The 57671-nt window shown below is 47.2% G+C and carries 46 protein-coding genes (2 of these 46 running past the window's edge); 11 read left to right on the forward strand and 35 right to left on the reverse strand.

All coding sequences use genetic code 11. The features are described from left to right. The 5 genes from EGM68_RS18805 to EGM68_RS18825 all read right to left on the reverse strand — a co-directional run. On the reverse strand, window positions 1-949 hold the 5' portion of the coding sequence (locus EGM68_RS18805; RefSeq protein ID WP_013372507.1) for an ABC transporter ATP-binding protein. Its footprint begins 119 nt before the window's first position; only the first 949 of its 1068 coding nucleotides appear in the window; its start codon is at window positions 947-949; its stop codon lies off the left edge, out of view. Window positions 950-1174: 225 nt separating this feature from the next. Next, window positions 1175-2554 carry a sensor histidine kinase gene (locus EGM68_RS18810; RefSeq protein WP_013372508.1) on the reverse strand — a complete coding sequence of 460 codons (1380 nt, stop codon included), beginning with the start codon at window positions 2552-2554 and terminating at the stop codon, window positions 1175-1177. Between the two features lie 2 nt (window positions 2555-2556). Next, a complete protein-coding gene (locus EGM68_RS18815; protein ID WP_040103125.1) occupies window positions 2557-3267 on the reverse strand; it encodes a response regulator transcription factor in 711 nt (236 codons plus the stop codon). A gap of 174 nt (window positions 3268-3441) precedes the next feature. Then, on the reverse strand, window positions 3442-3921 hold the full coding sequence (locus tag EGM68_RS18820; protein WP_040103124.1) for a hypothetical protein: 480 nt from the start codon (window positions 3919-3921) through the stop codon (window positions 3442-3444). Between the two features lie 157 nt (window positions 3922-4078). Further along, window positions 4079-10333, reverse strand: a complete 6255-nt coding sequence (locus tag EGM68_RS18825; RefSeq protein ID WP_129549803.1) for a WIAG-tail domain — start codon at window positions 10331-10333, stop codon at window positions 4079-4081. A gap of 189 nt (window positions 10334-10522) precedes the next feature. Between EGM68_RS18825 and fabV the strand changes: the two genes are divergently transcribed. Beyond that, window positions 10523-11710: an enoyl-ACP reductase FabV gene (gene fabV, locus EGM68_RS18830; protein ID WP_129549804.1), complete on the forward strand. Its 1188-nt coding sequence runs from the start codon at window positions 10523-10525 to the stop codon at window positions 11708-11710. Window positions 11711-12008: 298 nt separating this feature from the next. Next, window positions 12009-12161, forward strand: a complete 153-nt coding sequence (locus EGM68_RS18835; protein ID WP_017426780.1) for a DUF1540 domain-containing protein — start codon at window positions 12009-12011, stop codon at window positions 12159-12161. Window positions 12162-12234: 73 nt separating this feature from the next. On the opposite strand, the gene EGM68_RS18840 is transcribed toward EGM68_RS18835, so the two are convergent. Continuing rightward, complete coding sequence (locus EGM68_RS18840; RefSeq protein ID WP_025676001.1) at window positions 12235-12537, reverse strand: hypothetical protein; 303 nt, start codon at window positions 12535-12537, stop codon at window positions 12235-12237. A 93-nt stretch (window positions 12538-12630) separates the two neighbouring features. Next, window positions 12631-13002, reverse strand: a complete 372-nt coding sequence (locus EGM68_RS18845) for a DUF4190 domain-containing protein (protein ID WP_013372515.1) — start codon at window positions 13000-13002, stop codon at window positions 12631-12633. 221 nt (window positions 13003-13223) lie between these two features. Between EGM68_RS18845 and EGM68_RS18850 the strand changes: the two genes are divergently transcribed. Continuing rightward, window positions 13224-13811, forward strand: a complete 588-nt coding sequence (locus EGM68_RS18850) for a hypothetical protein (RefSeq protein WP_025676003.1) — start codon at window positions 13224-13226, stop codon at window positions 13809-13811. A gap of 8 nt (window positions 13812-13819) precedes the next feature. On the opposite strand, the gene lpdD is transcribed toward EGM68_RS18850, so the two are convergent. From lpdD to EGM68_RS18875, 5 genes are all read right to left on the reverse strand, one after another. Further along, window positions 13820-14170: a prenylated flavin chaperone LpdD gene (gene lpdD, locus EGM68_RS18855; RefSeq protein WP_025365561.1), complete on the reverse strand. Its 351-nt coding sequence runs from the start codon at window positions 14168-14170 to the stop codon at window positions 13820-13822. 179 nt (window positions 14171-14349) lie between these two features. Further along, on the reverse strand, window positions 14350-19845 hold the full coding sequence (locus EGM68_RS18860) for a S8 family serine peptidase (RefSeq protein ID WP_129549805.1): 5496 nt from the start codon (window positions 19843-19845) through the stop codon (window positions 14350-14352). A gap of 539 nt (window positions 19846-20384) precedes the next feature. Then, window positions 20385-22010, reverse strand: coding sequence for a S8 family serine peptidase (locus tag EGM68_RS18865; protein WP_129549806.1), 1626 nt, complete (start codon window positions 22008-22010; stop codon window positions 20385-20387). 513 nt (window positions 22011-22523) lie between these two features. Next, entirely contained in the window at window positions 22524-24305 is a 1782-nt protein-coding gene (locus tag EGM68_RS18870; protein ID WP_129549807.1) for a SulP family inorganic anion transporter, read from the reverse strand. Window positions 24306-24333: 28 nt separating this feature from the next. Next, window positions 24334-24663 (reverse strand): ArsR/SmtB family transcription factor, encoded by a 330-nt coding sequence (locus EGM68_RS18875; RefSeq protein WP_007431533.1) that lies wholly within the window; start codon window positions 24661-24663, stop codon window positions 24334-24336. 541 nt (window positions 24664-25204) lie between these two features. Here EGM68_RS18875 and EGM68_RS18880 point away from each other — a divergent pair. From EGM68_RS18880 to EGM68_RS18890, 3 genes are all read left to right on the forward strand, one after another. Continuing rightward, window positions 25205-26662: an RtcB family protein gene (locus EGM68_RS18880; RefSeq protein ID WP_025676007.1), complete on the forward strand. Its 1458-nt coding sequence runs from the start codon at window positions 25205-25207 to the stop codon at window positions 26660-26662. Then, window positions 26662-27945: an AAA family ATPase gene (locus EGM68_RS18885; RefSeq protein WP_013372524.1), complete on the forward strand. Its 1284-nt coding sequence runs from the start codon at window positions 26662-26664 to the stop codon at window positions 27943-27945. Before EGM68_RS18880 ends, EGM68_RS18885 begins: the two co-directional genes overlap by 1 nt. A gap of 260 nt (window positions 27946-28205) precedes the next feature. Then, window positions 28206-29363, forward strand: a complete 1158-nt coding sequence (locus EGM68_RS18890) for an MFS transporter (protein ID WP_129549808.1) — start codon at window positions 28206-28208, stop codon at window positions 29361-29363. An 86-nt stretch (window positions 29364-29449) separates the two neighbouring features. On the opposite strand, the gene EGM68_RS18895 is transcribed toward EGM68_RS18890, so the two are convergent. Genes EGM68_RS18895 through EGM68_RS18905 form a run of 3 tightly spaced genes read right to left on the reverse strand, consistent with a single transcriptional unit; the run spans window position 29450 to window position 31754 of the window. Then, entirely contained in the window at window positions 29450-30202 is a 753-nt protein-coding gene (locus EGM68_RS18895; protein WP_090738544.1) for an amino acid ABC transporter ATP-binding protein, read from the reverse strand. 14 nt (window positions 30203-30216) lie between these two features. Then, window positions 30217-30885, reverse strand: a complete 669-nt coding sequence (locus tag EGM68_RS18900; RefSeq protein WP_013372527.1) for an amino acid ABC transporter permease — start codon at window positions 30883-30885, stop codon at window positions 30217-30219. 17 nt (window positions 30886-30902) lie between these two features. Beyond that, window positions 30903-31754, reverse strand: a complete 852-nt coding sequence (locus EGM68_RS18905) for an amino acid ABC transporter substrate-binding protein (protein ID WP_025676011.1) — start codon at window positions 31752-31754, stop codon at window positions 30903-30905. A gap of 279 nt (window positions 31755-32033) precedes the next feature. Between EGM68_RS18905 and EGM68_RS18910 the strand changes: the two genes are divergently transcribed. After that, entirely contained in the window at window positions 32034-33326 is a 1293-nt protein-coding gene (locus EGM68_RS18910; RefSeq protein ID WP_129549809.1) for an MFS transporter, read from the forward strand. A gap of 125 nt (window positions 33327-33451) precedes the next feature. On the opposite strand, the gene EGM68_RS18915 is transcribed toward EGM68_RS18910, so the two are convergent. Beyond that, on the reverse strand, window positions 33452-33709 hold the full coding sequence (locus EGM68_RS18915) for a GlsB/YeaQ/YmgE family stress response membrane protein (RefSeq protein WP_013372531.1): 258 nt from the start codon (window positions 33707-33709) through the stop codon (window positions 33452-33454). A gap of 297 nt (window positions 33710-34006) precedes the next feature. Between EGM68_RS18915 and EGM68_RS26225 the strand changes: the two genes are divergently transcribed. Both EGM68_RS26225 and EGM68_RS18925 read left to right on the forward strand, forming a co-directional pair. After that, complete coding sequence (locus EGM68_RS26225) at window positions 34007-34270, forward strand: YkgJ family cysteine cluster protein (protein WP_209446902.1); 264 nt, start codon at window positions 34007-34009, stop codon at window positions 34268-34270. Between the two features lie 36 nt (window positions 34271-34306). Continuing rightward, window positions 34307-35263: an acetylxylan esterase gene (locus EGM68_RS18925; RefSeq protein ID WP_129549810.1), complete on the forward strand. Its 957-nt coding sequence runs from the start codon at window positions 34307-34309 to the stop codon at window positions 35261-35263. Between the two features lie 143 nt (window positions 35264-35406). Here EGM68_RS18925 and EGM68_RS18930 read toward each other — a convergent pair whose 3' ends face one another. After that, window positions 35407-35730, reverse strand: a complete 324-nt coding sequence (locus EGM68_RS18930) for a DUF3817 domain-containing protein (protein ID WP_016324638.1) — start codon at window positions 35728-35730, stop codon at window positions 35407-35409. Between the two features lie 152 nt (window positions 35731-35882). On the opposite strand from EGM68_RS18930, the gene EGM68_RS18935 reads away from it, so the two are divergent. After that, entirely contained in the window at window positions 35883-36887 is a 1005-nt protein-coding gene (locus EGM68_RS18935) for an LLM class flavin-dependent oxidoreductase (protein ID WP_013372535.1), read from the forward strand. A 325-nt stretch (window positions 36888-37212) separates the two neighbouring features. On the opposite strand, the gene EGM68_RS18940 is transcribed toward EGM68_RS18935, so the two are convergent. The 4 genes from EGM68_RS18940 to EGM68_RS18955 all read right to left on the reverse strand — a co-directional run bounded on the left by EGM68_RS18940 (window position 37213) and on the right by EGM68_RS18955 (window position 42536). Beyond that, the gene (locus tag EGM68_RS18940) at window positions 37213-38841 is read right to left on the reverse strand and encodes a cellulase family glycosylhydrolase (protein WP_129549811.1); all 1629 of its coding nucleotides are present in this window, start codon (window positions 38839-38841) and stop codon (window positions 37213-37215) included. 384 nt (window positions 38842-39225) lie between these two features. After that, window positions 39226-39477: a hypothetical protein gene (locus tag EGM68_RS18945; RefSeq protein ID WP_013372537.1), complete on the reverse strand. Its 252-nt coding sequence runs from the start codon at window positions 39475-39477 to the stop codon at window positions 39226-39228. A gap of 163 nt (window positions 39478-39640) precedes the next feature. Then, entirely contained in the window at window positions 39641-41401 is a 1761-nt protein-coding gene (dhaK, locus tag EGM68_RS18950) for a dihydroxyacetone kinase subunit DhaK (RefSeq protein ID WP_129549812.1), read from the reverse strand. A 1-nt stretch (window position 41402) separates the two neighbouring features. After that, window positions 41403-42536, reverse strand: coding sequence for a glycerol dehydrogenase (locus EGM68_RS18955; protein WP_040103107.1), 1134 nt, complete (start codon window positions 42534-42536; stop codon window positions 41403-41405). A 189-nt stretch (window positions 42537-42725) separates the two neighbouring features. Here EGM68_RS18955 and EGM68_RS18960 point away from each other — a divergent pair, with 189 nt between their 5' ends. Next, a complete protein-coding gene (locus EGM68_RS18960; RefSeq protein ID WP_025676099.1) occupies window positions 42726-43757 on the forward strand; it encodes a PocR ligand-binding domain-containing protein in 1032 nt (343 codons plus the stop codon). 105 nt (window positions 43758-43862) lie between these two features. Here EGM68_RS18960 and EGM68_RS18965 read toward each other — a convergent pair whose 3' ends face one another. From EGM68_RS18965 to EGM68_RS19030, 14 genes are all read right to left on the reverse strand, one after another. Further along, window positions 43863-44528, reverse strand: coding sequence for a hypothetical protein (locus EGM68_RS18965; protein ID WP_129549813.1), 666 nt, complete (start codon window positions 44526-44528; stop codon window positions 43863-43865). Window positions 44529-44578: 50 nt separating this feature from the next. Continuing rightward, a complete protein-coding gene (locus EGM68_RS18970; RefSeq protein ID WP_025676101.1) occupies window positions 44579-45511 on the reverse strand; it encodes a DUF2167 domain-containing protein in 933 nt (310 codons plus the stop codon). Between the two features lie 499 nt (window positions 45512-46010). After that, window positions 46011-46787, reverse strand: a complete 777-nt coding sequence (locus EGM68_RS18975; RefSeq protein ID WP_013372543.1) for a hypothetical protein — start codon at window positions 46785-46787, stop codon at window positions 46011-46013. Window positions 46788-47020: 233 nt separating this feature from the next. Continuing rightward, entirely contained in the window at window positions 47021-47533 is a 513-nt protein-coding gene (locus EGM68_RS18980) for an RDD family protein (RefSeq protein ID WP_016818677.1), read from the reverse strand. Between the two features lie 61 nt (window positions 47534-47594). Continuing rightward, entirely contained in the window at window positions 47595-50246 is a 2652-nt protein-coding gene (locus EGM68_RS18985; protein ID WP_064961860.1) for an Hsp70 family protein, read from the reverse strand. Between the two features lie 31 nt (window positions 50247-50277). Continuing rightward, a complete protein-coding gene (locus tag EGM68_RS18990; RefSeq protein ID WP_129549814.1) occupies window positions 50278-50967 on the reverse strand; it encodes an iron-dependent peroxidase in 690 nt (229 codons plus the stop codon). Next, a complete protein-coding gene (locus tag EGM68_RS18995) occupies window positions 50964-52283 on the reverse strand; it encodes a normocyte-binding protein (protein ID WP_129549815.1) in 1320 nt (439 codons plus the stop codon). The genes EGM68_RS18990 and EGM68_RS18995 overlap by 4 nt, the downstream gene beginning before the upstream one ends. Before the next feature lie 47 nt (window positions 52284-52330). Further along, window positions 52331-54208: a serine/threonine protein phosphatase gene (locus EGM68_RS19000; protein WP_129549816.1), complete on the reverse strand. Its 1878-nt coding sequence runs from the start codon at window positions 54206-54208 to the stop codon at window positions 52331-52333. A 22-nt stretch (window positions 54209-54230) separates the two neighbouring features. Beyond that, complete coding sequence (locus EGM68_RS19005) at window positions 54231-55061, reverse strand: PP2C family protein-serine/threonine phosphatase (RefSeq protein WP_025676108.1); 831 nt, start codon at window positions 55059-55061, stop codon at window positions 54231-54233. 35 nt (window positions 55062-55096) lie between these two features. Beyond that, window positions 55097-55624 carry an FHA domain-containing protein gene (locus EGM68_RS19010; RefSeq protein WP_025676109.1) on the reverse strand — a complete coding sequence of 176 codons (528 nt, stop codon included), beginning with the start codon at window positions 55622-55624 and terminating at the stop codon, window positions 55097-55099. Between the two features lie 64 nt (window positions 55625-55688). Further along, complete coding sequence (locus tag EGM68_RS19015; RefSeq protein ID WP_129549817.1) at window positions 55689-56237, reverse strand: FHA domain-containing protein; 549 nt, start codon at window positions 56235-56237, stop codon at window positions 55689-55691. A 32-nt stretch (window positions 56238-56269) separates the two neighbouring features. After that, entirely contained in the window at window positions 56270-56722 is a 453-nt protein-coding gene (locus EGM68_RS19020) for a J domain-containing protein (RefSeq protein WP_013372553.1), read from the reverse strand. A 130-nt stretch (window positions 56723-56852) separates the two neighbouring features. Further along, the gene (locus tag EGM68_RS19025) at window positions 56853-57278 is read right to left on the reverse strand and encodes a hypothetical protein (RefSeq protein ID WP_007431573.1); all 426 of its coding nucleotides are present in this window, start codon (window positions 57276-57278) and stop codon (window positions 56853-56855) included. A gap of 119 nt (window positions 57279-57397) precedes the next feature. Continuing rightward, window positions 57398-57671, reverse strand: partial view of a hypothetical protein gene (locus EGM68_RS19030; protein WP_025365581.1) — the 3' portion only. It continues 1895 nt past the right edge of the window; only the last 274 of its 2169 coding nucleotides appear in the window; the start codon falls outside the window, past its right edge; the stop codon is at window positions 57398-57400.

A 57671-nucleotide genomic window follows, 5' to 3' on the forward strand; every position in this document is an offset into this window, starting at 1 on the left:
ATTTCACAAAGTGTGTATCAGACAATTGATAGAGCGGAGGCTCTTTCTCAAAGTCAATTTTCATGGCATAAGAACTACGGGCTGCAAACGCATCCCCTACAGGTGGGTGAAGCAGATCCGGTGGTGTTCCCGGGATCGCAGCCAGCTTCTGACCATGGCTGTCCAAACTAGGCATGGAAGCGAGGAGTCCCCATGTATATGGATGTTTTGGGTTATAGAAAATTTCATTAACCGTACCTGTTTCCACGATTTGCCCTGCATACATAACAGCAACGCGATCCGCCATCTTCGCCACAACACCGAGATCATGAGTAATAAAGATGATAGAAGTATCAATTTTTTTCTGAAGATCCTTCATCAGTTCCAAGATTTGAGCTTGAATGGTTACATCCAACGCAGTCGTCGGCTCATCGGCAATCAGAAGTTTCGGATTAGCAGCCAATGCCATTGCAATGACGACACGTTGACGCATACCGCCACTAAATTCATGCGGATATTGGTTAAAACGCTGTTCAGGATGTGGAATACCTACCAGATTCAGCAACTCAATACCCCGCTTGCGAGCAGCGTCCTTGGATATCTTTTCATGCTTGAAAAGCACTTCCGTGATCTGCTTACCGACTTTCATCGTCGGGTTAAGTGAAGTCATAGGGTCCTGAGAAATCAGACCAATTTCCTTACCACGAATTTTTTGCATCTGCTTTTCCGTTTTATTAATCAGCTCTTGTCCGTCAAACATAATTTGACCCTTTTGATAAACGCCCGGAGGAGTCGGGATCAGCTTCATAACAGCTTGTGAGGTTACGCTTTTGCCTGAGCCGGATTCACCGACAATCGCCAGCGTCTCTCCTTTATTGACATGAAAGTTTACGCCACGAATGGCCTGCACTAGTCCCTGACGGGTCTTGAAAGATATCGTTAAGTCCTTCACTTCCAAAAGGCGGTTCATCTCATCACTCTTTCATTTATTATTCATCACTATTATTGACCACTATCTAAAAAAACGACGTTCATGAGTCAAGGTATATACGAATAATTTTACTCATTTTAGTACCTGCCAGTCAAGCAATATCTAAAATATCACCAAAAACCTATCATGCAATGTCATATTAATGGCACATTTTAGCGAAAAATTGATCATTTTTAACCATTTTTGCCTCATTTATAACATGCGTCATGACATGCGTTGAATGTAGCTGAAGCGTGCCCCACCTAATGGCGATCGTGTACAAAGTAATTCTCCATTCAGTCGGGAGGCTATTTGACGGCAGATGGCCAATCCTAGTCCCGTCGCACCATTTGATCCGGTATAGAATCTTCCGAACACCTCGGCTGCTTCAGATTCGGTTAGACCTTCCCCATCATCATCTACATGCATAACCCACACAACCTCCGGTGTTGTTCCCGTCTCCAAATGAATGACTACCTCTGTGGAGGTGTGTCGAACTGCATTTTGCAGCAAATTCAATATCATACGGAATAATTGCTCGGCCGGAACGGCCACATGCAGACCCTCTCCCTCCACTCGCAGCGAGATAGAGCGTTCGCTGGCCATCGGCATCAACAGATGAACAGCGTCCTCCGCCATACTTCTCAGATCAATCAAAGAGACGGGCCATTCCTCATTCAGCGCCTCCAACCTCGATAGCTGAAGCAACTTTTCCACCATATCAATTAATCGCTGGGATTGCACTTTAATAATGCTCAGTCCCTCGTCCTGCGATACTACTTGATCCTGAATGGCATATACATAGCCTTGAATGGACATTAACGGTGTCCTTAGCTCGTGTGATACATTTTGTAGAAATTCAATTTGGCTGTGGTGGTGCTGCTGAATGCGGGCGGACATGGAATGAAAGGTGCCTATCAGTTCGCCAATTTCGCTTTTGTCCGCCTGCGGAAAATCACTATCCTGCGGCTGATTCGGCTCATAGTTGCCTACCGCCTCTTTCAATCGCTTGAGCGGACGCACCAGACGTGAAACAACCATCAGACCAATAACGAGAATCACCAGAAAACTCGCGACGATTGACAGCAGCGTAGTTCTCATTAATGGTACATAGAGTGCTCTCAAAGAAGATAAGGGTGAGTATACAAAGATCCGAAAAGGTTGTCCGGGCAATTCTTCATTCGTAAACAGTATCTTTTTACCTTGAAGGACAGCAACGCCTTCATGTGTAGTAACCAGATCGTGGGCAGACGGATGAACCGATGCAAAAAAGCCCTGGCGGGTCAAAAGCAAACGCTCGAGCTTTTTGCCTTCCATTCCAGAGACGCTGGAGTCGATGATGCGGTTATCCGTGCTTAAAATAAAGTAATCGGCAGATAAAAGCACACCCTTGATAACATAGTTAAGTTCAGCATTATCCAGTCGATCAAAGCCCCCGTCACTCATAATATGGACGGCTTTGCGTGCCTGCTCATGGAGCTTGGATTTGGCCTGATTCACCAGAATGTCGTCGATGAGCCTGATAAATAAGACCACCGTAATACAGACAGTAATCAGCATTGCAATAGACAGGGACAGCAGAATTTTGGCTCTCATCGTACGCATGGCTACATCTCCTGAACCGTTGCTTTATATCCAAATCCCCATACCGTGTTAATGACGAGCGTGGAGTGGTATTCTGCCAACTTTTTTCGAATACGTTTGACCAGATCATCTACGACCCTCACATCCCCTATAAAATCATAGCTCCACACCTGCTGAATCAAATGCTCTCTGCCAAAAGGCCGTTCCAAATGATTCGCAAGAAACAGCAACAGATCGAATTCACGCGAGGTCAAATTCACCGCTCGTCCGTCTACTGTAACTTTACGAAAGTCAGCAAAAATGCACAGATTGCCTGCATGGCAAAGATTTGCGCCCTCTGCTGCTTGCTTGTCATCAGATGCAGACGTGCCCGCCTTGCTCAGTCTCAGCATCGCTTTGACCCTTCCCACCAGCTCCCTTGGATTAAAGGGCTTGGTCAGAAAGTCACTGCATCCCAATTCCAGCCCATGGATGCGGTCATTTTCCTCTCCGCGCGCGGAGATCATAATGATTGGCATTTCTGTAAACTCACGAAGTTGAGTCAATAGAGAAAGCCCGTCAATGCCTGGCATCATAATATCAAGCACGAGACAATCCGGACGGTTGGTTCGGATATGCTCTACCAGTGTTTTTCCACTGGAAAAGGAAGTTACCTCGTAGGACTCTTTTTTCAAATATTCAGATATTAGTTGCAAAATGAATACATCGTCATCCACTACTACTATTTTTGTCATAGCCTTAACTCCTTGCTGTTGTTCTGAATGCTAGCATCCTTTCTTAAGCTTATCAGAAGCCCCACAGAATAGACAAAAGACGGGTATACCGTTCCCGGTCCCGTCTTTTCTTATCATGAATCGCTGCTGTATATGCCAGGTGAACTGAAAGCTAACTAACTTCTACCTTCTACCTTATTTTTTGTTTGTTACTACTTTAGCTGCTGCTTTTGGAGCTGTTTTCACCGTTTTTGGAGCTGTTTTAGCTGGGACTGCTTTCTTTACTGGAGCTTTATGGGTTACTTTTTTAGATACAACATGTTGTGCACGAGTTTTATGTGCCGCTACCTTGCGTTGAACAGCATTATGTTTTTTCGCATGATGTTTAACTGTACGGTGTTTTGCTTTCACTGCTTTTGCTTTGTGGCTTGCCACTTTTTTCGCACTGGCTTTTTTGGCAGGAGCTTTTTTAACAGGTGCTTTCACCACAGGTGTTTTCGTTGCAGGCGCTTTTGACGGTGTTTTGCTAGCAGGAGTCGTAACCGCAGGAGCTTTGATGGCTGGTGCAGTGGTGACTGGAGTTGTGGTTGCTGTAGCGGCGAATGCGCTGCTTGCTCCTCCCAGTACACTTACTACGGTCAATACGGCTGCTGCATTTTTAGTCCATTTTTTCATGATTGAATCACCTCTCCTTTAAAGTATCTTTAGCTTATCAGGAGAATTCGGGATAATTGTGGAACAAATATGTGAAAAGTATATGAAAAAGCGTGCAGCTCTGTATCTGAAAAATACATGAGTCTGCACGCTATAAGTGTTGCAACCATCATCTCCACTAACCGATGGCAATCCAAGAAACAATACCGTAGTTATGCGCGGTTTCACTCCACTTGGTTACGACGATCACCGCTCCATGAGTCGTCTGAGATTTCAGCGTCGCATGAAAGAGAGGATGGTTCGTCATCGCTACCAAAGTGTAATCCGGGTTCACAAATGGCTCCCCGAATACAATGGTTACTTCTGTCTCTCCTTCGCTTCCCTTTAAAAGAAACGGCGCTCTGCCAAACTGCTGCAATGCAGGCTGATTTGTACAAGTACGGACCGGGGTGATGCTCAAATGCTCTGGTTTCACTGCGTTCAGTTCCAGCTCACGTGAGCCCACGGAACCTTCTACCAGATGATGACCTTCGATGCTCTGCTCTGCCACATGATGACTTTGTACCGCAGCAGCCTGCAGATGCTCTGGACCTACAGCTTCTGGGCTCAGCACCTCACTGTCGACGACCTGATTCTGCAGATGGCTGCGAGATATACTGTTTGCCTGAAGTTTGTCGCCACTGATTCCTTCCTCAGGCAAAAGTCCCGAGAGATGAATATCTGTGGACAATTGATTCAATGTTACTGAGCCGGGTTTCAGATGGTGCGAATCAATGACTTCCTCTGCAATATGGTGGCCTTCAATTGCCTCCTCAGCCACATGGCGGGACTCCACCGTTCCATCTGCGAGTTTGCCGGACGTCACCGCTCCATCCCGTATAGCTTCCTCTGACACCGCCTGCCAGCCGATATGCTGTGACTGAATAGCTCCTGCTTGCAAATGCTCGGATTGGACAGAATCCGGTGAAATGTGGCGGGACTGCACTGCCCCCTCTGCCAGTGCTGACTCTTGAATCGCTCCCTCGGACAAATGCTGGGCTTGCACGGCATGTTCTGTCAAATGTACAGAGCTTACGCTGGCTTCCGCCAGATTCGAAGCTCGCACCGCCCGAAGCGCAAGCTTCTCAGCGTTCACGCTGCCTGCCTGGAGCGCGTGAACAGATACACTCCCTGGCGCAATATGCTGGATCGTCACTGCCGAAGGCTGCAAGTGGGCTGAGGTGACGGATTCCGGCGCCAGATGGCTCGACTGGATGGTCTCTTCTGCCAAATGATGGGCTTGCACTGCTTCGTCCGTAATGTGCCACGGCTGTACGGAATGTGGAGATATTTTGGCAGCTGTCACGACCTCATCTGCCAGTTTATCGGACGTAACAGACTCATCCTTCAGAGCATTAGTCGATATCGACTGGTATGCCAGATGCTCGCCCTGAATGGTTCCGGGGTGTAGATGGTGCGGCTGGATCGATTCCGAGGCAATATGCACGGATTTCACTGCCCCTTCTGCCAGTGCTGTATCCTGTACTGCACCGATTGCCAAATGCTGGGTGTGTACCGACTGTGCAGACAGATGGGACGGGCCGACGCTGTCTTCCGCCAGATTCGTTCCTTGCACCGAGTGGGCTGCCAGCTTCTCCGAGGTGACGCTTTCCGCTTGTAACGCACGGCTAGACACACTATCCGGGGCCAGATGGCTCGCAAGTACCGCCGAAGAGTGCAAGTGGACTGAGGTGACAGATTCCGGTGACAGATGGCTCGACTGGATGGTCTCTTCTGCCAAATGATTGGCTTGCACTGCTTCGTCCGCAATGTGCCACGGTTGTACCGAGTGAGCCGACAGTTTGGCAGCAGTCACACCCTCATTCGCTAATTTATCACACGTAACGGACTCATCCTGTAATGCATCGGTCGATATCGACAGGGATGCCAGATGCTCGCTCTGAATAGTTTCAGGGTGCAGGTGATGCGGCTGGATGGATTCCGGGGCAAGGTGTACCGACTTCACTGCCCCCTCGGCTAGCGCTGTATCCTGCACTGCGCCGACTGCCAAATGCTGAGTGTGTACCGACTGTGCAGATAAATGCGAAGGACCGACGCTGTCTTCCGCAAGATTCGTCCCTTGCACCGAGCGTGCTGCCAGCTTTTCTGAAGTGACGCTTTCCGCTTGTAGCGCAAGACCGGATACACTATCCGGCGCCAAATGACTCGCAAGTATCACCGAAGACTGTAAGTGGGCTGAGGTGACAGATTCCGGCGCCAGATGACTCGATTGAACGGCCTCTTCTGCCAAATGATTAGCTTGCACTGCTTCATCTGTAATGTGCCACGGCTGTACCGAGTGAGCCGACAACTTAGCGGCAGTCACACCCTCATCGGCCAATTTATCAGATGTCACAGACTCATCCTGTAAAACATCAGTCGATATCGACTGAGATGCCAGATGCTCGCCCTGAATGGTTCCAGGGTGCAGATGGTGTGATTGGATCGATTCTGGAGCGATATGCACGGATTTCACTGCTCCCTCTGCCAACGCTCTATCCTGTACCGCTCCGGCTACCAGATGTCGGCTGTGTACGGACTGTGCAGACAGATGGGACGGGCCGATGCTGCCTTCCGCAAGATTCGTCCCTTGTACCGAGCGCGCTGCCAGCTTATCCGAGGTGACGCTTTCCGCCTGTAGTGCACGACCAGATACACTATCTGTCGCCAGATGACTCGTAAGCACTGAGGAAGCCTGCAAATGGCGAGAGGTAACGGATTCGGAAGCCAGATGGCTTGACTGGATGGCTTCTGCTGCCAAATGATTTCCTTGCACTGCTTCGTCTGTAATGTGCCACGGCTGTACCGAGTTGACCGACAGCTTGGCGGCAGTCACACCCTCATCCACCAATTTATCGGAGGTAACAGACGCATCCTGCAAAGCATCGGTCGATATGGCCTGGGATGCGATATGCTCGCCCTGAATGCTTCCTGTGTGCAGGTGATGCGGCTGGATTGACCCCGCGGTAATGTGTACCGACTTCACTGCTCCCTTTGCCAGCGTTGTATCCTGTACTGCGCCAGTTGCCAAATGCCGGGCGTGTACCGACTGTGCAGACAAATGTGACGGGCCGACGCTGTCTTCCGCAAGATTCGTTCCTTGCACCGAGTGGGCTGCCAACTTTTCCGAGGTGACGCTTTCCGCTTGTAGCGCACGACCAGATACACTATCTGTCGCCAGATGGCTCGTGAGCACTGACGAAGACTGCAAGTGGGCTGAAGTGACACTTTCCGGTGCCAGATGGTTCGACTGGATGGATTCTGCTGCCAAATGATTTCCTTGCACTGCTTCGTCTGTAATGTGCCATGACTGTACGGAGTGGGCCGACAGCTTGGCGGCAGTCACGCCCTCATCTGCCAGTTTGTCAGATGTCACAGACTCATCTTGTAAAGCATCGGTCGATATGGCCTGGGATGCAATATGCTCGCCCTGAATGATTTCAGTATGCAGATGGTGTGGTTGGATCGATTCCGGGGCAATGTGCACGGACTTCACCGCTCCCTCTGCCAGCACTCTATCCTGTACCGCTCCAGCTGCCAAATGCCGCGTGTGTACGGACTGCACAGATAGATGTGAAGGGCCGATACTGCCTTCTGCAAGGTTCATTCCTTGTACCGAGCGGGCTGCCAGTTTTTCCGAGGTTACACTTTCCGCTTGAAGTGCACGACCGGACACACTATCCGGAGCCAAATGTCTCGTTAGCACCGAGGAGGCCTGTAGGTGCACCGAGGTGACCGCTCCAGATGCCAGATGGGTCGAGTCCACAACCGCTACGGCCAAGTGGTTGCTTTGTACAGCTTCATCCATAATATGCCCGGACTGCACTGCATGGGCTGACAGCTTGGTAGAGGTTACACTTTCCTCTGATAGTTTGGCAGAGGTAACCGCTTCATCCTGTATGGCCGGAGTTGCTATCGCCTGCAATGCAATATGCTCTCCTTGAATGATCCCGCTTTGCAAATGCTCGGATTGAATGGATTCTGCTGCAAGATGCTCAGACTTCACAGCATTCTGGGCTAATATCGTGTCCTCTACTGATCCTGCGGCCAAATGTCTGGTGTGTACGGCCTGTGCAGCCAAATGTCCGGGTCCCACGCTGTTTTCCGCCAGGTTGGAAGCCTGCACAGCCCGAGCCGCTAACTTCTCGGAAGTGACGCTTTCCGACTGAAGTGCATGGCCGGACACACTATCTGGGGCGAGATGTTTGGTTTGGACCGAAGCAGACTGCAAATGGTTGGAGGTGACGGATTCCGGCGCGAGATGATTCGCCTCCACTGCTTCAACAGCCAGATGGTTGCTCAGTACTGCTTTATCCGTAATATGCCATGGCTGCACCGAACGAGCAGACAGCTTAGAGGAAGTGACACTGCCCTCAGCTAGCTTAGGCGCAGTAATCGCCAAATCATTAATTTTATCCGTAGCCACACTTTCCGGCGATAGTTTCAACGAAGTAACGGCATGATCCTGTAAATGGTGGGAGTATACCGCACCACTGGCCAAATGCGCGGTATGAACAGCGCCTTCGCCTAGTATGTCTGCGGTAACGGACTGTTCTTGCAACGCCGCGGTTCCGACACTGTCTTCCCCAAGATGCTTGCTCTGTACAGAGCTCTGGGCCAAATGGGTTGAATCCACCGATTGAGCCTGTAACGCCTTTCCGCCCACACTGTTGTCGGCAAGGTGGTTTTCACGGATTACTCCCGTTGCAATGTGTACGTGGGTAATGGCTTGAGACGCAACTTTATTTCCGGTTACCGCCCCTGTGCCAATTTTAGTTTCTATAACCGCCTCGTCAGCGATTTTGTCAGACTTAATAGCGCTCGAAGCGATGTGATTTTCCTTGATAGCCTGATTCGCCACATGGTAATCCAGAACTGCACCTTTCCCTATTTTCTCGCTTGTCACAGCCCCGGAATGCAAATGTTGCTCCGTAACCGCCTCTGGTGCAATATGATCTTTCCGAATAATTTCGGATTGAAGATGCACGGAAGAAACTGCCTCTGGAGAAATCTGAGGTCCTTGTATGGCTGCTGTTGCAATATGTCTGGTAAGTACTGCCTCATCGGCAATTTTGTGTGGGAGAATGCTCTGATCCGATATTTTGGATGAAGTGACGGATTGATCAACGATCTGCAATGAGCCTACAGACTGATCTGCCAGTTTATTGGATTGAATACTCCGATCCGCGATATGCCGGGCTGTCACTTGGCCCGTTCCAAGCTGCTCTTCCCCGATGGAGCCAGGACTGAGATGCTTTCTTTCAATCGCTCCCGCCTGAATGTGCGTACTGGTGACTGCCTCAGACTCCAGATGACGCCCGCTGACAACACCTTCCTCCAATTGTTCCCTACCCACTAGTCCGTCGGATAGCTGCTTGCGATTAATCGAACCCGGAGCTAGATGCCGGGCATGGACGGCATGCTCGGTCAGGTGTGTGCTCTCAATGCTGCCTGCCTGGATTTTAGTTCCATCCACAGCCCCATCCCGCAGTTTGGAGGTGGTCACAGACTGATCGCCCAGCTTGGAGCTATCAACAGCTTCATTCGCCAAATTGTTCGATTGAATCGTACCGCTGCGAATTTTATCGGAGGTGACCGACTGATCTTGAAGCATATCTGAAGACACGATCCATTGCTTGAAATGACGGCTTTCAATCGAGCCATTGGCAATATGATCGCCGCTGATAATTTTATCCGCCAGCTTTTCTGGAGTGATGCTGCCATCACGAAGTTTTTCACCACTAATAGAGCGATCCTGCAATTTACTGCCTGCCACTGATGCGTCCGACAGATGCTCGACCGTAATGGAGTCGGGAGCAATCTTCGAAGCAGTCACAGCACCGTCAGCTATTTTAATTGTATGAACAGCATAATCTGCTAGAAATTCCGTTTGGATACTCTCTTGTTTCAGCTTGCTGGAATCTATAGAAGCGGGAGCGATCTTTTCACCTGTCACAGCGAAATCACTCAAATCGTCTGTATAGATGAAAGCATTGTTTACATGCGGAGCCTTCTTATTGTTCAAAATTTCTTCCACATCAATTGGATCAGGTTCTGGTTCTGGTTCCGGCTCCGGTTCTGGATCTAGTTCTTGCTCTGGTTCTAGCTCTGGCAGTGGGGGTTCTTCCATCAAAGCTGGAGTCTCCTCTACATCTGCAACCTCAATCTCTTTCTCGTGCAGAGCCTCGACTTCAGGCTCGATAACTGTCTGTAGCTCCGACTCCTCTGTAGTTGGGGGAGGCGGAGAAGCAACTTGATGAAGTCTTGCTTCTGTCTCCCTCTCCGCAGGCAGTGGTTTTGAGCGTTGTATCATACTTAACTCATTCATATCCGGGTCAATTACACGATAGAGCGGCTTTTTGTTTCTGTTGGTTTTGCGGCTCTTGTTCTTCAAGCAGCTCTCTCCCTTCTCATGTTTATCGTTACAGCATCATATGCAGACTCTTAGGCACTTGCCACCCTGTACAGAGATTCACTTTTGGGTAAAAAGGATACTTACTGAAATCCACGTTTGAAAAAAAATTGTTAAAAGTTAAAATAGTAAGGGTGAAGATTGCTACAAGAAGAGAGGAACTACAATAACATGATTATCAAACCAAGAACACGTGGCTTTATCTGCACCACTGCTCATCCGGTGGGCTGTGCCCAACATGTTCAGGAGCAAATTGACTATGTACAAGCCCGTCCTGCTATCCAGGGACCTCGTAATGTGCTTGTGATCGGGGCATCGGCCGGATATGGGTTGGCTTCTCGAATTACGGCCGCTTTCGGTGCGCGTGCCAATACAATTGGCGTGTATCGTCCTAGCAATGCTACGGCTACACGCACAGCATCAGCAGGCTGGTATAATTCTGCTGCATTTGAAAAAGCAGCTCAGGATGCTGGGCTTAAATCTTTAAGCGTGACAGGAGATGCCTTCTCGGATGAGGTCAAAGCCAAAACGGTGGAAGCCATTCGCGAAGAACTGGGACAAGTCGATCTGGTGGTTTACAGTGTGGCTTCAGGTCGCCGTACTAATCCCCGCACAGGCGAAACGTCTAATTCCGTGCTCAAACCTATTGGTGAGCCTTACACGAATAAGACCGTTAACTTTCACACCGGTGAAGTCAGCAGCGTGACGCTCGAACCGGCAACAGAAGAAGAAGTACAGGGGACTGTAGAGGTTATGGGCGGTGAGGATTGGAAATTGTGGATTGACACCTTGCGTGCAGGCGGCGTGCTCGCTGATAACGCCACTACCTTCTCTTTTTCGTATATCGGTTCAGATATTACCCAAGCCATCTACAGAGAAGGCAGTATCGGAAGTGCAAAAGATCATCTGGAGGCGACAGCTCGTCAGCTGAACGACCAGATGAAAACCACGGGTGGACGCGCCTTCGTCGCAGTCACCAAAGGACTCGTTACCCAATCCAGTTCGGCCATCCCTGTCGTTCCTCTGTATATTTCCGCTTTATATAAGGTGATGAAGGAGAAAGGGCTGCACGAAGGGTGCATAGAACAGAGCTACCGCCTGTTTGCCGAGCGTTTGTACGCACCAGAAACTGCTGTAGATGAAGAAGGTCGTATTCGCATTGATGATTGGGAACTGCGCGAGGATGTGCAGGCAGAAGTCGCGAAAATATGGAAGGAACTGACGACCCATAATATCTATGAATTGTCCGATCTTGAAGGATATCGTCGCGAATTTTTCCAGCTGTTCGGCTTTGAGTTCGAGGGTGTGAACTATGATGCTGATATTGATCCGATCGTAAATATTCCTAACGCACGCTAAGTCTTTTAGTGCTGCCATTCTGTTAGAAAAATATAAAAAAGCTGTCTCTGGCAGAAGAACATTCTCTTCTGCACAAGGACAGCTTTTTGTTTTCTAACTAAAAAGGAACACTTGTGTCTATTTTGAACAGCAAAATGTGTAAACATTGCAATTTTAAAATTCATTTGATATTGTACAAGTAGGCATAGCAAAATCCCTCTTCTTACCAAGAGGGTAAGCACAGTTGGACAAGTCCTACCTTGACTGACCGTGATTATTTTTGCTCAGCCCATCACATCCCTGTAAGGAGGTGAACAATATGGCAAAAGACGTTCTGTGCGAAGTCAACTCATGCACGTACTGGGCTCAGGATAATAAATGCAGCGCAAGCTCTATTTATATCGTAAGCAACAAGCCTGCAAACACTCACACGTCCGAAGAAACAGACTGCAAAACCTTTGAAGCAAAATAGACCTTAGTTTTCAAGCCAAACCATAGCTTTATCATGAAGGAGCCCCTGCCAGGGTTCCTTCTTTCTTATGATTCTAACAAGAATGATAATTATTATCAAGTTCTTTTTGGCCTATGTTATAGAAAATGCTATCCGCTCCTATGCATTCACTTCCTCGAAGTTTTTCGACTTCGCTTAAGACAAAAAAAGAAGCGTCACCCTGAACGAGTCGCTTCTTATGCTTGACCTTTTGTAATTGTTCCTGCTTGGTTGGCTTCATTCGCGTGTGCTGTGAAATTTCGCCATAATGATCATTCGTTTTGCGGCTCTGTGCCGCGCAATAGATCCCGGCGCGTTTCGCCTTGCTTAACGCCTTTTGTGTTTGAGTACGTGCCATACTGCTTCACTCTCCTTGATTGGACTCCCTGTATCATAGCATCCAATAGGCAAATCGTGAATGGTTTGTCTGACTCAAACATTCTTTAATTCATTAAATGTCTGAAAAAATATCCGGATCGCCACTGGAGGCCGCCACAACAAAAACAATAACCAAGAAAATAATAATCAGTGCATAAATCAGTGTGCCGATAATACTACATACCAGTCCAGCAATGGCCATACCTCTGCCTTGCTCGCCATGACGGTTAATTTCCTTCAGGGAAAGACTGGACAAAATAATACCCACAATTCCGATAATCAACCCAAGATAGGGAATGACAACAGATAAAATCCCGAGCACCATCGAGGCAACAGCTTTACTGTTTGTAGGTGGAACTACTGGGGGCTGGTTAAATGGAGCGTTATAATCGTTCGGCTCCTGAAAAGGATCGGAAGATCGAGGCTCCTTGTACAAGTCACTCATCTGTTTAATTCAACTCCAATAATTATAATAGCAATATATAAGTTCTAGGGTACCACAATCTTACAAATCAGGACAGTACTTATTTCAATTTTTTAAATTAGAACGTTAAAAAGAAGAAGCGTAGCATCTTAGCACTTTTTGAGATAATCGGGCATACAGTACTGTACCTATTACAGATAAATTACGCTCCAAGAGAGCATCCTGCCAAGGAGGACGGAGCTATGTTATATCGTGGAACAGCCCGCAGAAAGGGCTCGTCTCACCAACGTTTACATGCAGAGACACTTCGGAAAATATCCGCCGCCATGCTGCCATTTTACAAAGCTATTGCAACCCAACGTGCTTTTGCCGTCCAATGGTCACGAGCTGTCGTTCAGGGTAATTTGGATCGGATGAAATCCCTTCTCTGCTCGGTAGCGCCATTTGCCGCCAAACAAGGCTTAGGTACGAATGGGATTGGCTACTTTGTTTCCTTTTTAGCTCAGCCGCCGATGCTCTATTACACGAACGGTACGACGATTCCCCCAGGGACGGTGCAGTTTACATTTGAGCCAAAGGTTCATCGTGCCATTGCCAAAGCCGTTTTTCCGCTGTATCGCGAATTGGCACGCAATGAATGCTTTGCTTCTGCCCTAGCCAAAGCGATCAACAGGCAAGACCAGCGTGCAGTTCATGTAATGATCCGTAGTTTAATTCCATCCTCTGCGCTAAAATCTGTAGACATTGAGGATGATGGTTTTGCATTGCTTTTTAAGTATCCCTTTAGTAAGTACCCCTATCGCAATCTACTTTTTCGAGAGTTCACTTAAAAAGGTCGCTACAAGCGCACTTGCTTAAGTTCTTCAATGAGCTCTTTTCCCATTTGTATAGCCATGTCTGTCAGCACTCGGATTTCGTCCTTGGTTGCATGATCCAAATGCGTCCCGCAGCAAATGGCGAAGTTACCCGCAAACTCTTTACGCAAGCGAACTGCAATTTCTTCAGTAATATAAAATTCCTTGTGGTTTTGCAATTGCACGGTTTGAATCGGCTCAAGCCTAGCCCCCGCAGTAATCGTCCCCAAGTGAGGCTGATCACCGCCTGATATGAGCACAACGATATCTTCCCCCATAAAATAGGCATCCAGCACAAGACGGATACGTCCGCTTTCTTTTTCCAAATGAATCATATGATCCTCTCCTGCTAAAAATATTATTGTGAAACGATTCACTTCATAGAGTACCATTCATTGTATCGCTTCCTGAACTGTTGGACAAATTTAAAAAGGCCCACAGCAGCCTCTATTAACAGTGGCTTGCTGTAGACCTTTATTGTATTCTAAAAAAACTCCCATCCTCTTACTTGCTGTTAACGGATTGTGATGTTATGCACTGCCTTACCCGTTGCGCCGTCATTATCCGTTACTGTTAGCTCCACGGTATACGTTCCGGCTGTGGTGAATTTATGCTTCACCTTGGAACCAACTGCCGTATCGCCATCACCAAAATTCCAACTGTAGCTGACGATCTCACCATCTGTATCGCGGGAAGCTTTGGCATTAAATTGTACATTTTTGTTCTTCTTGGCTGCGTCATTCGCCTGAATAATAGCTACCGGCTTTTCATTCGATGTAGGTGGATTCGGACCTGGGCCCTCTCCTCCACCATGGGTTACATACAACCTCCCCGGCGCCTCCGTCTCCACTTCATTCCCTGCTGCATCCCTTACCCGGATCACGATGACTCCGCCTTCCAGGTTCAGAGAAGATGAAGTGAGATAAGTACCTTCATAGTGGCCTGACGAAGTTTCATTTAATGGAATTTCATTACGGGCCAAAGTGGACAGGTTAAAGGGCAGCTCCACATGGAAGGATGCCTCCAAACCGGATGCACTGTCAAAAGCTACTCGTACCGGCTGTCCTGGAGTAATACGTACATCCTCAGCAGGGCTAATATTTTCAAGCTTCGGCAGCGCTGTATCGACATACACCGAGCGTGTAACAGTCGTTTCGTTTTCGGCAAGATCTTTGGCCGTTACCGTAATTTGATTTTCACCTTCATTGATAAGCAGCCGTTTATTAAAGCTACCGTCACTTCCGAATTCAGCGGGCTCGCCGTTAATCGTCAATTCGGTGAGGAACTCGTCATACACCGTACCGGTTACACTGACCACACCCGCATTTGTACGAGCTCCTTCATCAGGTGAAGTCAGGATCAGACCCGGTTTAGTCTGATCGAGCGTTACAACCACCGGCTCGGAACGATCCGTTACTTTGCCGTATACCGCCGCTTGAACACTTAGCGGATTAGCACCTGGCTGAAGATCGACCGACAAACTGAATTGACGATCCTTCACTTTCGTTGTGCCAGTCAGCTCCTTACCGTTAAAGAGCTGAATATCAGCTCCTTCTGCCGGAGAAGTTCCTGTTACGGTAATCGTTTCCTCCTGCGTATACGTAGCCTTCGTAGGAGTCGTAATCGTTGGAGCATTCACCGGATATCTGACGATAGCCCGGATCATGTAGTTCCCTTCCTCTTCAGGTGATTGGCTCCATGTGCCGCTTACACCTTGCCAGCTGCGGAGCGCATTGGGACTGTTTTCATCTGTAGCCAGACCTGGTGACTGTGTCCCTACCGCAGACTGTGTATATACGATGTAGAAATCACCTTGAACCGTCACCGGCTCTGGAAGCTGCACCGTCGTCCATTGTGTCTCATCCCGGACAGCAGTCCCGTCGAATGGACCAGCCAATAGACGCCCAGGTGCTCCTGCTGCACCGGAGGCGTCATAGATAGAATATTGGAATGCCGTTCCTCCCGGATTCGGGAAGGCAGAGTTCCAGAACAAAAGGGATGCTCCTGTCACTTGTGCCACTTCCGACTCAGGTGTCATTCTCACTGCCCATGAATTGCCTGCCGCGTTAAAGGCTCTGGCATTTTCTCCTGTACCGTCATCATAGGCAATGCCTCCTTGGAAACCGATGAAAGGCTTCAACGTGACATTCGCTTCAACACTGCCGTTTGGAGGAGCAGTCACGGAAACACTGTCACTGTAATAATTTTCGGCTGCAATGGACAATGTGTATGTTCCTTCCAGCACGTCCAGCGTAAATTCTCCAGCCTCATTCGTCTCTACAGGAGCAATACGTGCATCTTCCAGCACCAATACTTTCGCTTTTTGGATCGGTTCACCGGATTGCTTGTCGGTAATAACCCCGTGAATCGTACCGTGAGGGACAGCCTGGAGACTAAAGTTTGCTCTGATGACTTTGTTATTTTCAATCGTGACTGCTTTCGTCTGAGGCACGTAACCGTAGGCTTCGGCCTTCAGCGTATAGTCACCTGCTACATGAGTGAAGCTGTATTTGCCCGTGGTTGGGTCTGTTTTCACCGAACGTCCGGTTTCCAGTACCGTAACGGTAGCACTGGCTGGAAGACTGTCAAGGCCGACACGTCCACGCTCCACGAATGCATCTGCCGGCTTCACTTTTTCCTGGAATTCACTCTTTTCAGTGCTTGTAATTTTATACAGCGGGAATTGTTCTTCCGCTTTTTCCAGCTTGATATTGGACTCAGGTACGATATCCTTGGTCACTGTCGAAGCTGGAACACCCAGCACACGGAAATCGTCAATGTACCAGCCATTTTTGTTCACACTGTTATCCGATTTCAAGCGGAAACGAACTTGAATCTCATTGTCGGTATAGCTATCCAGATTGTAGTAAACAGGCGCCCAATTCTTACCGCTTGTATTATGTGAGAACTTACCCAGCTCACTCCACGTGTCGCCATTGTTTTTGGACACTTCTACATATCCGTAATCATAGCCGCCCTCAATTTCAAACCAGTGGTTGAAAGTCAGTGTTGCATTGCGTATACCATTCAAATTAATTTTTGGAGAAACCAGCGAAAAATCAGCACCGTTCTCATAGTTGCTATCGAGATCGGTGGCCCACACATTCGGCTTGGACACTGCGCTCCCCGGTCCTACTTCCTTAGGAATGCCGCGTTCCCATTCATCCTTGGTCCCGGAATGAGTCCAACCATTGTCTGAGCTGCTATCAAAATGATCGCTATACAGCGTATCCGGCACGTCCACTCTTAGTGAAGCCTCGTTCGACTTGACACCTTCGTTACCGCTATAATCCTCGGCTGCCACTGCATAATGATAGGTCGCACCACCGACGGTGATTGTATCCGTGTAGGTCAGCCCAGAAGTTGTACCGATGGAAGTATAATTTTTGCCGGACTGGGTTGAACGATACACCTTGTACTGCTTCACATCTTCATCAGAGGAAGCACCCCAGGCGAGTGTAACATTGCCCACATTATCTGCTTCAGCAGTCAAATGGCCAGGGGCAGCAGGTGCAACGGCGTCTGGTTCCTGAATGGACAGATCGTCAATATACCAGCCATCTTTCACGATCGTATTGTCACTAGTAAAGTTGAACAGGAGGTATACCTTTTGACCCGCAAATGCTCGCAAATCAAGATATTGTGTTTTCCAGCCATTGCTGGTTCCAGTAAACGATAATACCTGCTCAAACGCATTCTGATTGTTGGTGGTCGCTACATACACTTTGCCGAAATCAGAATTGTTTTCAAGATCGTACCAATGCTTGAAGCTGACCAGTGCCCCCTTGGAACTCTCGGTCAGATCAATAGGAGGAGCCATAAAATAACTGTTGGTGTTGGTCTGGTATTGGCCTTCGAGATTGGTCGCGATGACCTTTGTACCCGAATGTGCGCTTTTAGGGCCGCTTGTGGGGGTTCCCCATTTCCAAACACTACCCTGACCACCGATATTAATACCGGCGATGTCTTTTTCAAAGTCTTGTGTGTGACCTGGTTTAACACCTTTGGAGACATTCACCTTATATACTTCCGTTTCAAAACCATTATTGCCGAAATCATTTACACGGATATAGTATTCCAGACCTGCGCTATCCACCAAAAAGGTCGGAATGGACGCTTGATATGTACCGTCTTTGCTGTCTCCGGAGGTCCGCTCCAACGGAATGTATACATAGTTTGACGAACCCGCTGTTTTGGCAAATGCCTCAACGGCTGTTACGCCAACATCATCCGTAACATGAGCCGTCAAAGGTATATCAAGACCCTCAAATGCAGCTGCAGGCGGTGTATGCTCAAGAACAGGCGCTTCCAGATCGTCGCCACCTGTTACGACTTTACCGGATACAGAGCCCAGACCCTGCATGACAGATCCGACTGCATCGAGTGCATTAATGACACCATGTCCATATCCATTGTTTGGCGAAGTAGGATATGTGCTGTCTGTCCGAGGGGTAGCCGTGTTTTCCAAAATTTCCTCCAGCTGGTCCACGGTAAGAGAATGATTCGCTTGCAGCAGTAGAGCAGCCAGACCCGCAACATGAGGACCGGCCATGGAAGTACCGTTATAGCCACCTTTATAACCGCCACCAGCCACGGTTGAACGAATATTTACACCCGGCGCGGAAACTTCGGGCTTGATCTCACCGTAAGGTGAGGGTCCCAGCAATGAAAAGCTTCCCAGTTTATCATTGATATCGGTTGCCCCAGTGGCAAAGGATTCCGGATAGTTGGCCGGATTGGCTACCGATCCAGGTCCGCCCGGATTGGAGAGAGAGGTGTTTCCTGCGGAGAATTCGGGAAAGATCTGAGCATCCCGCCACGCCTGAACTACAGGCCGGAACCATTCATCAAGACCCGGTCCGCCTCCCCACGAGTTGTTCACTACATCTGGAGCAAGCTCGGGATGAAGATTACCTTGAGCATCTTTTGGCGCAAGCAGCCATTGACCGCCGTCCAGTATAATTGCATCCGTCGTTTCCGGATTAAAAATCCGAACCGCAATCCACTTTGCACCAGGGGCAACGCCCACTCGGTTCGTTCCATTTTCCTCGGAGCCGACCATCGTGCCCATCGTATGCGTACCATGGGAATCGTCTTCCTGATCGACCGGAAGCGCCGCATGACTATGCGGATCATACCAGCTCAGTTCTGGATTTACGACATTGCCTGCCGCATCCAGACCACGCCATTTGCGATGCAGGGCCGGATGCGTGTAGTCTACGCCTGTATCGAGGTTGGCGACCACGATTCCGGTTCCGTCAATTCCTTTTTCCCACACTTGTGGTGCGTTAATATGGGATATATTCCATTCCACCGTAGATGGATCCACAGCGTTCTTGCCTGTATTGCCGGGCAATGCCGATGTTTTGCTATCGTCCTTTTCCGGTTCTACAGCCTTCTGTGCTGTGTCAGACTTTGCCGTTGCTGTTCCAGCCGCTTTGTTACCTGTGTCCTCTGGCTGCTTATCAACCGTTACCTTTTGCAGATAACGTGTTTCATTCGGCAAAATTTTATCGACCTCGGGCAGCTTCGAAATATGGTCCAGCACCTCCTTGGTGCTCGTGACAGCCAAAGCATTGACAATAAAATAGCTTTTATATTCTTTTACTCCGCCGCTCTCTGATTCCTTATCCAAATAACTTTCAAGCCCATATTGAGTTCTGGAAGCCGTTTCACGCAAAGAGCTGATTACATGGCTACGTACAGCCATTTTTGCGGCGGAAGGTGTTATTTTCTCAAGTGAAGCCTTTTGGAGAGCATTTTTGGAAACCTTATTGGTATCTACCTGTTCTTTTAATTTGACCAAATAAGTAACATAGTTGTTCTCCTCAAACTGTTTGGTCAGTTTCGGGGACACCTTCGCGGTCGTGACCTTGTGTGAGGCTGATTTTAGCTCCAGCTTGGAGCCATCCGGTGTGTTTTTCGCTAAAGCGGGTTGAACAAATGAAAAGGCCATAAGCAAAGAGAGTCCAATAGATAACGATTTCTTGAAACGTCTAGGTTTAATCAATTACTTCTCCACTCCTTTTACTAGGTTTAATGATTTCGAAATAACCTGTACAGAGTCAGACCTCATGCCTTGCACATCAAACACGCGGCTTGCGCAATACGATGTGTTGGCGACCACCTCCTTCATAGATTATAGAAAGATATAAAAGCATTGGGCTGTTCATAGATGGCAGTACTTCATAGGTGAGTTTATAATCCAATAGAAAAGCGATGAAATTCAGTAGATACCTAGGAGAAAAAGCAGGAGCATTTCGAAGAAAAAAACATGATATACCATTACATGTTATATCATTACATTTTATATTAAAAATTGATATAAAATCATATATTATGGATAGTATAAAGTTACCAAAACAGATATACAAGTCATTTTTTTGCATTTTTCTTGAAATTCTATGACTTTTATGTTCATTTATGTACGAAAACCCCTTTTTAGCGGCTACGTCATGAGTGCAACACACGGTTAGCAGGTGCATGCATCCTTGTACGAGCCACCCAAAGGGATTTTCGGGGATCTTTTTTTAAACCTGTCTGATATTCTTAGTTAAGTACGGAGTTCACCGCAGCAAGCGCATCAATCAGACCATATCCATAACCATTGTTGGGTGAGGTCCGATACTGACTGTCTGTCAGCGGTGTCGCTGTTTTCGAAATAACATCCTCTAATTGATCCACGGTCAAAGATGGTTTAGCCTGAAGCAGCAATGCCGCTAATCCGGCAGTATGCGGGCCTGCCATAGAGGTACCGTTCCATCCACCCTCATAAACCCCGCCCGGTACAGAAGAACGGATGTTCACGCCAGGAGCCGAGATTTCTGGCTTCACTTCGCCATAAGGAGAAGGACCACGCAACGAGAAGCTGGCCAGCTTGTTATTGATATCGGTGGCTCCTGTGGCATAGGCTTCAGGCAGATTTGCCGGATTGGCCACAGACCCAGGTCCGCCCGGATTCGACAGTGTTGTGTTGCCTGCGGAGAACTCAGGGAAGATTTGAGCCGCTCTCCACGCCTTGGTGACTGGGCGATACCATTCGTCCAGACCAGGTCCACCACCCCAAGAATTATTCACCACATCCGGTGCAAGCTCAGGGTGTTTTTTGCCGTTTTTATCTACAGGCGCAAGAATCCACTGCCCACCGTCCAGCAAGATGGAGTCTGTGGTATCCGGATTGAATACTCGAACGGCAATCCACTTGGCCCCCGGAGCAACACCGATTTCATTCGTACCGTTGCTGTCTGAGCCAACGCTTGTCCCCATCGTATGTGTACCATGTCCATTCGAATCTGTGGGCAGCGATGCTCCATTAACCGCATCATACCAGCTCAGCTCAGGATTCACGACTTGACCAGAAGCATTCAGCCCCCGCCATTTTCTTTTCAGTGCTGGATGAGTATATTCAACACCTGTATCTAGATTGGCAACGACAATGCCTTTGCCGTCAATACCTTTGGCCCAAACCTGCGGTGCTTTGATTTTGGAAATATTCCACTCGACACGACTTGGCGTTACCGCATCTTTATATACGGATTCTTGCACCGATTTTTGTGCATTCTCTTCCGTCACAGCCGGGTCGACAGCAGTTTGATCTGCAACTGCTTGGTTTGCTGTTGATTGCTCCCCTACCGGCTGGGCATCCTTATCTATTTCTACCTTTTGCAGCTCGCGCTTTTCATCTGGTAAAATTTTGTCGATCTCAGGTAGGGTTGCGAGATTATCCATGACCTCTTTGGTACTGGTTACCGCAAATGCATTCACGATAAAGTAACTCTTGTATTTTTTTACGTTTCCGTTATTGACTTCCTTCTTTAAGTATTCTTCCACAGATGGTTGAGTTTTTTCTGCGGTATCCATTAGAGAGTTGACAACCGTTTTACGTACAGAAAGCTTAGCAGCAGCGGGGGAAATCTGCTCGGCGGAAGCCTTCTGAAATGCGTGTTTAGCAACAGATTCTGTATCTACCTGATCTTTTAATTTAACCAGATAGGTGACATACTCGCTGGTGCTGAATTGCTGGTTCAGCTTGGCTGAAACCTTGGCGGAAATCGTCGATGCTCCTGCTGAGGAGGTTGTGCTGGAATCTCCATACACCGGAGAAATCAGAGAAAAAGCAAGAATAGCGGTAAAACCGACCGACAGCGTCTTTTTGATATTTTTCGACTTAATCAATACTTTCCATCTCCCTTTACTTGGTTTTTTTGATTCTCAAAGACAACCTTCCGATAGCAGCGTCAAAAGCTCACAAATAGCCTCTGGTACTCACCTCCTTTAAAAAAATAGATTCTGGGGTGAAATCCATAGGTCATATTCTAAGGTGAATAACCTTTGGTGCAGACCGCAAGGAACGACATTCAATTAAGAACTGTGGACAAGTCTGGAAGAAAGTAAGTGAAAAAAATGAAGAAAAAGGTAGGGTAAGATACTAGAAGTGATCGAGGAGGTTGATAAGCATATATTAAAATACAATTTAAAACAAAAGAATGAAACATATGGTATCTTTTGAATCTAGTATAGTGTCATAAAATCAGATATTCAAGCATTTTTTTGAATTTTATTCCTTTTTTTCTTGAAAAAATTGAAAAACCTCTTCCATTTTCAAAACAAATGCGGGTCTTCTTCGTGCATTTTGTTTCGGATCATAGAAGAGGTTTTTCGGCATTCAGCAGCAAAAGTAGAAAAGCGCTATCTGCCGCTATTTACAGGTATGGGAACCGAAACGGCTCCTTCTGGAAAGGAAGATTTGGTTTCCTGGGTTCTACGACACAGGCTCGTACATTCTCGAAAAGCCATTTGTCTGCACCCACTGCACCGATCCTGATTTACCATTGCAAGAGCTGCTGTTAAGGCCTCTCCTGTATGTTCAAAAAAATGATTTTGTCCGATCATGTCGTAGCATCCGGTTTTATGCAGTAATTCCAGCGGTTGAGGCTGGAGTCCGGACACAAGCACTGTTCCACCAGACTTTCGGTATTTTTGTATTAATGCAGTAAAGTTAGCTTCTCCCGTCATATCCATAAAAGGGACCTTTCCCATACGCAACAACAAAATCCCTTGCTGGAGACCAGTCTGTCCCCCTACACCTGAGTTTTCCAACGCTGAAGCTGCACCGAAAAATAGGGGGCCTTCCACATTATAAATAGCCACCTGCGGGCAATCATGCTGCTCTGTGACCATATGTGCGCCTACCTTTTCATGCTTTACAGAAGGATCAGGAAGCACCTTATCTACTGAAAGTGTATTACTCATACGTTTGACAAACAATACAACTGCCAGAATCAGGCCGACCTCCACAGCCGTTGTCAGCGTCGTAAAAACCGTCAGCAAAAAGGTGACGACCAGCACAATAGAATCTGCTGTCCGTGTTTTGAGGATGTGCGCAAAATGCTTGCGCTCACTCATATTCCAGGCCACTACCATCAACACCGGTGCCATACTAGCTAACGGAATATTAGATGCATAAGGTGCAAAAAGCATCAGAATGAGGAGTACAACGACCCCATGCACAATACCTGACATAGGAGAAACCGCGTTGTTGCGGATATTGGTGGCCGTACGGGCAATGGCACCTGTCGCAGGAATACCGCCGAATAGTGGTGTCAGCAAATTGGCAATCCCTTGTCCAACCAGTTCGCGATTGCTGTTATGGCGGTCTCCCGTCATCCCGTCAGCTACCACCGCTGAAAGCAGTGATTCAATAGCCCCCAGCATCGCTATAACAAGTGCTGGCGGCAAGAGCTTCACGATTAATTCCCACGTCATTGCAGGAATATGCAGCTCAGGCAAAGATGCCGGAATTGCGCCATAAGCAGAGCCAATCGTAGCCACCTGCCCTGGAAAAAACAAAGCTGCCACCAGCGTTGACAAGAGTAGGCCGACCAGTGAGCCAGGTATCTTGGGCCATTTTTTAGGCACCACAATAAGTCCAGCAAGACAGATACAAGCTGTCAGGATGCTGTACACATTGAGTGAAGGAAGCCGATGGATGATCTCTGCCATCGAAGGCAGAAAGGTTTCATGTCGCTCTACCCCGCGCAAGCCGAGAAAGTTAGCAATCTGACCACTGAAGATCGTCACGGCAATCCCGGCCGTGAAGCCAATGGTTACGGGCTTGGGAATAAACTTAATCAATGCCCCCAGCCTTAGAACACCCATTATAATGAGTATAATGCCTGCCATAAAACCAGCTATAAGTAAATTCTCATAGCCGTACTGCATGACTATAGCCAGCAAAATCGGAATAAACGCACCTGTAGGTCCTCCGATCTGAAATTTGGACCCACCCAGTAGTGAAATCAAAATTCCCGCTATGATGGTTGTGTACAGACCATATTCCGGCTTTACCCCCGATGCAATGGCAAACGCCATACCGAGCGGGATAGCCACAATCGCCACGATGCTTCCAGAAATTAAATCCTTTCGTAAAGCCCCTGCGTTATAGCCTTCAAACCTTCCTCTCCACTTCATCCTGTAACCCTTCTTTTCTGTAGTAGCATTACTTCTCGTTACGTATGCCTTCCAGCAACGAGATCGCTTCGACTAAATGATTGTCAAAAATTCGCCGCGCCACCGCTAGCAGCTCCGTTAAGAGCGGATCACGTAGTGAATACACGACCGTTGTGCCTTCCTTGAAGCTGTTCACCAAATTTTTAGCCCGTAAAACAGCCAATTGCTGCGATACGGCAGAACCTTCGGAACCAAGCGCAGTCTGCAGCTCGTTCACATTCCGTTCCCCTTCACTCAGCACCTCCAAAATGCGGATGCGCAGAGGGTGAGCCAATGCTTTGAAAAAGTCAGCCTTAAACTTCTGGAGATCTCCTTCCATTCCTGCGCCGTCCCCCTCACAGAATTGTTTCATAACGATCAACAATATCTGAATATTTGAATATTCAGTACAATAACAGCTTTGGGTCAATTGAACTATGATGTTACTCACACTTCACCATGCGTATAGTCACATTTTTCCACACTTTTATCTTTCAGGGTTGACAGCTTCCACAGGTTTCCATTAACATAACAATTAACTTTAAGAAAAGGGGGCCGACAGACATGACCAAGCTTTACACGATAATGACAATCAGTCAGCATGATACAATCACATATTCGAAATTTCGTCTCATCGGCCCCGTTCGGGCAACATGATGGGGGTATCACGCTGTCTGACGGCGTGATATGCCAGGCTTTTTTTATTTTGTATGCTATTGAAAGAACAGGTTATTTATATTTTTATGATGTACTAATCATAAAATGTAATGACACTTTCGGTGCAGGAAGCCGTAGACGACAAGTCTGCGGCTTTTTTGTTTTTTTCAAATCTTTTTTACGATGTTATGAATTTACATGAAGAAGGGAACTACCCATTTATTATGAATATACAACCTACGACCAATTCATCTTTTCATGAAGGACCATACAGCCACCTGATGAAGCTTCCGGCAGGGGATCTGACCGTGTACGCTTCGCAGCAACTCTTTTCCTCACTGGATTACAAAGTGTTCGAGATGGCTAATAACAATTTACAAATTCCAGGTATCCGCTATATGGGATACACACCGGATGTACATGTAGGCGTCGGAACCTGCATCGGTACAACTGCGGTATGGGGAATGGAAGACGGCTATGTATCTCCCTCCATCGTCGGTAGCGATATCGGCTGTGGCATGCGCGTACACCTGACCAATCTGCACAAGGATGCCTTGAAGGAAATCAAGCTGCGCCGCAAGCTGGTTAAGACGATCGACAAATACTTGCCGATGGAAGCTCACCAACGCGGACATTATTCGGATATACGGCTGGAGCATATTGTACGCAAAGGCCTGCATGGCTTACCTAATAAATATATCCCGGATAGCTACACTCCTAAGAAATCCACCTCACTGACCCATGTAGAGCACAGTAAGTTCTCCTTTGACGAGGAAGTGCTGAATCTCGTCGAAGACCGTACTTGGCACCGGGCTCATCGGCAGCTTGGCACGTTGGGTGGAGGCAATCATTTTGTCGAAATTCAGGCGATTGAAATTGCAGAAGAAAATAGAGAAGTCGCTGAAGCTTGGGGGATGTTCGACGGTCAGGTGGCTGTGATGATTCATTCCGGATCACGTGCTTGGGGGGGAGCAGTCAGTCAGACCAGTTCATCTGCCATTGCAAAAGCGATGAGCCGTCTCGGTCTCGGCACCTCCGATCCGAGACTGGTATTCGCACCGCTTAATCATCCCGAGGCAGCACATTATGTGGATATGATGTACTCAGCGCTGAATTATGCTGTGGTGAACCGACATCTGATTGCATACTCCGTGCGAGAAGCCTTCCGCGATGTCTTTGGTACAAAGTGCGAGTTGCGTACTCTGTACGATCTGATGCACAATTATGCTTGGGAGGAATCCCATCCGGATCACGGCAGCGTGTTTGTACATCGTAAAGGTGCGACGCGCGCTCTTCCAGCAGGACACCCCGACAATCCGCGACCTTATCAGTCGACAGGGCATCCGGCCCTGATCCCCGGTTCTATGGGGACTGCCTCTTATATTATGGTAGGTTTACCAGGCGGTCAGGATAACTTTCACTCCATCTGTCATGGAGCGGGCCGTATTCGCTCGCGATCTGCAACCAAACGGCTCGTGAGTGTGGACGATTTTGCAGGCGCTCTGGGTGTAGGGACAGACGACGAAATTGTGGTCAACCAGGCATCTCTGGAAAGTATTATCGACGAATCTCCACAAGCCTACAAAAATGTAGATGATATTATTGAAAGTGTTACCGGGGCAGGACTTGCAGCCGTTGTAGCCAAATGTAGACCGCTGGCCGCCCTGAAAGGAGCAAAATAATGTTGAGTATAGACACCCCAGCTATTTATGAATTTGACGAACGTACAGATGGACGCATTACCGGTTATGCTGCTTATGCCCGTCTGATCGACGGTATTAGTGAAGCACTCTATAACCGCTATGGCGTAAAATACGAGCTGTACGCCAGTGATGATCCCAATATTGAGTATTGGGATTTGCTGGAGGAGGATATCCGTTCAGGCAGCCCTGAGCTGGAGCATGTGGCACGGGTGTTCGATCGTTTGGAGGAACGCACCATCCAGTATGACGATGACGGGCCAACTCCTGAATACGGTGTGCATCTGTCGATGCGTAACAATGTATTTGCCTATCCCAAATGGGGGATTGCACTGGCACGAGTTCCCTTTTTCCGTGATAATGGCGTATATAATGAAGATTATGTGTTTGCCATAGGCGACCAGGAGCTGCAAAGCTTCCTCGCAGGAGTACGCGGTCGTGAACGCAAGCAAAATATGAAGCGTGTCACCGTCTTTACCGATACAAGCCGTGGACTCTCCCGGCAAGCAGAACCGATAACCCGCGCAATTACGCGGGATGACGTGATTTTGAAAGCGGAAATCAAGCGGGATATCTTCCGATCACTTGATCAATTTTTTGAAGCAGATCGCACCTTCTATCAGACTTATAACATTCCTTACAAGCGTGGGATTCTGCTATACGGCCATCCAGGCAACGGTAAAACAACCCTAGTGAAATCTATTGCCAATAGCGTGCCAGGTCCGGCCGCTTACTGGCAAATTACAGAATATACAACCAGTGAATCGGTCAAAGAGGTGTTCGAGGCAGCTACTCGCCTGGCGCCGATGGTGCTGGTCATTGAAGACATCGATTCCATGCCTCAGGAGGTGCGTTCCTTTTTCCTGAATACGCTCGACGGCGCTACATCCAAGGAGGGCATCTTCCTGATCGGAACGACCAATTATCCAGAAAAAATCGACCCAGGTCTGATGAACCGGGCGGGCCGCTTCGACCGGGCTTATGAAATCAGTTTGCCTGACGAAGCGCTGCGACTCGCGTATCTCAAGCTGCGTAACTTCCTTGTTTTTGCAGGTGAGACAGGTACACAGAAGGCCGCAGCGATGACAGATGGCTTCTCCCTGGCTCAGCTCGGAGAACTGTATGTCAGTACGGCTCTAGAATGGCATGAGCAAGGAAAAGCCGATATTGAGCTGATTATTAAAGGCATGCGAGGCGAGCTTGATAAAAGCCGCAAGCAGGACTGGTTAAAAAATGTATCCGAAGGACGAGTCGGCTTCTTCTGATTCATCCTTTTATTGCCTCATTATGAAATTTATGTTACATTGATAAACAATAAAGTACCGAAAGGGTGACCTTAAGCCAATGATCTACTAATCCTATTTCCAAAGAAAAATACGTAATCTTACGAATTTTCTGGATAGGATTAGTGTAGGCTTTTGGGTATTAACGATAAGAGCATTGCTTCTTTGACGGGAGCAGTGTATCTTCTTGTTCGTATGTCTGCCTCCTATCCAGAAACCAATGGATAAGGAGGTTTTTTTGTATGAAAAGAATACTCGCAATTCTCATGATCAATATATTCATTGTGATGGTCGGCGTTGGTTTGATCACCCCTATTCTGCCGGAACTGATCATTGAATTTGGTGCCAGTGGGCGGGCCATCGGTTTATTGGTGGCAGCCTATGGCATAACGCAATTCCTGCTCTCGCCCATGACCGGGCAGCTGTCTGATCGATATGGGAGAAAAGTTTTTATCGTCGCAGGTGTTGTTGTTTTTGCTGTAGCTAAATTGATCTTTGCTATTGGAGATAAGCTGTGGATGCTGTATACCTCAAGACTCCTGGAAGGAGTTGCAGCAGCCCTGATTATTCCGCCCATGATGGCATATGTAGCTGATATTACAACAACCGAAGAACGTGGCAAAGGAAATAGTCTGCTAGCGGCAGCGATGTCATTTGGATTTGTCATTGGTCCAGGACTTGGTGGCCTTCTTGCAAGATATGGGACGAGAGTGCCGCTGTATACAGCAACAGGTGCGGCTATGATTGCAGTTATTTTTTCAATCGTTTGTTTACCTGAAAGTTTATCAAAAGAACAAATGAAGGCAGCACGAGCAAGAATTAATCATCAAAGAGAGTCTATTTTCAAACAGTATGCAAGGTCATTGAAATCAAAATATGCGATGTTCTTTATCATTGTCCTGGTAATGACTTTTGGACTCGCTAATTTTGAATCCGTTCTTGGTTTATATGTAACGAATCGCCTCCAATTTTCACCACAAAATATTTCAATCCTTCTAACTGCAGGTGCTGTGATCGGCGTCGGTATGCAGGCATTAGTTGTTGCTAAAATGATCCAGCAGTTTGGTGAAAAAAGGTTGATCAAAGGTTCGCTTCTCTTCACCTCTGCTGCTTATATTTTATTTCTCTTCGCCAAAGATTTTTGGAGTATCTTTCTTGTGACTTCCCTTATTTTCTTTGCCACAGCTATGCTTCGCCCAGCTCTTAATACACAACTGTCGAAGATGGCAGGCAATGAGCAAGGATATGTAGCTGGTATGAATAATGCCTATATGAGTGTCGGGAATATTTTAGGCCCTACTCTAGCGGGATTTTTATTTGATGCGAATATGTTCGCTCCATTCCTAACTGGCTGTTGTATTCTGTTGATTACCTTTTTGATTACATTAAAAATGAAATAAAAGAGGACAACTGATGAGCAAAAGGCAGCTACGGGTGCGAGGCTTTATTTTTCAAATGCCCAGCTGTAGCTGCCTGTCTGTTCAGTTTATTCCGTTTCCCCACTCAGTCGGTTCAAAAACTGGATGGCCCGTGGGCTGGTTGGCTGCTCTAGCACCTGATATGGCGTACCCTGCTCAATGATTACGCCCTGATCCATTAAGATTACATGGTCAGCAACCTCTGCCGCGAACTTCATTTCATGGGTGACAATAACCATCGTCATCCCTTCGGCAGCCAACTGCTTCATGACCTTGAGCACCTCACCTACCAACTCGGGATCAAGAGCAGAGGTCGGCTCGTCAAACAAAAGCACCTCAGGTTCGACCGCCATTGCCCGGGCAATACCGACCCGTTGCTGCTGTCCTCCCGACAATTGATGTGGATAGGATTCCGCCTTATCAGCCAATCCCACCTTCTTAAGCAGCTCCAATGCATGTTTGCGCGCTTCGTCCTTCCTTTTTTTCTGAACCGTGACTTGCCCCTCCATCACATTTTGCACAGCGGTCATATGGGGGAAAAGGTTGTAGGATTGAAATACCATCCCTGTCCGCTTACGCAGCGCCAAAATGTTTTCTTGCCGAAGCTTCGTCCCTTTCGCAAAATTCAGGGCAATATCACCTACCTGAATTTCTCCCTGGTCAGGAACCTCCAGCAAATTCAAGCAGCGTAAAAGTGTTGTTTTACCAGAACCGGAAGGACCGATAATTACAAGCACTTTCCCCTTATCCAACGTCACGTCAATCCCCTTAAGCACTTCCAGCGAGCCGAACGACTTGTGTATATTCCGAATTTGGATCACCGGTACAATCTCCTTTATCTAACGGAAAAACGGCTCAGACGCTTTTCCAAATAATTTTGCAGCACAGTCAATATCGTACTAAACAGCAGGTAAATAACCCCAGCCTCGGTATACACTAATAACGGTTCGTATGTGGTAGCTACAATCTGATTAGCCGTTCTGAACATTTCCACATAGGTGATAGTGGCAGCCAGTGAGGTATCCTTTACCAAGCTGATGAATGAATTGGCAAGCGGAGGCACCGACACACGGGAAGCTTGGGGGAGCACGATCCGCCGCAACACTTGCCAGCGTGTCATCCCCAAGGAGTATCCTGCCTCCCATTGACCCTCCTGAATGGAAATAATAGCCGCACGCATAATTTCAGAGCTATAGGCCCCCACGCTGAGCGTAAAGCCGATCACTGAAGCAATAAATGGGTCCAGTGTAATACCCACCGAAGGTAAACCATAGAAAATAATATACAATTGCACCAGCAAAGGAGTTCCTCGAATCACCCATACATAAAAGCCGAAAATCAGCTTGAGTATTCTCCATTTGGACAACCGGGCGAGTGCAGTGATCAGCGCCAGTAGGAGTCCCAGAGCAAATGAGATCAGGGTGAGCGGAATCGTAAAAGAAACCCCTGCTTTTAGCAGAGGTAATAATGAATCCATAATAATTTGTATTTGGCGATCATCCATTGTACAGACATCCTTTATTATTTGGACACATCGGCTCCAAAATATTTTTCAGAAATTTTCAGATACGTACCGTCAGCCTTCATATCAGCCAACGCTTTGTTGACTGCCTTGATCAAATCTTCGCTGCCTTTATTAAATACAGCTGCACTGTGTGAAGCATCCGCAGATTCGTCCACCTTTTTGATCGGAGCATCAGGCTTTTGCTTTTTCAGATCCAGATAAGACAATCCGTCGTTGACGGTCGCATCTACCCGTTTGGAAGTGAGGAGATCAATAGCTTGGTTGAATCCTTCGGTTGCTACAATTTCCGCACCGTTGCTTTTTGCGATTTGAGTCAGGTTGCTAGTCAGGGATTGCCCTGCCTTTTTACCTTTTAGATCCGCAAATTTCTGGATGTCCGTATTATCTTCACTCACGATCAGAACTGCCTTAGAGACAATGTACGGATCGGAGAAATCATATTTTTGCTTGCGCTCATCTGTAATAGACACTTCATTGAATACTGCGTCAAACCGCTTGGAGTTCAAGCCTGCAAATATTCCGTCCCATTGCGTCTCGATAAATTCCGGTTGCACACCCAGGCGCTTACTTACTTCAGTTGCAATATCGACGTCAAAGCCTGTCAGTTTGCCAGCAGCATCATGGTAAGTAAACGGAGCATAGGTACCTTCCGTACCGATTCTCAGCTTGCCACTGGCTTTGACAGATTCAAGAGTAGCTGCAGCCGTTGTATCTGCTTTTCCATTATTAGAACCGTTCTCTCCAGTAGATGCATTATTCGTGCCCGCGCCTTTATCATTGTTGCCGCAAGCCGAAACCAGCAATGCCATCACGATGAATACAATCGGCAAAAAACTAAATTTTCTCATGTTATCCACACTCTTTCCCTTTTTCTTGATCACCTAGCGCAGGCTAGTCATTGAATAGTACATCATTCATTTTCGCGCGTCAATGCTTTTATCCAATAATTCCTATCCAAAAGGTAAGTTATATTTTTTTATCATCTAAGGCTATTCTAGGTTGACTCAATCATAGGCAGGCTATTCATTTTCACTCCCCTCGAAGCAACTTTTTGTGTACCATTACATAAGAGATTTCGTATAATAGGTTTTAATATGCAGATTAGAAATATTTACCGGAGTGTGATCATGGATCCCCAAAATTCAGCTTTATCTCCCGAAGGAAGGCACTCAGCCTGGGCTACCTTTACTTCACCTTTAAAGCAATCCAAAGCGTTCACCCTCTTGTGGCTTGGACATTGGATCGCTATGTTAGGAAGTTCTGTTACGACAGTCATTTTGCCACTGGTTATCTATTCTCTGACAGGCTCGACCACCATCATGGGATTGGCGATGACGGTTTATATGCTGCCAAACGTACTTATTCTTCCTTTCGCAGGAATGATCGTGGACAGAATTGACCGAATTCGCCTTCTTCTGTTCACGAATGTCGCCCGCTTTGGTCTGATGTTCGTTGCATCGGTGTTGATGTTTACGGACGGGATGAAGTTGCCGTTCCTATTCGTTGGCCTTGCGTTGTACGGATTGATGGATGGTATCTTTAATCCGGCTTATTCGGCCTTACGTGCACAAGTGTTCACACCGGACATCCGCAATGCTGCCAATGCACTAAGTCAAATCAGTATACAAGCCGTTCGTCTACTCGGTCCTCCGCTAGGAGGCTTTATTGTATCCTTTTCCTCCCCGGGTGTCGGCTTTGGACTGGATTCTATCGCTTATCTGGTATCCTTTGCCTGTTTTTGGATGCTAAGTGCTCATTTGGCCTCCATCATCGGTAAACGTCAGGCCGATTCAGAACAGGAAGATCAGGGTGGACAACATTTTCTCAAGGATTTTATAGCAGGCTTTGCTATTCTCAAAAGCCATCCTTGGCTATGGATTACGATTCTCGCCTTTTCTTTCATTAATATCTGTTATTCAGGTATTATCGCTGTGCTCATCCCGTGGCTGTTCAAGGTTCATCATGGCTATAATCCAGTCGTATACGGCATTGCAATGGCAAGTAGTGGCATTGGTGCCATGCTGGGAGCCTTTGTGTATGGATCACGCAAGCATTGGAAACACCGCGGTCTGCTCGCTTACTTAGGAGCTTTTGTCAGCGGTCTTGCCTTACTACTGTTGTCTATAGTCACCTGGATGCCAGGATTGATTATGAGCATGATGCTCGAAGGATTTGGCATTATGATTTTTTCAATTATCTGGGAGACAAGCCTGCAGGAATTAGTCCCCGCTGAATCCTTTGGACGTGTAGCCAGTCTGGATTTGATGTTTTCCTTTGCACTGCTTCCTGTCGGCTATCTGGCCGTAGGTGCCGTGGCGGACAAGCTTGGTGGCATCCTCACCATTGGTATGTTTGCAACCATCGGCATGTGTATCGTGCTGGGCGTGCTAATTGTTCCTCATATCAGACGGTTTCAATAGGGGAATATGTAACCTTTTCTCAAAAAAAGCTGCTCCCACCGGTTCATTTGTGAACCTTGCGGAAGCAGCTTTTTTCCATTTTGACTCGCGTCTCATAGGACGAGTCTATTCAATAATTCGTAAAGTTAACCTCTGCTCCGTCCAACGGAACGGAAGATCAAGCTCACAATCACGACTAGCACAATCGCACCAATTAATGCAGGAACGATGTAGAACGATCCGATTTCAGGACCCCAGTCTCCCAGAATCAAGCTACCCAACCATCCACCGATAAAACCAGCGATGATGTTACCAATCACGCCACCCGGAACATCACGACCTGCGATAATTCCTGCCAACCAACCAATAATACCGCCAACAATCAATGCCCATAACCAACTCATTTTGCGTCACCTCGTTTAAGTTTTTATCGTTGTGTTCTATTATTAACCACTCGAACTCCTTTTGAACACACAGAGACCAATTGGTTAATATTACCACACAATGGAACGCTGATTTGGGGGCTTGATATCATCCTACGTGCCTCCCAGATTATTTATGCTCTTTGTGTGAAAAGTGTGTCTCCTATTCGTTTATCCTTGTATTCCTGCTTTTTTTGTGCCATCCTCACATTATGGCTTCACTGAAGTCACTTCATGCATAAGTTACAAAAATAACAAATTATTAAGGAGTGACCCCCACTGGAGTGTCGAGTAGGATGTGCTGCATGTTGCATTGCCATTACGATTTCTTCCCCTATTCCCGGCATGCCAGACGGAAAACCTGCTGGTGTTCCATGCCCTCAGCTCACGCCTGATTACCGTTGCCAATTATTTGGAAAACCCGAGCGTCCTGCCGTATGCAGTGGCTTTCATGCGGATAAGGATACATGCGGAGACACTAATGAAAGAGCATTTGAGCTGCTGAGAGAGCTGGAGAAGTCCACTTTACCAAGTAAAACTTAAGGCGAACTCATTCGATATGAAGGAGAATTTTTGATTATGAATGTTATTGAAAAAAGAATTGCCGAATTGAAGCAGTACGGTCCCGATCTTACCACCCCCAAAGATATGGATTTATTTTGGGACAAAACACTGAGAGAAGTTTACGCCAAACCTGTACATGCATTCAAAACGCCCGTAGAAACACCGTATCCTCATATGATGGCCTATCGGGTCACTTTTGAGGGGGTCGATGATACGCCTCTGCATGCCTGGTATGTACGCCCCCGATATGCTGGGGATCAAAAACTGCCATGCATCGTTCTGTTTCATGGCTACACAGGCGGAAAGGGCTATCCTGAAGATTATTCATCTTGGCTAATGCTTGGTTTTGCTGTATTGGCGGTAGATGTTCGTGGTCAGGGAGGAGAAACGGGAGATCGTCGAAATGATCCACACGGAACCGTTAAAGGCTGGGTTACGAAAGGAATATTGGACAAGGATACCTGCTACTACAAAACGATTACAACTGATGCCCTTAGAGCCGTAGATTGGGCGGCGGAGCAGTCCGATGTCGATGCAGATAAAATCGCAATCAGTGGCGCCAGCCAGGGTGGTGGACTTGCATTAATGGTGGGTGCGCTCAGCGATAAAGCTGCTACTATAGTAGCGGATATTCCTAATATGTGTCATATGGATTTTGGCATGATGAATTCTACCAGTTCACTGACAGAAGCTGCCGAATTCGCAAACCGCTTCCCCGAGCATTTGGAGCAGGTACTACATACATTGAGTTATTTTGACGTGATGAATCTAGCTCATCGCATTCGTATCCCGGTCATGGTATCTGTAGGGTTGAAGGATACGGTGTGCATGCCAGAGACGATTTTTGCTGCTTATAACCGCATTGAATCACCAAAAACAATTGAAGTTTATCCGTTCACCGGACATTGGGTAGAAGGTTTCCATAGACGCAAGACGGCTGAATTTTTAGTTCAAACCTTAGCATTAGATTGAGTTAACGATTTCCTCTGGTTCTGGTGCATAAAAAAAGAACACCACGCATCTATCTGCGTAATGTTCTTTCAACTGCATCGGAGCCAGTCCTGCTTACACTGACAAGCTCCTCGACACTTCACAGCAAAGCATCTCTGCAAAGTTTACGATGCAGTTCGCTGTTCTGCTGCCGAATCCCCTGTCCATTTTCGCACCCAAACAAAATCCATAATCATCAGACCAAACGGAATGAAGGATGCAAACATAATGAAAAGAGGCCGCCGTATAGACCAATGCAATGCGGTTTTTCCATAGATCAGAGCAACGAGGAGCAACAGAAAGCTCACCCGGTATATGTTACCAATCACCATAACCGCCTGGGTCATGCCCGCAGCTTGCAGCGGCTGGTGGGTGAATAGTATCGCCAAATACGCTATAGCTTGAATCCAGAGCATGAGCCGGACACGCCCCAAAGGTGTTCTTAACACAAATTCAATCCCCTCTCCATGAGCAGGAATGTTCTCTCATCCCTTTTGCATCTTTTATTATAACGAAAAGATCCCCAAACTCCAACCTATCCATTTTTTAATTTTGACCAAATGAGTTGTGTTTGATACAGTTGTGTAAGAGGTGATTACAAATGCTTAAACTGGGTATACTGGACCAGTCTCATATTCCTGAAGGCGGTTCCGCTCAAGATGCATTGTCTAATACAACAGATTTAGCGCGTGAAGCTGATCAACTGGGGTACAGCCGCTATTGGGTATCCGAGCATCATGCGTCCAAAACACTAGCACACTCCAGTCCCGAGGTATTGATTGCCCATTTGGCCGCTCATACATCGCGTATTCGTGTGGGTTCAGGCGGTATTATGCTACCACACTACAGCGCATATAAAGTAGCTGAAAACTTCCGCCTGCTGGAGGCGCTCCACCCAGGACGCATTGACTTGGGGATTGGGCGTGCTCCAGGCGGCTTGCCGCTGGCTACTCGCGCTTTGCAGGAAGGGAAATACCAAGCTGTCGAACAATATCCACAGCAGATTCTAGATTTAATCGACTATTTCCATGATTCGGTGCCTGACAATCACCGGTTTGCTGGTCTTCACGCCTCCCCGATGATATCGACCGTTCCTGAATTATGGTTGCTTGGCTCCAGTGGGGAGAGCGCCAGATTGGCTGCGATGATGGGTGCCTCCTATGCCTTTGCCCAATTTTTCGGTACTCCGGGCGGCGTAGAAGCTACCGCGCGTTACCACGAGCAATTCATGCCTTCGATTTTAGGAGATAAGCCCCGCTCTATGGCGGCAGTTACGGTAGCCTGCGCTGAAACTGAAGAGGAAGCTGAGCAGCTGGCGTCCAGTGCTAGTTTGTATTTCCTTTTACTCATGCAGGGTAAAGAAATGAATTCTCTTCCATCGGTGAAAACAGCCATGTCCTATCCCTATACAGAATTTGATCGTGAGCGGCTACGTCAGTCCGCAGCATGGCGTGTTGTTGGCACTCCTGAACAGTGCAAGGAACAGCTGCTGAGACTGGCTGAGCAGTATCGCACCGATGAGTTACTGGTCGTTTCATCGATTCATGACTTTGATAAACGTGTTCAGTCCTACCGACTGCTGGCCAAAGCTTTTAATTTAGTATAAACAGACGGTTGAACTGAGGCTAATTTTTAGAAACTTTAAAACCCCCGCCTGCCTATAATGGCAACAGCGGGGGTTTGTTGTAGAGGATCGGTTCATTTGAACCAACCCATCTGTACTATAGAAGTAGTGTAGACACCACAAAAGTTGAATGTTGCATGGTACTTTGGTAGTATATCCAACGGAACGAAAGTATGAGTTGTTTACTTCTAAAGTTCCATCATCCATATACCAAAGGCTCATACGCTATACTTCATATCTTCAAAAGAGTGCAACCAAAAGTCCCATCTTTTTACTCGTTCCCAACTAAGTTTGTAATGGTTAAATTCTAGGGCTCTATGCCCCATACCAGCTTACCTTGCTGATATACGGTGCCGTGGTCCCAGTCTGCAAATGCTGTTTGGGTTGCTCCATAGGAGTAATCGTTAGTCTCATCAAAATTGCTCCAATTCGCTGCGTGAATACGAGATTGAATTTCTCCGGTTTCGCCGCCGGGCTGAATCGTTCCCGCTCCATCTGTGAAGGAAATCTCCACATATTTATCAGCCTTGGACTTCGGATTTGGCAAAGTTACAAAAGTTGCTTTTACCTTTTCATTACCAATTCTGGCCCAGTCTACAAAAAACTGCTGAGCTTGTTTGCTCTCATCTGTGTAATAGTAGCGAATTTTCAGATCACTTAACTTCACTGCTGTTTTACCCGTATTTTTGATATTGAATTGTGGTCGGATCGCATTATCCTTGGCGTTCGTGTCATCGGTGCGATATTGAAGCACTATCCCTTCATTATCACCGCCTGGTGCACTTCCACTGTGATCGCCACCGTTGTTTCCACCATTGTCTCCACCATTGTTTCCACCATCGTTACTACCGCCATTGTTGCCATCTCCGCCGCTATTCCCGCCGTTGCTTCCTCCACCATGATTGCTGGAGCCTTCCAGAATCGCCTGTTTTACAAATTTGCCGGAAGCCGTTAATTGTGAATCAGGCCATCCACCCTTGCGGTCAGCACCAGGCAACAGGGCAGCAGAGGTCTCATTTTTGTCGGAAAGCGACCAATTGGCCCAACTGATTTTGCGACTGGCCATAAAATCAGTCCATACTTTGGATTCATTCAGGAACGGACCACCGTTACCCGAAGCGTCACTTGTACCCCACTCGGTAGCAAAAATGCCTACACCTTTGTTCAGGGCATAATCAATCCGATCACGTAAAGATTGTCCATGTGTACCTGCATAGAAATGCACGGTATACATTGTATTTTTATCTGGAAGCGGATGGTCTGCTGCATCATGTACATCCTGACTCCAAGTACCTGTTCCTACAATAATAATATTATCCGGGTCTTTAGCTCGAATAACCTGAGATACCTCAGATGCATAAGGTCGGATTTGATTGTTCCAGTTTACATTCCCATTCGGCTCATTAGCAAGTTCATAGATTACGTTAGGCAAATGACCGTACTTAGTGGAAAATTCATTAAAGAAAGCTTTGGCTTCATTTTTATGAGTGTTCGGATCGCCATCTGAGAGAATGTGCCAGTCAATAATGACGTACAGGCCCAGTTTCTGTGCTGCCTCAATTGCTTCCTTCACTTTATTTTTCAATGAAGGGTTGGCAATATAACCATTTTCTTCAGTGTACAACGCAACTCGAAACACGGAAATGCCCCAATCGTCCCGTAACCATTTCATAGTGTCCTGATTCACCAGATCCCCAAACCACTGAACGCCATGAGAACTAATGCCCTTGAGCTGTACAGGTTGTCCATTTTTATCCACCAGTTTACCGTTCTTTACTGAAAGTTGTCCGTAACGTTCCACAGGGGTCGTCCCGGCCGCCTCTGCTGTCGGCGCATTCCAGTTGAAGCCATTCGTTAACGTCAATAGCAACACTGCTGTTAACATTACTGCTACTCTTTTTGCGATCCTTGGCAGGACCCATTGCCCGTTCATCATTTACACATTCCTTCCTTTTAATAAAGTAGATAAGACTTATCAGTACGTTGTTCTCCGCTTTTCGCCCCCTCTTTTATACAATAAAAGGATCAGGTCCAACATTCGATGTCACTTACCTGTATATGGATGCTACTACTATTATAGTTAGTTTCATTTTACATTTCGACTTTATCCCAGAAAATGAATAAGAAGTCACGGTTTTGAGATATGTACCCCTTAGTTGGCTACTATAGAGTACTGAAGGGACAAAAGTCTCATTTACTTATTAAGTTTAACCTAAAAAAAGACTGCTTCCCGATGCCTAGGCTCGGTACAGCAGTCTTATCATGATCTTATATGTGATCAGATAATATTAACAATTCGTCTTAATGTATGATGTCCCTATTACCCCTTAGCGGCAGCTTGAGGTTCTTGGGTTGCCTGATCTTCGTTCATATCGCCGCCATCCGTCGCTTGATCTGTCAGTACAGTCTCAGATGAGTTACCCATTACCTTGTCTATAAGTTGTAGCCAAGGTTCTTCACTGCCTCCACAACTCTCAATATCACCGAGCAGGGACTCTAGCGTGGTTCCTTCTTCTGGCAAATCAATAACTAAACTGTCTTCGTCAACTTGGATGGTGCAGCAGGTTTTCATTGTAAATCCCTCGCTTAATTCTTATTTGAGCATGCAGTATGCTTGCTCAGATGGGATGAACTCCCACGGATCCAGGGATAAGCCTTTTGAATCCGTCTGAAATTATAAACCTAATGCATCCCAATTGCAATGAACAAACCTTGAATTTTTAAGAATTAGCGAATCAATTCAAACATTCAGCAAGCTCTGTAAAAATTACTCCAAGCGCATAAGCCCCCGCATCTGGATAACCAAGGCTTCTCTCTCCGACCGCTCCGGCACGTCCCATACGCGCCACAATGTTTTCTGTCTTTTTGGCCCCTAGTACAGCGGCCTGAGCACCTCGTACAAAGGCTGCCTTCACATCAACATTTGATTTCGCGCTCTCTACCCAGCTATCCGCACATGGCACTAATGCATCAATAAGCGTTTTATCACCAACGACGGCTCCTCTGCCGAAAGAACGTTCGCCTGTCGACTGTATGCCTTGCACCGCAGCCTGCATCAGATCTGCGAATTCGGTAACGGTGAGCTCGTTTCTTTCGCCCGCAGAGCGTGCTGCTGCGCGAAATGCCGAGCCCCAGATCGGGCCCGAAGCACCGCCGCAGTGTTCCATGATGACGAGCGAGCATGAATGTAGAAAGGTTCCCATCGTCAAAGAATCTTGGTTTAGGATGTCGCTCCATTCCCGTTTCAGCTGACGAAATCCCTTCGCAACGCTCATACCAAAGTCACCATCGCCGGCATGAGAATCAAGCTCGCAGAAAGGCACCTCATTCTTGATGATAACCTCACTCATTTTGTCAACCAGGTATATCAGATTGTTCAACGTAATCTTGTTATCCTCAATAATTGCAAAGGCAGGAGCGGTTTTCACCTCGAAAGATACTTGCCGATTTTCGTCTGCTACAGTTGAAAGCTCCGTGAATTCAACATGATCAACAGATCCAGACACTTTGAACGCTGGCGTGTTGCTTTCATGGGAAAGTAAGGTTTGCAGTTCGTCGTCCAGCTTCATGATCGAAACTGAGATGCCCGCCATATCTATACTCGTCATAAAATTGTTAACGAAAGCTCGATTGATCTTGATCCCCTTCGCTGCCAGTTCGCGAGTGACCGCATAATTGAAAAGGTACAGTTCTTGTAGAGGCGTACCGCCAAAACCATTGATCAGCAGAGCGATTTCTCCGCTAAATCCGTTTTCGATCTGCATGTCTCGAAGGAGGTCGGTTACCATTCTGCGTGCCAGCGTATTCGCATCTGTCAGCTTCTCGCGTCTGATTCCAGGCTCGCCGTGAATGCCCACGCCGTATTCGATTTCTTCAGGTCCGAGCTCAAACGTTGGCGAGCCCTTCGCCGGCACGGTGCACGACGTCAATGCAAATCCGATACTGCGTACATTCGCAGCGGCTTTCTCCGCCACTGCTTTGACTTCCGCCAGACGACGGCCCTCTTCTGCAGCTGCACCCGCGATCTTATGCACAAGTACCGTGCCCGCTACACCGCGTCGTCCGACCGTATATAGACTGTCTTCTACAGCGATGTCGTCTTCGACCTTTACATAGTCCACTTCCAGACCATCTTCAGCAGCCAAATGGGCACCGTTTCTAAAGTTCATGATATCGCCGCTGTAGTTTTTGATAATCAGCAGTGTGCCTTTTTTCCCAGCGGTTGCTCGAATGGCCTGATACACTTGAATTTGCGAAGGAGAGGCAAAAACATCACCACAGACCGCCGCATCGAGCATCCCTTTGCCGACAAAGCCGGCGTGAGCGGGCTCATGCCCACTGCCGCCGCCGCTGATGAGCGTTACTTTCTCCGTGTTCAGTTCCTTTTTCTTGAGCACTTTATATTTTGGTAGAAATTCCAACTCGGGATGCGCGAGCGCAATACCGCTGCACATCTCAAGAACCAAGTTTTCCGTACGGTTGATGACCTTTTTCATGCTATTTTACCTCCGCTTTGTACTGGCTGCCGATCCGGTCGGCCGCAGCAATTGCCGCTGCAACCTGCTCCACCGTGATCGGAAACGGCATGGCATGAATCGATTCCTCCTCAATGCAGGCTTTAGCAGCTACTTCCATGAGTTCTTCCCGGCTGATATGATCGACACCGATATCGGCCAAGCAGACCGGCAAACCGATGGTTAAACAGAAATCCAGTACCTGATGTAATTCTTCCGTCGGTGCGTTTTCGAGCACCAGCTGTGCGATCGTACCGAATGCGACTTTTTCTCCATGATAATAATGATGCGTGCCTTCCAAAATGGTGAGTCCATCATGAATCGCATGGGCCGCAGCAAGTCCGCCGCTTTCGAAGCCAAGACCTGAGAGTAAAATATTAGTTTCAATGATATTTTCGAGTGCTTGTGTAACTTGATTTTCATCGCATGCCGCTTTTGCTTTGGCACCGTCTTTTAAGAGCATTTCATAGCATAACGTTGCAAGTGCCAACGCCGCATTCGTACCTACGGCTGGCGCACACTGTCCCTCGCGTACTCCGTTAGGCAGTCCAGCGTTGACCCTGGAGTAAGAGCGGGAGGTCGCACGGGCTTCAAAGTATGTCGACAGTGCATCACCCATACCTGATACGAGGAATCGGGTTGGTGCATTGGCAATTACAGTGGTGTCGACTAATACGACACTCGGGCTTTGTTTAAAATAGGCGTAATCGTCGAAGGCGCCTTCTGGAGTATAAAGAACGGCCGAGTGACTTGTCGGCGCATCCGTCGCAGCAATCGTCGGACAGATGATAAGCGCTTCCCCTTGTGCCACACATTTCGCCGCGTCAATCGCTTTGCCGCCGCCGAGACCAACGATGCAATCACATCCATTCGCAGTGGCGATTTCCTGGAGTCTAGACACTTCCTGTCTGGAGCACTCACCCATAAAACCGCTTTCAATAAAGGTCACGTTATATTTTTCCGTAGTGGAATCAAGCTTATCTTTCACCCGCTCCACATCGGCTGGATGCGCGATCAGTAAGGCAGATTTGCCGAAGGTGCTCACATAGTAACCCAAATTCAACAATTCGTTTTCACCTTGTACATATTTGCTTGGGCTGATAAAAGCTTTTCTCATCTATAATTCCTCCCTTTAATGGTGTTGGTTTCGTTCTGATTAAAACTATAAACGAACCATGTGAACTTTACATTGGAGGAATCAAGGAATATATTATAATTTGCAATCGTATTTTTTTGCACTGAAGCATGTGAATTGTACTTTTTTGTTGTTGCTTACAGGATAATTTACCATTAAGGGATGAGAATCTTGATACGTGAACATTTGAGCATCCAGAAAATCTTTGATTTGGAAAAGTGGGAGCAGTTGCAGGATTCATTAGCATCCGTTACCAAATTAGCCATTCTCACCGTCGATTATAGAGGGAATCCCGTAACTAGCCACAGCCAATGTCAATCGTTCTGCAAGAAGGTTCGCCAAGATGAGAATCTCCTTCCCTACTGCCAGAAATGTGACTCTCGTGGTGGACTTGAGGCCGTACGTTCCAACAAACCTTACATTTATCTCTGTCATTATGACATCGTTGACATCGCGGTACCGATCATTATCGACGATAAGTACATCGGCGCCGTCATGGCAGGTCAGGTTCGCCTAGCTGATCCTTCGAGCGCTTTACAGCTGGAACAGATCCTCACGTCAAAAAATGAAAAGCTGTACAGTTCCAAATGGGAGGAACTTAAGGACTACTATGCCGATCTGCCGACGATGACTTATCAGGAAATTCAGATGATCTCCAACATGTTATCCTTATTGTGTAATTATATTGTTGAAGAAGCGATGAACAAAAATCTTCTCGCGGAAATGTTCGAAAAGGCTTCGGCCATAGAATCCACTCCGCAGTTGTCCGAGATCCTTCCTGGCTACTCGCTGAAGCATATCGAAAGCCTTAAGAAAGAAATGAATAATATCTTAGCAGATGCCTATCTGAACTCCTCAGGGGATGAGGATATTCCGTGCGGAAATCCTGTACTCAAACCCGCCTTTGAATATATTTATGAGCACAAGGGTGAAACTTTTTCTCTAAAAGCCATGGCTGACTTGTGTCACATTAGTCCGAGTTATTTTAGTCGGCTGTTTGCGAAAGAAACGGGTGAGAACTTTTCCAGCTATCTGTCCCGCTTAAAGATGAAATGGGCGAAGCAACTGCTCGAAGCCACAGATATTCCGGTATCCCAGATCAGTAGCGAGCTCGGCTTCAATGAGCCGGGATATTTTATTAAAATATTCAAAAAATATGAAGGCACAACACCTGCGGTGTACCGAAAGTATTACAAGGGATAAATAAACGAAAAAACAGATGATTCATGGGTATATTGTTACCAGAATCATCTGTTTAAATTGGTCTTGGCAAAGCTCTTATCTAAGCTACATATCTGTGTGTACTGATCAGGCTGCCTGAGATAGTGGCTTGCGCTCGATGATCAGTTTAGTGCTTGGTTTGATGGCTCTTTTGACGACCATCATTAAGGAAATCAGTGCAATTACCCCCATAAAGATAGCGACCGGCATATATCCCGTATACGAAATCAGCTCTACAACCGGATACAGGATGGCAGGCACCCTAAACGAATACTCATCAGCCGTCTCCATATAATACGCTAGCCAGGAGAGAAAGCCCCCGATCAATAATGTGTATAGAAAAAAGACGATCGACGGTTTCATAGATGCCCAAGCCGTATTCGTAGATTGCTCATAAGTATAATCCTTCTTCATGTAGCTGTACAAATGCTGTACGAACGCGTCCTTTTCGTCACTGGCAAATTCCATTTTCACTTTTTCAGGTGTGGAGCTCCCTGCTTTTGTATAGGTAAGAAGCAATGTATCATCAAATTTGGTCAAATTTGTTTGCACGCTTTCTATTGCATGTAATGGAATACAATAATCATAATGCTCCATTTCTTCCATCGTCACAGTCCCTTCGGAAAGCTGCACACTGATTGCTTCTGCCTGAGCCTGAGCCAAATCGGTAAGAATGGCATGAGGATGAAGAATAGCAAAACGTTTATTATCCAATTTATAAATTTTCGTTTTCTCATCATCATGAACGGACATACAAATCCCCCTTTTTATCAGCAATTTTATTATGGTGTGTTTCTTTAGAGCTACCGTAATGTTTCTGACTGATCCTGAGCATTCGTTTCATTGTGCAAGGATTCTGATTTTTTCTTGCGAAATAATTTGGCAAAAAACTTGCCTATCACACCAAACACACCTGCACAAGCAGCACCAATGAGGACGAGCACCTTAATTCCCGCGCCCTTAAAAAAAGCAATGATTAATGCCAACAAGCCTACCTTTTTAGCTACTGCCAAGCCAGCTCCTCCCAAGATCAGTCCAGTCAGGCCATACTCAGAAATTTTGTCTGTTGAAGCATTAAAATCCTCGTATCGCTCACCTGATTTGACGGTCAACTTGGGTAATATTTTCTCATTCAAAAACTTCTTATCCGCCTCCAAATGTGCAGGATCGGACACTAATATGGCAGAGATATAACCCTGACGAGTGAGCACGCGAACATTATAATTAATCAGCTTTTCCTTGTTCCCATCCTCCGCCAGCATAGACCAAGTTAGATTATGGGTCGCTTCATTATAAAAAGGCTCCACATCCCAGCCTGTAACATACAGGCGATCACTTTCCGCCTTTTCCTTGTTACTCTCTTCCGTACCTTCTTTATAACTATCTAGAATGGCATCTGCATCGATATCTTCTTTTTCATCATCCTTGATATGTCCAAGTTCATAGTATTCAAAAACAACTTCCCAATTTTGATTTTCATCCTTCGGAAATATACTCCCAATTTCCTTGCCAGATGGCTTTTCGTGATTCATCTCGCTTACCTTTGCAGTGTTAGCCGCATCCAAAAAAAGAAGAGATGAGTCTAAATCAACCGTAGCCACCTTTCCCAGGTCTACCTTTCGGCCACCTTCAACCCATTTTAATTGTTCACTGGATGAAGCCCACGCGTTTCCTCCACTGAGTAACACCAGACTAAGCGCCAACAGCGCTCCCAAAATCGTTTGGCTCCATCTCATTTTGTTGTTACATTTGTTATCTAGTCTCTTATTCAAAACTCATTACTCCTTTATAAATTCCAATATCTCCCGTGTCCCCAACCATATTAGCCACTGCTTTATATTTTGTCAATTCACAGTAGCAAAGGGCGTTTCCAAGACTTAATACTCATTTTTATACATATGTATGCAAATTTCTACTCTAATCGGACTGGTTTTACAAGGTATAGAGGAGCGATATGAAAAGACTCATCATGGACAAGCACAATTGCGTAATGGCTGCAACTTATCCGTTCAAGTCTCATCTAGCATATAAAATGTCGAATTTCAGCAGAATAAGAAATGTACACTTCACTAAACAAGCGACTATAGTCTTAGTGACTTTATTCCTGTTTTTTATACATATGTCATCTTTTTTATTTAAAAGAATGTATAGGCTTACACCGGATTGATTTATCAAATGCCGGGACATAGAAGTAAAGATAGAGGGGATGCACACTCCACTCCTCTATCAGTTATTTTAATCCACAATCATCCGTCCGGCTCCGCCGCCCTGCCAGCGGCCTGCTGTGCGCTTCCCCCGTCCGGCTCCTTCCAAAATCAACACTAGCTGCCTATGGAGCTGAGCATGTGAAAATTCCTTATATTCCGCACCACTTCGGTTCGCAATATAATGCTGGATAGATTCTCTGTCCACAGCCTCCAGGTTCAGACACATCAGTGCAAACATACAATCCATCGGATCGTTTGTACCGCTTTTGAGCAGTTCGGATGCAAAGTAGCGCATCGTTTCCGGGCGCAATGTGCTTTGATACAAGCCCGCAAACGGGACATGGATATCACTCCATGTATTAAATTCAGTAGCCATATCAGCAAAATCCTGATAATTGGAGCGAAGCACGGCTCCATCTTTGAGTTTGAACCGGCCCAGCTCCAGTTCATCCAATCCGATCTCAGCCTCGGCCTCCAGCACAATATCTGCATGATGCATGGTAAAATCCGGGCGATCTGTTTGTTCCAAAAAAAGCAGCTTCAGCACCGACAGCCGCCCCGTGGCTGCATACGGCACTTCCTGTTCCTGCTCTAGCAGGTATAATCTATTCTTGTGCTTTACAATGCCTCTGCCTACGGTCAGCGCATGTTCCCCAACGGTCACGTTCATTCCGGTAATAATGCCATCCGAATAATCCTGATATCGGATATCCAGAAAGCTACGGGGGTAATCCCGCAGATTTTCCAGCATCTCGGTTTTGAGAATACGACCTTTTTCAAACTTTGGAACGATATGCGTTAACATGGGGTTCCCTCCTTTCTCTATTCTTCTTTATTTAGGGGAACAGATAGCCGATTCACACCGGGCGCAGGCGGCGGGACTGTAACTCCATCATCGGTGGTGGGTGGAGCTTTACTTACTCCAAGTAATCCAATAAATAGACGAAAATTCTTTTCTATACATCTGCGTAAATCCATCGTGTTCCCCCTGATTGAAGACTGAGGTTCATTATGATCTCAGAATTTATTATCTACCTGTTACATCCCGGCTCCGCGCCCAGCCTGCTCGCGAAGTATATAATTCAGCTCACGCTTGTCCACAACATAGGTACGGGCGATCAGATCGTGAAGAGCCTGTTTTCTAGCTGTAAAGCCTGCCATGATAAAACCGATCCACAAAATGATACTCGATACAATTTTACTCCAGTAGCGGGCACTCGCACGTCCAAAGCTCAGCTTTTGGTTAAATTCATCTACTACAACGATACCAAGAGCCAGCTTGCCCACCGTAGCTCTGCATTTGGACGATTCCATGATCGCAAAATACAGCCATGAAGCCCCCAAATTCATCAAAGTTTGTCCCAATAATTGCATGGTAAAAATAGCAGTCGGCCCGTCTGTTAGCATAGAGGTTTCTGCCGGAGATGGCACCCAATCTCCAATGGCCTGAATGATGATCCAGACCAGTCCGATGATCATAAATACAAATCCTAAAATAAGGCTGTCAATGATATAGGCTAAAGTTCGTTTCCAAAAACCTGCATACAGCATGTTATTCCCTCCAAGTGTTGTGTGCTTTTCTGATTTCTGCATTTGAATAATTCTTAATTTATTATTTCGTGCCGTCAAAGAAATCCAGCTCGGAGAGATCATTTTCGAAGGCAAAAAAGCGCTTGGGACCCAGATACAGCAATTCATCACGGCGGGTAATCGGTACTACATAAAAGCCCCAACGACTATCCCCGACAAAAACAAAATATTTCGTTTCCTCATTGCGGATGGAGTCCGTATCATCCTGCGGGATATCCCGACCGTACAGCTCTGCGATTTCCTCATACGGCATGGGTTCAAAAGCATCTGGCCGACTGCGGTACACATGGCGCTGACGCAGCTTACCCCCGTTGGCCGTCAGGAAGAATTCCACTTCGACCGCTTGAGACGGCCGGGAAATCGAACCGCGTACCCGGCTGCTTTCCAAACTCGCAATCAGCTCCTTCTCACGCCCCGTATGCGTCCATGCGCTGACCGTATACGGAATAGCTGGAATATGATTGGTAATGACAGGCTCAATGGTCCCCATTTTTTTAGCGTTCAGGTAACGGATAGCCCCGCGCAGACAGGCCATTTTCAACTCAGGTACCCGGCTTAGGTCTTCTGCCTTTTGTCGGAACTCAATACTGCGCCCTGGCACAAATTCCTTAAGTGCTTCGCGGAACACGTCTATCCGGCAGGACTGCCCGGTCAGTTTGATAATCGAATAATCCTGCAAGCGCCCCTCCAAATAAAAATCATCCAGAAACTTGCGCACAATATTGTAGATATCTGCCTTAAGTAGCTGCTGTACTTCACGAATATTAAACACCACATCAGGCAAACCATATTCATCACGGAACCGTCCGTTCTCAATCACCGAAACCAGCCAACGATCCATTACGGCAATGTTCAGGTCACTTTCAGCAGATAATACCTGCTCGGATTCAAAGCGACTGCGCAAGATCCCCGTACGTAGAAAAAATTCCTTTTTCATATTTTCTGCCGCACTCCACAACAGATGAAAATTACTCAGTACCCGTTGATATTCATCCCGTGTAGCATGCTCATACCGTTTGAACGCGGTAGGCAAGATCGCCTCTGCGTCGCGATAGCGTTCCTCCAGCCCTGCATATACAGCATCTACTCCAAACTCATCTACATGACGGTACAAATCTCCCGAAGGAATGCCGATCAGAGCATCAATATCGGTGTCAGGCAAACGAGTCTCGGCAGCATAATAACCTGCAAATACAATTTTCATAAACTGCATAATCCGGTACGTCAGATTGTTGCCACCAAAGTTGGTATCCCCATTTTCATACGTTGTGTGAATATCCAGCTTGTAAGCAATACGTCCATCTTCTATCCGAAAGCGGCAGGAAGACAGATCTGTCGTGCCCCCACCACAATCAATGACAAGTGCCTGATACTCCTCACCGTCTGCAAAAGTTCCTCGTTCCATCTGGTCTGCCAACGTGTTGTATAGCACTGCCAGCCCTTCGTCCAGCGCATCCTCTGCTTCAATCCGGTAATCAGGCAAAATATCGCTAAACATCTCAATAAACTGGGGCTGCAGCTTGACAGGAGCAGAAAAGTGTAAATTGCGAAATCGACACTTAAATTGCTGCTCGGCTGTAGCAATCACATAACGGATAAACGCCGCTAAAATATCGCTGCGGGAAGCGGTTGCTGTATTCCCCTCAGAATCCATTAATTCTTCGATTCGCTTATAGTCATTGACCCAACGTTTAATCCCCCGCAATACCGTGGCACGGCTGCCTGCCACGTCGCTTCCACGTAGTGCCTCCTCCCCAAATGCATAAACGATATGCTCAGGATTGGAGCAGTCGGCGACGCGAATGGCGGTCGGCAACACTTCGATCCAGTCGCCTTCCGTACCTTCTGGGCCAGGGAATGATACATAATTGATGGCATCCAGCCTTACCGTGCTGCTCATACCTGTATCAGGGGCCGTAACGTAGGAACTATCCAAATAAGCACCTGCTGTGGTGTTCGAGGTGCCAAAGTCAATCGCCAGTACCGCATCGGTTGTTTCCGTGCCCCGAATGATCAGCTCTGCCACCGGGATTCGGTGACCTTGAAGTTTCAGCGGTAGCATCGGCTTATCTCCATAGTAGAGGTTATAAAAATATTCTGATTCCTGTCTTCGCAAAAACAGCAAGCTATAGCTATGATTAGACGTCTCTCGCAGTTCAGCATCGCGGTGACGAGAAAGATAATATACGCCTGTTCGTCCCTCGTCCTTCACCAAATTTAAAACACCACACAATTCCCCTGTCGCATTCACCAGCAGCACATTAGATGAGCTCAGCCAAGGCAAATCGGATTCGATCCGATAGTTATCCATGCGACCTGTGCGCACACCCTGATACAGCGTGATTTTGGCGGGAACCCGGATACCACCGCTCTCCTGCCGGCGGTCGTTCCAGTTGCGCTGTAATGCCGATTGCATACGTTCAAAGCCGCCAGGATTGGGTCTGGTGATGAGTAGATGCTCCTCCGCACTTCGAAATCGCAAAATTACGCGAATCAATTCTTCACGTGCCAGACGATTCGCAAAGCCCTCGACCAGTCGCTCCTTATCACATATCCCACGCAACTGAAAGGTCGTCATTTGCTCCAATTCCGCCCGCGTATATTTGGTCGTGAAACGAGCGTTTTTTCGATCGGTGAGCGGGTCTAGCAACCTGTATGTATAGGGTCCGTTCATCGTTCACATGTCCTTTCTTAGCCATTTAGCCTTAATAGAGGGCGATAGCATCAATTTTCATCGTAGGGTCTTCCTCCAAAATGCCGAAATGACTTGTCCAATACAATTCCGTCGTAAACCGTGCTGGAAGAAACAAATTGAGAATCAAATCGACTTTGATTCGTGAGAGCATCGTTTCCTCCTGACCAATATATATGAGCAGTTCGTCTTTTTCCTCACAGTTAGTGTAAATGATCGAGCGATGAAAGACGCGACGCATCGTTTGTTTTAGCAGATGTACGGCTTCCCCCGTCTCATACAGGCGGAGCAGGCCTTCAGCAATCGCGTCCTGTTCCTCACGGTTTAATTGTCCAAAAGCTTCCTTTACCTTCGGGCCAAAAATGCCATCCGCAATATCACGCTGAACAAACCGGATATGGTACTCTCGCCGATTCATTCCTTGATACAAATCGATCTCCGCCAGAAAATGCATCATAATATCAAATAGCGATTCTCTCAGCTCTAGATCCTCTGCTGCATCCGGTGGAAACAGATCCCGAAAAATAGAATAAAAGCGGTAGTACGGATTAATCTCCACTACCTGCTCCAAATGGGAAGTATTCAGCTCAGCCAAGCTAAGCTCCATATACGGAGAGTAGCTGACAGCGGGTACAAAGCGGAATTTATCTACATCCAGCCCCTGTTTCCTTGCGCGCATGAGCAAATCCCAAACATAATTCACACCCATTCTCCTTCACACTTGTACTCTGGAAAATACATCTGCACTTCCGACACCAGAAAGCTCATTAAATCGGATAAAATGTAAGCAGGTGCGGTTGGCAAAACATCCCCAGAACCACGTCTGAACCTCAAACGCATGATCTGCTTGCCATCCTCTGTCCGTACATTATCGCTGACAAACGGATTTAACGGATACGTCTGAGTTTTGGTTACAAGGTTGCTTATATCATTTCTCCCTGCACCTCCCCAGATGTCCACACGCTCTAGCTCCAGCCCCTGTGCCGCTTCAAACGAATTGACGATGCGCGTGATCTCTGCTTTGGCCCGGACAATCACGGCCTGTTTCCCTGCATAGCGACCCAAAAAGCTGTCTTGCCGCCGATTGGACAATACCGGATAGGTCTGACGACTAAGCTTGGTTGTAGCTGGTTTCGTAACCTTCAACACATTCCATTCGCCAGATTTATCACGTGGTGTGACAATCGTCAGTTCCTCCTCTGTCCGCTTGATATAGCGGATATCGCTTTCAGTCCCGTCAATCAGGTAACCATGCTCTGGTCCTGTTTTACGCAAAGGCAGCACATGCTCATAGTTCACACGATCCATAGCGGGTATAGGAAAACCGCTGTTCTTTAGAGCCAGTCTTTCAATGTTCCATAGCGGAAAAACATTGGCTTTCTTAAAAATGTCGAATTCCTCCAACGAAATCGTGATTTCATGGATTTCTTCATGAGCGGCCGGCTCGCCGTCTCCACCAATCAATACACAGTCCACAAATTTATAAGCGTACGGGTGATTAATCGTTTTCCACGGCATACCATTTTGCATAAACGTATGATACAACTGCTCAATCTCCAAAATATAAGAACGGTTATGCTCCAAACGAAAACGTATCGGATAGTTTCCGGTTTCCGTGACCAGCATTCCTGAGAAAATTCGCTTGCTGCGTACCAGTGCCGAGATTCGTTCGGTCTCCATTTCGAGAAAAAGCGTAAACAGCGGCATCTCCCCGCCTTCGCCCACCACCTCTGCCACACGGCTGATGTCTACCTGTTTTTCTTCAGCATCAGAGGTCAACACAGGATATAAAAATTCATGAATCGGGTCATAGTCCTCACGCGATGTCAATGACACATACACATCAAACTTTTCTTCCGTATTCTCAATTTCCTCAAATACCCGCCGTTCTAGCTGGCGGGTCATTTCTTCCTGATATTCGACGAGGTTCATAAATACCCCGGCCATCATATTTTTCAGTAAACGTCTCTGCTCTAAATCGTCCATCTTGCTCAAACGATCCTGTACCAGCTCTTTCACGACGTCTCACTCCTTTCCGGCTCCAGCATTCAATGAACATTAAAAACTTATTTCCCGTTCGCAGCAGCCTGATCTAAGCTCTCTGAATTAGACGCCCCGGCTGCTTTAGAAGCAGAATCAGCAGTTCCTTGCTCTTTACTGGTGTCCGCCTTGGCCGAAGCGGCATTGCCATCCCCCGTACCACTGCTCTTTGCAGCCGGAGAGGCCTCCTTCTTCGCGGGCGTAGTACCTGCTGAAGCCGTCGGCGCAACCTTCGTTTGCGATGCTGTGGCAGAGGTTGCCCCAGCAGAAGATGAAGCTTCACTCGCTGCGTCCCCGGTGTCTGTATCGTTCATCGCTCCGTCAGACAATCCCAATCCAGCAGGAAGCTGACCATTTTGCTGCTGCTCCGCGCTCTGCTTTTCCTCCGCCTTGGCTATGCTCCGCTCTAGCGCCAGAACACTTTCGAGCTTATCGATCTCCTGATAAATCTCTTGTGCCCCGCTATAAGCATCAATGGCTCCTTCATAATCGAGATCTTTCATCAGCCGATCCCCTTTGGCCTGAAGTTTGCCAGCTTGAATCTCCTTGAGCTGCTGCTGGATGGATGTCAATTTATCATTGGTCTCAGTAATTTTCTTCTCCAACTCTTTTTGCGCGGACGTATAATCGGATTCCATCGCAGCCTTATTGGCTTTCTTGTACAGCTTAAGTGCATTGTTATAATCGCCACCCTGGAATTTTAAATCGCCGTCCTTCATCCAGCCCGCCGTCTCAGCATAGCTGTCCAGTTGGTCGATTTTTTTTTCAATATCCTTCACATTAAATGGCGGATATAGCCCGGCGCTTTTCCGTGCTTTATCGTAGCTGGCTTCAGCTTTGGTAAAATCGGCCTTTTCCACATAGCCGTCCCCGTCAACCATCAATTGAGATACTTTCTGCTCTGCCGTGTACAGTCTCTTGTGAATCTTATCGTTAATTTTAACTGCCGCGTTTTTCGCTTCACTGTAGGATTTGAGCGCTTTTGCATAATCGCCAGCTCTTGCATAATCATCCGCGGCCTGAGCCGATTCAATCATCGTTTCCAGCGCAGCCGCTTTGTTCGCAGCCATACGCGCCAGTGTAATCCATGCTCCCCCGCCCACGATTACAAAGGCGAGCAACGCAATCAAGATCCGTTTGATCAACTTACGACGGTTTTTAGGTTTTTCCTGAAAAACTTTGTTTACATAAATGGCGGCAGCCGTGTAATTATTCACCGTCCGGCGCTGTTTGCTCAGCAGGACCTCTTCCAACGTATCCGTCAGCATACCCGGGTCCTTCGCTTCCTCCAGCGCACCCAGCATTTCCGCCAGTTCAACATCCTCCCACATCCCAGATGTAGCGAGCAGCATGACATCTCCATCTGCAAGCTGTGTCTTTTTGGCGAAATGGGCATGAACCCCATTCGGATTCCCGAGGTATTCCAGCAGATTGCCCCGTTCCTCGTGTGTACTGGTCGCTTCGTCTGGAATACGTCCATCATCCGCCAATGACTGAGCCAGGCTGTGATCCTTACTGCGAAAATTAAGCCTTCCATTGCGAAAATGATATAGTCGCACATTACCGCACGAAACGTACACCATTTTGTTATAGTTGGTCACTACCATCAGTAGACTGGCCTTGAGCCGGACACGACGGCTTTCAAATTGCAGCCATTCCTGCGCTTCACGCAGATCTCTCATCAAGCGCCGCTTGGACATGGAAGGTTTCTCCATGAAGTTTTCCAGCACCGTTTTGACAACCATTTCTGCGCTGCGCAGCTCCTGATCTGAATCCAGACCATCTGCGAGGACATAACAGGCCATGTCGTCCGTCTCCATGAATGCAAAATAGTCCCGGTTGTCTATGTAAGAGCCCGCTTCCGACACAAAGGCGGTACTAAAATCGCTGTTGTCCTTGCGCATCGCTACCCCCGTCTTTCTTGTTTCATCCTATCGCCAAAATAAGCACTGTCGCATTATCCTGACTTTTAAACCCTTTATCGTTGATGGTGTCGATCATGGCATCCGCCATTTCCTGCGGAGTTCCGCCCTTGCGCATGATCTCTTCCTGCTCAATCTCCGTCAGCGCCTCCTGAATGCCATCACTGCACAGCAGCACATAATCACCCGAATACAGACGAATCGGTGCATTCCCCAGTTCCATGCTCTCAAAGCCTTCATAGCCCAGGTAGTTGACCAGTTGATTGCGTACAGGACTCGTTTTAGCTTCCTCCGAGGTCATTTGTCCAGCAAGCACTCGTTCCTCCAGCAGTGTTTCCGCTGTATGCTTGGAATTGACTGTCTGAAAGTGACCATTGCGGTAAATTGTAATCAAGCTGTCGCCCACCGCTCCGTAATACAGCTGATAGCCGCACACAATGACCGCCGCGAGCGTCGTTCCCCCGCCCTGCCCATTCAAATTTTGCAAAATGCCGCGATTGCTTTGGGTTGCGGCCTCTGCAAAATATCCGTTCAAATTCGTTGCATCTTCTAACTTGGCAAATGCCTTCGTAAAAGTCGTCACAGCTAAGGTACTGGACATACGCCCATTGGCCAGCCCACTGATCCCGTCCGCAACAACCGCCAGCGTACCGACAGGGGTGGTCATACTGGAGAAATAATCATCCTGCTCACTCCGGCTCCCGATCGTTTGACCATTTCCAATCTCAATTCCACTCACGGTACGGCTGCCGGAACTTCGCGTCAGTCGTATACGGATGATGAGAAGAACAGCGAATAGCACCGCAGCTCCACATACAACAAAATAAGGCTGCATATCGTTACCTCCCTGCACCATTGCCCACTTCCGTTCTAATTTTCGTTATCCCACTCGAAATGAGCGCCGCACAGCGGAATAAAGATAAATTTGCTGCGCCCGAGCTGAATCACGTCATAAGCAGCCAGCTCCACTGGTGAATATACCGCCTCGTTATTGTGATACGCCAAGCCTGACGAATCGCCTGGCAGCAAGTAAAAGTTGCGTTTCTTCGGATCATACACAATGACCGCATGATTTCTGCGGGAAATCGTGTTGTCTCCGATAATACGGACATGCATTTCCTCTGCGCGCCCGATAAAGTTTTTCTCTGCCATAATGCGATAGTCCTGACCCACCTGTGCTCCTTCGATACATACCAGCCATCCGGTTACTGGGTGAATCCCCACGGTTTCGCCTAAATACGGCATAGTTTTGTCATTGTCTCCTGCAACGTTTGTTTTCGCTGCTGGTTCGGCGTTCTTGGGTGCGGCTATATTTACTACTGTATTACAATAAGGACACGTATTTCCGTGCTTTCGTGTACTGAACATGTGTCCGTTCGGGCATCTTGTCAAACTCATAGTCGGTTCCTTCCCCCAATGTCTTGATTGTCTTTACAGTAATCTAAGGATTGTGCAACTTCTTCTATTTAACGAGCAGCCTGGTATTGGCAATATATAATAAATCACCTGAGTAAATTCGGTAAGGCTCGCCACTTTCCAGCTTCTTGGTTACACTTTCGTTCGCAGACCGTAGCCCGGTCCCATTGCCGGAATCCACATCCTCCACAAACCAGTCACTGTTTACCCGGTTGAGTACCGCATGCTCCACACTTACCAAGGAAACATAATCTGTACCTGCCAAATCAATATCCGCCTCAGAGCGTGACGTTGTTTTGCCGATTAACAATGATGTTTCGCCTTCGATATACCATTCTTTAATAGATTCACCTTCTTCATCAATTAACACCAGCTTGGCAATCCGTTTACGATCTGCCTTTGGCCTTGGCACAGGGACCACGGAAACCAGATTGCGCAGTATGTATACAAGCACGCTAATCCCAATACCTATTGCGACCACAGTCTTCAAACCGCTGTAGCCTGGACGGTTAAACACATAAAAGGCGATCGCCAGCATCAGCCCGAACATGGCAACATCTATGATGAAAACCCATCTGCTCTGCGCCGTTTTCACTGCTTGCTTCCCCCGTTTCTATCCTGAAATCATCACTTTTTACGAATACCAAAAAATTGGTTGAACATGGCTGAGGTATCCGTCGGATCACCGGATTTTTTCATTTTTTTCCCTGGTGAGCCTTCCTTCGTTTTCGGATGAAAGCCGAAAAATTGCTCAAAATCAGTGCCTATGTCAGCCGGATTGAATCCTTTGGCTGCCCTACGTGTACCCTCTGAAGGTGCTGCTGCCCCTCTTGCTTTTTCTTGCTGTTCTCCGCTAGTTCCCGTTGCTTTTCGGATGAGCTCAGCATCGTATGCCTGCCGCAATGCTTCGTCACGCAAGGTATTGTAAGCCTCGTGAATCAGCTTGAACTTGCGCGTTGCTTCCTCGCTTCCCTGGTTGGTATCAGGATGATACTTTTTGGCCAGTTTACGGTAAGCTTGCTTAATCTCTGCCTCCGAAGCATCCCGGCCGACACCGAGCAGCTCATAGTAGTTGGTCATTGTCTGGTGTTCCCCTCTCCGAAAAAAATAAATATTAAGAGACCCGTAGGCCTCTTAATATTTATCCACCCTTCACGTATGCGCCGGGTGAGTGTGTGTTTAAGCTGCACTTAACGTTAAGACGTTAAGCTTAAACCGGATATCCGCCGTCGATGGTAGCCAGCTCGGTTTTGTCTTTCTTTTGTTTGATGTAGAGTGTAAATGCACCTACACCTTCTGTGTCGCCGAAGTGCTCGTTGTAGTCTACAACGAAAGCATTCGGGAAGTAGATTTTACGCACAACTTGATCAGCTGCAATAACTTCCAGTGTTACTTTACGGTAGCTGTCTGCTTTTTCAGCAGGAACCAGAGACCACAAAGCCAGTTTCAGCGTGTCATCCGCGCTGTCACCGTCTACTGCTGTGATGATTTTACCGCTGATGCGCAGCGTGGAGCCTACGTCAGTGGAGCGTGCATTGGAATCGTCCGGTGTATCGGTGTCATAAATAACCGTTTGGATGTTATCCAAGCCCAGCTCAATTGTTTCTTGTCCTTCTACTTTCAATCTGAATCCCATGTGTGTTGCCTCCTTGATATTAGGTAAAATGATGGCGGAAGAAGCAGTGCTTCTCCGCGATTTATGTATAAAGGCGGTTCTGGATAGAAACGCCTCTAACATCTTTCGTAGTGCTCGGATCATGATTTGACCGAGCTGGTTCCCTTAGTGATCATGACTTCCAGGTTCTTCACATTACCATTGAAGACCAGATCGATATGGCACATATTGCTTTTCTCATCAATAATGAAACTCATATCGTCTCCGTCCTGAATGATCGAGTTCACAGATCCTCTGCTGCTCAGCCACTTGCTCTTCTGACTGCTCGGATTGTTACTAAAGAAGCGGACGATATTTTCGTGCTTGAAGTCTCCTGTTTGGTAGCGCAAAATACGTTCAATGTACGTGCTGACC

The sequence above is a fragment of the Paenibacillus sp. M-152 genome, from assembly GCF_003856555.1.
GTDB lineage: Bacteria > Bacillota > Bacilli > Paenibacillales > Paenibacillaceae > Paenibacillus > Paenibacillus polymyxa_C.

Excerpts from the sequence above, each read along its gene's own strand:
- EGM68_RS18910 (WP_129549809.1), top strand. The coding sequence starts at position 32,034 with ATGGATCCCCAAAATTCAGCTTTATCTCCCGAAGGAAGGCACTCAGCC.
- EGM68_RS18935 (WP_013372535.1), top strand. The coding sequence starts at position 35,883 with ATGCTTAAACTGGGTATACTGGACCAGTCTCATATTCCTGAAGGCGGT.
- EGM68_RS18925 (WP_129549810.1), top strand. The coding sequence starts at position 34,307 with ATGAATGTTATTGAAAAAAGAATTGCCGAATTGAAGCAGTACGGTCCC.
- EGM68_RS18965 (WP_129549813.1), bottom strand. The coding sequence starts at position 44,528 with ATGTCCGTTCATGATGATGAGAAAACGAAAATTTATAAATTGGATAAT.
- EGM68_RS18980 (WP_016818677.1), bottom strand. The coding sequence starts at position 47,533 with ATGCTGTATGCAGGTTTTTGGAAACGAACTTTAGCCTATATCATTGAC.
- EGM68_RS19020 (WP_013372553.1), bottom strand. The coding sequence starts at position 56,722 with ATGACCAACTACTATGAGCTGCTCGGTGTCGGCCGGGATGCTTCGGAG.
- EGM68_RS18875 (WP_007431533.1), bottom strand. The coding sequence starts at position 24,663 with ATGGAAGGAGATCTCCAGAAGTTTAAGGCTGACTTTTTCAAAGCATTG.
- EGM68_RS19025 (WP_007431573.1), bottom strand. The coding sequence starts at position 57,278 with ATGGGATTCAGATTGAAAGTAGAAGGACAAGAAACAATTGAGCTGGGC.
- EGM68_RS18820 (WP_040103124.1), bottom strand. The coding sequence starts at position 3,921 with ATGAAAAAATGGACTAAAAATGCAGCAGCCGTATTGACCGTAGTAAGT.
- EGM68_RS18940 (WP_129549811.1), bottom strand. The coding sequence starts at position 38,841 with ATGATGAACGGGCAATGGGTCCTGCCAAGGATCGCAAAAAGAGTAGCA.
- dhaK (WP_129549812.1), bottom strand. The coding sequence starts at position 41,401 with ATGAAAAAGGTCATCAACCGTACGGAAAACTTGGTTCTTGAGATGTGC.
- EGM68_RS18885 (WP_013372524.1), top strand. The coding sequence starts at position 26,662 with ATGTTGAGTATAGACACCCCAGCTATTTATGAATTTGACGAACGTACA.
- EGM68_RS19010 (WP_025676109.1), bottom strand. The coding sequence starts at position 55,624 with ATGAGTTTGACAAGATGCCCGAACGGACACATGTTCAGTACACGAAAG.
- EGM68_RS18870 (WP_129549807.1), bottom strand. The coding sequence starts at position 24,305 with ATGAAGTGGAGAGGAAGGTTTGAAGGCTATAACGCAGGGGCTTTACGA.
- EGM68_RS18975 (WP_013372543.1), bottom strand. The coding sequence starts at position 46,787 with ATGTTAACGCATATCGTTCCAAAGTTTGAAAAAGGTCGTATTCTCAAA.
- EGM68_RS18945 (WP_013372537.1), bottom strand. The coding sequence starts at position 39,477 with ATGAAAACCTGCTGCACCATCCAAGTTGACGAAGACAGTTTAGTTATT.
- EGM68_RS18815 (WP_040103125.1), bottom strand. The coding sequence starts at position 3,267 with ATGACAAAAATAGTAGTAGTGGATGACGATGTATTCATTTTGCAACTA.
- EGM68_RS18955 (WP_040103107.1), bottom strand. The coding sequence starts at position 42,536 with ATGAGAAAAGCTTTTATCAGCCCAAGCAAATATGTACAAGGTGAAAAC.
- EGM68_RS19000 (WP_129549816.1), bottom strand. The coding sequence starts at position 54,208 with ATGCGCAAGGACAACAGCGATTTTAGTACCGCCTTTGTGTCGGAAGCG.
- EGM68_RS18915 (WP_013372531.1), bottom strand. The coding sequence starts at position 33,709 with ATGAGTTGGTTATGGGCATTGATTGTTGGCGGTATTATTGGTTGGTTG.
- EGM68_RS18840 (WP_025676001.1), bottom strand. The coding sequence starts at position 12,537 with ATGGCACGTACTCAAACACAAAAGGCGTTAAGCAAGGCGAAACGCGCC.
- EGM68_RS19005 (WP_025676108.1), bottom strand. The coding sequence starts at position 55,061 with ATGCAGCCTTATTTTGTTGTATGTGGAGCTGCGGTGCTATTCGCTGTT.
- EGM68_RS18900 (WP_013372527.1), bottom strand. The coding sequence starts at position 30,885 with ATGGATGATCGCCAAATACAAATTATTATGGATTCATTATTACCTCTG.
- EGM68_RS18970 (WP_025676101.1), bottom strand. The coding sequence starts at position 45,511 with ATGAGATGGAGCCAAACGATTTTGGGAGCGCTGTTGGCGCTTAGTCTG.
- EGM68_RS18985 (WP_064961860.1), bottom strand. The coding sequence starts at position 50,246 with ATGAACGGACCCTATACATACAGGTTGCTAGACCCGCTCACCGATCGA.
- EGM68_RS18845 (WP_013372515.1), bottom strand. The coding sequence starts at position 13,002 with ATGAGTGACTTGTACAAGGAGCCTCGATCTTCCGATCCTTTTCAGGAG.
- EGM68_RS18835 (WP_017426780.1), top strand. The coding sequence starts at position 12,009 with ATGGCAAAAGACGTTCTGTGCGAAGTCAACTCATGCACGTACTGGGCT.
- fabV (WP_129549804.1), top strand. The coding sequence starts at position 10,523 with ATGATTATCAAACCAAGAACACGTGGCTTTATCTGCACCACTGCTCAT.
- lpdD (WP_025365561.1), bottom strand. The coding sequence starts at position 14,170 with ATGATTCATTTGGAAAAAGAAAGCGGACGTATCCGTCTTGTGCTGGAT.
- EGM68_RS18880 (WP_025676007.1), top strand. The coding sequence starts at position 25,205 with ATGAATATACAACCTACGACCAATTCATCTTTTCATGAAGGACCATAC.
- EGM68_RS18810 (WP_013372508.1), bottom strand. The coding sequence starts at position 2,554 with ATGCGTACGATGAGAGCCAAAATTCTGCTGTCCCTGTCTATTGCAATG.
- EGM68_RS18890 (WP_129549808.1), top strand. The coding sequence starts at position 28,206 with ATGAAAAGAATACTCGCAATTCTCATGATCAATATATTCATTGTGATG.
- EGM68_RS18850 (WP_025676003.1), top strand. The coding sequence starts at position 13,224 with ATGTTATATCGTGGAACAGCCCGCAGAAAGGGCTCGTCTCACCAACGT.
- EGM68_RS18905 (WP_025676011.1), bottom strand. The coding sequence starts at position 31,754 with ATGAGAAAATTTAGTTTTTTGCCGATTGTATTCATCGTGATGGCATTG.